The 57,671-nt window shown below is 42.4% G+C and carries 58 protein-coding genes, 4 tRNA genes and 2 riboswitches (2 of these 64 running past the window's edge); of the genes, 56 read left to right on the forward strand and 6 right to left on the reverse strand.

The window, feature by feature from the left end; all coding sequences use genetic code 11:
• The 23 genes from HGJ98_RS15855 to HGJ98_RS15965 all read left to right on the forward strand — a co-directional run.
• Window positions 1-358 carry the 3' portion of an aminopeptidase gene (locus tag HGJ98_RS15855; protein WP_291352553.1) on the forward strand. 1,022 nt of this gene lie to the left of the window's left edge, so 358 of the gene's 1,380 nt are visible here — the last part of the coding sequence; its start codon lies beyond the left edge, outside the window; it ends in the stop codon at window positions 356-358.
• Window positions 359-388: 30 nt separating this feature from the next.
• Window positions 389-1,249, forward strand: coding sequence for a mechanosensitive ion channel family protein (locus HGJ98_RS15860; protein ID WP_291352555.1), 861 nt, complete (start codon window positions 389-391; stop codon window positions 1,247-1,249).
• A gap of 124 nt (window positions 1,250-1,373) precedes the next feature.
• Window positions 1,374-1,568, forward strand: a complete 195-nt coding sequence (locus tag HGJ98_RS15865) for a DUF951 domain-containing protein (protein WP_291352557.1) — start codon at window positions 1,374-1,376, stop codon at window positions 1,566-1,568.
• An 82-nt stretch (window positions 1,569-1,650) separates the two neighbouring features.
• Window positions 1,651-2,751 (forward strand): redox-regulated ATPase YchF, encoded by a 1,101-nt coding sequence (gene ychF / locus HGJ98_RS15870; RefSeq protein ID WP_291352559.1) that lies wholly within the window; start codon window positions 1,651-1,653, stop codon window positions 2,749-2,751.
• Window positions 2,752-2,896: 145 nt separating this feature from the next.
• A complete protein-coding gene (gene rpsF / locus HGJ98_RS15875) occupies window positions 2,897-3,184 on the forward strand; it encodes a 30S ribosomal protein S6 (protein WP_291352561.1) in 288 nt (95 codons plus the stop codon).
• Between the two features lie 18 nt (window positions 3,185-3,202).
• Complete coding sequence (locus HGJ98_RS15880) at window positions 3,203-3,613, forward strand: single-stranded DNA-binding protein (RefSeq protein ID WP_291352563.1); 411 nt, start codon at window positions 3,203-3,205, stop codon at window positions 3,611-3,613.
• A 21-nt stretch (window positions 3,614-3,634) separates the two neighbouring features.
• Window positions 3,635-3,865 carry a 30S ribosomal protein S18 gene (gene rpsR, locus HGJ98_RS15885; RefSeq protein ID WP_007787675.1) on the forward strand — a complete coding sequence of 77 codons (231 nt, stop codon included), beginning with the start codon at window positions 3,635-3,637 and terminating at the stop codon, window positions 3,863-3,865.
• A gap of 262 nt (window positions 3,866-4,127) precedes the next feature.
• Entirely contained in the window at window positions 4,128-4,418 is a 291-nt protein-coding gene (locus tag HGJ98_RS15890) for a MazG-like family protein (protein WP_291352568.1), read from the forward strand.
• A 24-nt stretch (window positions 4,419-4,442) separates the two neighbouring features.
• Window positions 4,443-5,378 (forward strand): DUF2232 domain-containing protein, encoded by a 936-nt coding sequence (locus tag HGJ98_RS15895; RefSeq protein ID WP_291352570.1) that lies wholly within the window; start codon window positions 4,443-4,445, stop codon window positions 5,376-5,378.
• Between the two features lie 15 nt (window positions 5,379-5,393).
• Window positions 5,394-5,840: a 50S ribosomal protein L9 gene (gene rplI / locus HGJ98_RS15900; RefSeq protein ID WP_291352572.1), complete on the forward strand. Its 447-nt coding sequence runs from the start codon at window positions 5,394-5,396 to the stop codon at window positions 5,838-5,840.
• A gap of 65 nt (window positions 5,841-5,905) precedes the next feature.
• On the forward strand, window positions 5,906-7,804 hold the full coding sequence (gene lonC / locus HGJ98_RS15905) for a Lon family ATP-dependent protease (RefSeq protein WP_291352574.1): 1,899 nt from the start codon (window positions 5,906-5,908) through the stop codon (window positions 7,802-7,804).
• A gap of 79 nt (window positions 7,805-7,883) precedes the next feature.
• Window positions 7,884-9,218, forward strand: coding sequence for a replicative DNA helicase (dnaB, locus tag HGJ98_RS15910; protein WP_291352576.1), 1,335 nt, complete (start codon window positions 7,884-7,886; stop codon window positions 9,216-9,218).
• Between the two features lie 42 nt (window positions 9,219-9,260).
• Entirely contained in the window at window positions 9,261-9,416 is a 156-nt protein-coding gene (locus HGJ98_RS15915; protein ID WP_291352578.1) for a hypothetical protein, read from the forward strand.
• Window positions 9,417-9,631: 215 nt separating this feature from the next.
• A complete protein-coding gene (locus HGJ98_RS15920; protein WP_291352579.1) occupies window positions 9,632-11,053 on the forward strand; it encodes an NAD(P)/FAD-dependent oxidoreductase in 1,422 nt (473 codons plus the stop codon).
• 92 nt (window positions 11,054-11,145) lie between these two features.
• Entirely contained in the window at window positions 11,146-12,447 is a 1,302-nt protein-coding gene (purB, locus tag HGJ98_RS15925; protein WP_291352690.1) for an adenylosuccinate lyase, read from the forward strand.
• Window positions 12,448-12,474: 27 nt separating this feature from the next.
• The gene (locus tag HGJ98_RS15930) at window positions 12,475-13,758 is read left to right on the forward strand and encodes an adenylosuccinate synthase (protein WP_291352580.1); all 1,284 of its coding nucleotides are present in this window, start codon (window positions 12,475-12,477) and stop codon (window positions 13,756-13,758) included.
• Window positions 13,759-13,880: 122 nt separating this feature from the next.
• Window positions 13,881-13,957, forward strand: a tRNA-Lys gene (locus HGJ98_RS15935).
• Window positions 13,958-14,594: 637 nt separating this feature from the next.
• Window positions 14,595-14,679: riboswitch (cyclic di-GMP riboswitch) on the forward strand.
• A gap of 125 nt (window positions 14,680-14,804) precedes the next feature.
• Entirely contained in the window at window positions 14,805-16,574 is a 1,770-nt protein-coding gene (locus HGJ98_RS15940) for a methyl-accepting chemotaxis protein (protein WP_291352581.1), read from the forward strand.
• A 257-nt stretch (window positions 16,575-16,831) separates the two neighbouring features.
• Window positions 16,832-16,907: transfer RNA gene (locus tag HGJ98_RS15945), tRNA-Glu, on the forward strand.
• Window positions 16,908-16,918: 11 nt separating this feature from the next.
• Window positions 16,919-16,994 (forward strand) — tRNA-Phe (locus tag HGJ98_RS15950).
• A gap of 269 nt (window positions 16,995-17,263) precedes the next feature.
• Window positions 17,264-17,947, forward strand: coding sequence for a PhoH family protein (locus HGJ98_RS15955; RefSeq protein WP_291352582.1), 684 nt, complete (start codon window positions 17,264-17,266; stop codon window positions 17,945-17,947).
• 158 nt (window positions 17,948-18,105) lie between these two features.
• Window positions 18,106-18,180, forward strand: a tRNA-Gly gene (locus HGJ98_RS15960).
• 176 nt (window positions 18,181-18,356) lie between these two features.
• Entirely contained in the window at window positions 18,357-19,382 is a 1,026-nt protein-coding gene (locus tag HGJ98_RS15965; RefSeq protein WP_291352583.1) for a DUF5667 domain-containing protein, read from the forward strand.
• A 56-nt stretch (window positions 19,383-19,438) separates the two neighbouring features.
• Here the strand turns inward: HGJ98_RS15965 and HGJ98_RS15970 are convergent, their stop codons facing one another.
• The 3 genes from HGJ98_RS15970 to HGJ98_RS15980 all read right to left on the reverse strand — a co-directional run bounded on the left by HGJ98_RS15970 (window position 19,439) and on the right by HGJ98_RS15980 (window position 22,917).
• Window positions 19,439-20,149: a DUF421 domain-containing protein gene (locus HGJ98_RS15970; protein ID WP_291352584.1), complete on the reverse strand. Its 711-nt coding sequence runs from the start codon at window positions 20,147-20,149 to the stop codon at window positions 19,439-19,441.
• A gap of 210 nt (window positions 20,150-20,359) precedes the next feature.
• Window positions 20,360-21,622, reverse strand: a complete 1,263-nt coding sequence (locus HGJ98_RS15975; protein ID WP_291352585.1) for an Nramp family divalent metal transporter — start codon at window positions 21,620-21,622, stop codon at window positions 20,360-20,362.
• Window positions 21,619-22,917: a CBS domain-containing protein gene (locus tag HGJ98_RS15980; RefSeq protein WP_291352586.1), complete on the reverse strand. Its 1,299-nt coding sequence runs from the start codon at window positions 22,915-22,917 to the stop codon at window positions 21,619-21,621. Before HGJ98_RS15980 ends, HGJ98_RS15975 begins: the two co-directional genes overlap by 4 nt.
• 189 nt (window positions 22,918-23,106) lie before the next feature.
• Window positions 23,107-23,272: riboswitch (M-box (ykoK) riboswitch) on the reverse strand.
• A 211-nt stretch (window positions 23,273-23,483) separates the two neighbouring features.
• On the opposite strand from HGJ98_RS15980, the gene scfA reads away from it, so the two are divergent.
• From scfA to HGJ98_RS16010, 6 genes are all read left to right on the forward strand, one after another.
• On the forward strand, window positions 23,484-23,624 hold the full coding sequence (gene scfA, locus HGJ98_RS15985; RefSeq protein ID WP_007787631.1) for a six-cysteine ranthipeptide SCIFF: 141 nt from the start codon (window positions 23,484-23,486) through the stop codon (window positions 23,622-23,624).
• A 101-nt stretch (window positions 23,625-23,725) separates the two neighbouring features.
• Window positions 23,726-25,213: a thioether cross-link-forming SCIFF peptide maturase gene (gene scfB / locus HGJ98_RS15990; protein WP_291352590.1), complete on the forward strand. Its 1,488-nt coding sequence runs from the start codon at window positions 23,726-23,728 to the stop codon at window positions 25,211-25,213.
• Window positions 25,214-25,287: 74 nt separating this feature from the next.
• Window positions 25,288-25,953 carry a hypothetical protein gene (locus tag HGJ98_RS15995; protein WP_291352592.1) on the forward strand — a complete coding sequence of 222 codons (666 nt, stop codon included), beginning with the start codon at window positions 25,288-25,290 and terminating at the stop codon, window positions 25,951-25,953.
• A 47-nt stretch (window positions 25,954-26,000) separates the two neighbouring features.
• Entirely contained in the window at window positions 26,001-26,810 is an 810-nt protein-coding gene (locus HGJ98_RS16000) for an MBL fold metallo-hydrolase (RefSeq protein WP_291352594.1), read from the forward strand.
• 20 nt (window positions 26,811-26,830) lie between these two features.
• Window positions 26,831-27,976 carry a trypsin-like peptidase domain-containing protein gene (locus tag HGJ98_RS16005; RefSeq protein WP_291352596.1) on the forward strand — a complete coding sequence of 382 codons (1,146 nt, stop codon included), beginning with the start codon at window positions 26,831-26,833 and terminating at the stop codon, window positions 27,974-27,976.
• Between the two features lie 364 nt (window positions 27,977-28,340).
• Window positions 28,341-29,996, forward strand: a complete 1,656-nt coding sequence (locus HGJ98_RS16010; RefSeq protein ID WP_291352598.1) for a glutamine--tRNA ligase/YqeY domain fusion protein — start codon at window positions 28,341-28,343, stop codon at window positions 29,994-29,996.
• 177 nt (window positions 29,997-30,173) lie between these two features.
• On the opposite strand, the gene HGJ98_RS16015 is transcribed toward HGJ98_RS16010, so the two are convergent.
• Entirely contained in the window at window positions 30,174-31,277 is a 1,104-nt protein-coding gene (locus HGJ98_RS16015; RefSeq protein WP_291352600.1) for a hypothetical protein, read from the reverse strand.
• A 391-nt stretch (window positions 31,278-31,668) separates the two neighbouring features.
• Between HGJ98_RS16015 and HGJ98_RS16020 the strand changes: the two genes are divergently transcribed.
• Window positions 31,669-32,343 carry an NlpC/P60 family protein gene (locus tag HGJ98_RS16020; protein ID WP_291352602.1) on the forward strand — a complete coding sequence of 225 codons (675 nt, stop codon included), beginning with the start codon at window positions 31,669-31,671 and terminating at the stop codon, window positions 32,341-32,343.
• 87 nt (window positions 32,344-32,430) lie between these two features.
• Here HGJ98_RS16020 and ybaK read toward each other — a convergent pair whose 3' ends face one another.
• Window positions 32,431-32,916, reverse strand: coding sequence for a Cys-tRNA(Pro) deacylase (gene ybaK / locus HGJ98_RS16025; RefSeq protein ID WP_291352604.1), 486 nt, complete (start codon window positions 32,914-32,916; stop codon window positions 32,431-32,433).
• A 228-nt stretch (window positions 32,917-33,144) separates the two neighbouring features.
• Between ybaK and HGJ98_RS16030 the strand changes: the two genes are divergently transcribed.
• Window positions 33,145-34,284 carry a glycosyltransferase gene (locus HGJ98_RS16030; RefSeq protein ID WP_291352606.1) on the forward strand — a complete coding sequence of 380 codons (1,140 nt, stop codon included), beginning with the start codon at window positions 33,145-33,147 and terminating at the stop codon, window positions 34,282-34,284.
• Window positions 34,285-34,328: 44 nt separating this feature from the next.
• On the opposite strand, the gene HGJ98_RS16035 is transcribed toward HGJ98_RS16030, so the two are convergent.
• Window positions 34,329-35,204 carry a radical SAM protein gene (locus HGJ98_RS16035; protein WP_291352692.1) on the reverse strand — a complete coding sequence of 292 codons (876 nt, stop codon included), beginning with the start codon at window positions 35,202-35,204 and terminating at the stop codon, window positions 34,329-34,331.
• A gap of 327 nt (window positions 35,205-35,531) precedes the next feature.
• On the opposite strand from HGJ98_RS16035, the gene HGJ98_RS16040 reads away from it, so the two are divergent.
• The 25 genes from HGJ98_RS16040 to HGJ98_RS16160 form a co-directional block, all read left to right on the forward strand.
• The gene (locus tag HGJ98_RS16040) at window positions 35,532-36,101 is read left to right on the forward strand and encodes a DUF1836 domain-containing protein (RefSeq protein WP_291352608.1); all 570 of its coding nucleotides are present in this window, start codon (window positions 35,532-35,534) and stop codon (window positions 36,099-36,101) included.
• A gap of 50 nt (window positions 36,102-36,151) precedes the next feature.
• The gene (locus HGJ98_RS16045; RefSeq protein WP_291352610.1) at window positions 36,152-36,640 is read left to right on the forward strand and encodes an NfeD family protein; all 489 of its coding nucleotides are present in this window, start codon (window positions 36,152-36,154) and stop codon (window positions 36,638-36,640) included.
• A 174-nt stretch (window positions 36,641-36,814) separates the two neighbouring features.
• Window positions 36,815-37,813, forward strand: a complete 999-nt coding sequence (gene floA, locus HGJ98_RS16050; protein WP_291352612.1) for a flotillin-like protein FloA — start codon at window positions 36,815-36,817, stop codon at window positions 37,811-37,813.
• Between the two features lie 8 nt (window positions 37,814-37,821).
• Window positions 37,822-38,340, forward strand: coding sequence for a hypothetical protein (locus HGJ98_RS16055; RefSeq protein WP_291352614.1), 519 nt, complete (start codon window positions 37,822-37,824; stop codon window positions 38,338-38,340).
• Between the two features lie 192 nt (window positions 38,341-38,532).
• Window positions 38,533-39,225 carry a spore cortex-lytic enzyme gene (gene sleB / locus HGJ98_RS16060; RefSeq protein WP_291352616.1) on the forward strand — a complete coding sequence of 231 codons (693 nt, stop codon included), beginning with the start codon at window positions 38,533-38,535 and terminating at the stop codon, window positions 39,223-39,225.
• Between the two features lie 9 nt (window positions 39,226-39,234).
• On the forward strand, window positions 39,235-40,596 hold the full coding sequence (locus HGJ98_RS16065; RefSeq protein ID WP_291352618.1) for a PepSY1/2 domain-containing protein: 1,362 nt from the start codon (window positions 39,235-39,237) through the stop codon (window positions 40,594-40,596).
• A gap of 395 nt (window positions 40,597-40,991) precedes the next feature.
• Window positions 40,992-41,429, forward strand: coding sequence for a DUF1934 domain-containing protein (locus HGJ98_RS16070; protein ID WP_291352620.1), 438 nt, complete (start codon window positions 40,992-40,994; stop codon window positions 41,427-41,429).
• Complete coding sequence (gene argS, locus HGJ98_RS16075; protein ID WP_291352622.1) at window positions 41,426-43,108, forward strand: arginine--tRNA ligase; 1,683 nt, start codon at window positions 41,426-41,428, stop codon at window positions 43,106-43,108. The genes HGJ98_RS16070 and argS overlap by 4 nt, the downstream gene beginning before the upstream one ends.
• Before the next feature lie 92 nt (window positions 43,109-43,200).
• Window positions 43,201-43,608 (forward strand): DNA-directed RNA polymerase subunit delta, encoded by a 408-nt coding sequence (gene rpoE / locus HGJ98_RS16080; RefSeq protein WP_291352623.1) that lies wholly within the window; start codon window positions 43,201-43,203, stop codon window positions 43,606-43,608.
• 520 nt (window positions 43,609-44,128) lie between these two features.
• The gene (locus HGJ98_RS16085; protein ID WP_291352625.1) at window positions 44,129-45,718 is read left to right on the forward strand and encodes a CTP synthase; all 1,590 of its coding nucleotides are present in this window, start codon (window positions 44,129-44,131) and stop codon (window positions 45,716-45,718) included.
• A gap of 284 nt (window positions 45,719-46,002) precedes the next feature.
• Window positions 46,003-47,085 (forward strand): peptidoglycan bridge formation glycyltransferase FemA/FemB family protein, encoded by a 1,083-nt coding sequence (locus HGJ98_RS16090; protein ID WP_291352627.1) that lies wholly within the window; start codon window positions 46,003-46,005, stop codon window positions 47,083-47,085.
• A 4-nt stretch (window positions 47,086-47,089) separates the two neighbouring features.
• Window positions 47,090-48,283, forward strand: coding sequence for an alanine racemase (alr, locus tag HGJ98_RS16095; RefSeq protein ID WP_291352629.1), 1,194 nt, complete (start codon window positions 47,090-47,092; stop codon window positions 48,281-48,283).
• A gap of 12 nt (window positions 48,284-48,295) precedes the next feature.
• Window positions 48,296-48,664 carry a response regulator gene (locus HGJ98_RS16100; protein WP_291352631.1) on the forward strand — a complete coding sequence of 123 codons (369 nt, stop codon included), beginning with the start codon at window positions 48,296-48,298 and terminating at the stop codon, window positions 48,662-48,664.
• 219 nt (window positions 48,665-48,883) lie between these two features.
• Window positions 48,884-49,570, forward strand: a complete 687-nt coding sequence (locus HGJ98_RS16105; protein ID WP_291352633.1) for a hypothetical protein — start codon at window positions 48,884-48,886, stop codon at window positions 49,568-49,570.
• The gene (locus tag HGJ98_RS16110) at window positions 49,561-50,415 is read left to right on the forward strand and encodes a class II fructose-1,6-bisphosphate aldolase (protein WP_291352635.1); all 855 of its coding nucleotides are present in this window, start codon (window positions 49,561-49,563) and stop codon (window positions 50,413-50,415) included. Before HGJ98_RS16105 ends, HGJ98_RS16110 begins: the two co-directional genes overlap by 10 nt.
• Window positions 50,416-50,437: 22 nt before the next feature.
• Window positions 50,438-51,076, forward strand: coding sequence for a fructose-6-phosphate aldolase (fsa, locus tag HGJ98_RS16115; RefSeq protein ID WP_291352637.1), 639 nt, complete (start codon window positions 50,438-50,440; stop codon window positions 51,074-51,076).
• 232 nt (window positions 51,077-51,308) lie between these two features.
• Window positions 51,309-52,280, forward strand: a complete 972-nt coding sequence (glpX, locus tag HGJ98_RS16120) for a class II fructose-bisphosphatase (protein ID WP_291352639.1) — start codon at window positions 51,309-51,311, stop codon at window positions 52,278-52,280.
• A 113-nt stretch (window positions 52,281-52,393) separates the two neighbouring features.
• The gene (gene rpmE / locus HGJ98_RS16125; protein WP_073027488.1) at window positions 52,394-52,591 is read left to right on the forward strand and encodes a 50S ribosomal protein L31; all 198 of its coding nucleotides are present in this window, start codon (window positions 52,394-52,396) and stop codon (window positions 52,589-52,591) included.
• 197 nt (window positions 52,592-52,788) lie between these two features.
• Window positions 52,789-53,859 carry a peptide chain release factor 1 gene (gene prfA, locus HGJ98_RS16130; protein ID WP_291352641.1) on the forward strand — a complete coding sequence of 357 codons (1,071 nt, stop codon included), beginning with the start codon at window positions 52,789-52,791 and terminating at the stop codon, window positions 53,857-53,859.
• A gap of 57 nt (window positions 53,860-53,916) precedes the next feature.
• Window positions 53,917-54,762: a peptide chain release factor N(5)-glutamine methyltransferase gene (prmC, locus tag HGJ98_RS16135; RefSeq protein ID WP_291352643.1), complete on the forward strand. Its 846-nt coding sequence runs from the start codon at window positions 53,917-53,919 to the stop codon at window positions 54,760-54,762.
• 5 nt (window positions 54,763-54,767) lie between these two features.
• The gene (locus HGJ98_RS16140; protein WP_291352645.1) at window positions 54,768-55,814 is read left to right on the forward strand and encodes an L-threonylcarbamoyladenylate synthase; all 1,047 of its coding nucleotides are present in this window, start codon (window positions 54,768-54,770) and stop codon (window positions 55,812-55,814) included.
• A 61-nt stretch (window positions 55,815-55,875) separates the two neighbouring features.
• Complete coding sequence (locus HGJ98_RS16145; RefSeq protein WP_291352647.1) at window positions 55,876-56,460, forward strand: manganese efflux pump MntP family protein; 585 nt, start codon at window positions 55,876-55,878, stop codon at window positions 56,458-56,460.
• A gap of 57 nt (window positions 56,461-56,517) precedes the next feature.
• Window positions 56,518-56,967 (forward strand): low molecular weight protein arginine phosphatase, encoded by a 450-nt coding sequence (locus HGJ98_RS16150; protein ID WP_291352649.1) that lies wholly within the window; start codon window positions 56,518-56,520, stop codon window positions 56,965-56,967.
• A gap of 132 nt (window positions 56,968-57,099) precedes the next feature.
• Entirely contained in the window at window positions 57,100-57,549 is a 450-nt protein-coding gene (gene rpiB / locus HGJ98_RS16155) for a ribose 5-phosphate isomerase B (RefSeq protein WP_291352651.1), read from the forward strand.
• Window positions 57,550-57,595: 46 nt separating this feature from the next.
• Window positions 57,596-57,671: the start of a TIGR01440 family protein gene (locus HGJ98_RS16160; protein ID WP_291352653.1), read on the forward strand. 488 nt of this gene lie beyond the right edge of the window; 76 of the gene's 564 nt are visible here — the first part of the coding sequence; the start codon lies at window positions 57,596-57,598; its stop codon lies beyond the right edge, outside the window.

A 57,671-nucleotide genomic window follows, 5' to 3' on the forward strand; every position in this document is an offset into this window, starting at 1 on the left:
CAATTATGCGGAGGTTATGGATAAACTTAACTCAGCCTACCTCGGAAGGGGGCTCGTAATAAGCAAATATACCGGTTCTGGAGGGAAGTACGAAACCAGTGATGCAAACCCGGAATTTGTAGCGGAGGTTCGTCGAATTCTTGATGATGCTAAAATCACCTGGCAAACTGCTGAATTAGGAAAAGTTGATCAAGGCGGCGGTGGAACAATTGCCCAATATATGGCTGTTTACGGCATGGAGGTTTTGGATTGTGGTGTAGGGATCCTAAGCATGCACTCTCCTTGGGAAATCTCTTCTGTTGCGGATTTAGTCATGATGATGCGTGGCTATCATGCATTTTTGGGATATCGGGGATAGCCTATTATAATTGAAGAGGAAGACTATCATATGAATAGCACTTGGATTGAGAATCGTTGGAACGGTTTTGATTGGACCCAAATAGGTACGGTAGTATTGAACTCGTTACTTTATATTGTGACTATACTCGTTATTTCACGGGTTGCTTACGGATTGATTATTTACATACTTCGTCGGATGTTGCTTGATCATAGAGGAAAACGATTTTTGAATGAACGGAAATCTAATACGTTATTCTCTCTTCTTCGTAGTATGTTGTTTTATTTGATTACCTTTACCGTAATTTTACATACTCTAAAACATCTTTTTAAGTTTGATACGAGTACTCTTTTAGCTTCAGCCAGTGTACTCGGCGTAGCCTTAGGTTTTGGTTCCCAAAGCTTGGTTAAGGACATCATTGGAGGTTTTTTCATCCTTTTTGAAGATCAGTTTTCAGTTGGAGACTATGTACAGACTGGACAGTTCGCAGGTGTTGTTGAAGAAACTGGGATTCGTGCTACACATCTAAGGGACTGGGGAGGGGAACTACATATCATTCCCAATGGCAGTATTACTGCTGTTACCAACTTCAGCCGGGGCAAAATGAGGGCTTTAGTTGACATTCAGGTTCCCTATGATGAAGATTTGGATCGAGCGATGAAGGTAATGCATTCAGTCTGTGAGATCGTTGGTAAGGAGTTTAGTGATAAAATTATTGATCCTCCCACAGTACAGGGCGTGATCCAATTCGGAGAACGGAATGCTGTTTTGCGAGTCATTGCATTTACCCAACCTAATGAACAGTGGAGTCTGGAGAGGGAACTGCGGCGTCAAATTCATAGTGCTTTTTTGAGAGAAGGGATTCGAACTCCACAACAAACAGTTTTACTAACTGATCCCATGAAACGTTAATTAATGAGTTAATTGAATTTATCAAAAGAGAAGTAAGAGATGGGAAGTTATGAAGGTGTGCGAACTCTATTAGTCGAACCTCGAACTTCGAACCTCGTACCTCGATATAGGGGGGAGCCGATCGGTGATTCCATTAAATGTAGGGGATATTGTTCGTCTTCGAAAACCACACCCGTGTGGTAGTTTTGATTGGAAAGTTATGCGAACGGGGATGGACTTTCGGATACAATGTTTAGGTTGTCAGCATCAGGCCTGGATACCAAGGGTAAAGTTAGAACGCAATTTGAAGGAGATCCTTCAGCATGCCGATGAAAAGTGAGAAGAGCGGTTGCACTGCAGGGAAACATCACATATAATCTGTAAGGATAGCTCGTCTGCGTATTAGGAGGAGGGAAAACAGCTTGACATTACATGCAGGAATTGTAGGCTTGCCGAATGTTGGTAAGTCGACGTTGTTTAATGCCATCACCCAAGCGGGTGCTGAAGCGGCTAATTACCCATTTTGCACGATTGATCCGAATGTTGGAATGGTAGAAGTACCAGATTCCCGGCTGCAAAAACTGGCGGATATGGTTCATCCTAAAAAAATTGTTCCAGCAACAGTCGAGTTTGTAGATATAGCTGGACTCGTTAAGGGAGCGAGTAAAGGAGAAGGATTAGGAAACAAGTTCTTGTCACATATTCGCGAGGTCGATGCTATAGTGCATGTCGTTCGATGTTTTGAAGATGAAAACGTTGTTCATGTTGAAGGAAATGTCAACCCTAAGCGGGATATCGAAACAATTGATCTTGAATTAGTTTTAGCGGATATGGAGAGTGTAGAAAAGCGTTTTGAGCGCACATCCAAACTCTTAAAGACAGGGGACAAAAAGGCTCAGGGAGAAGTTGCACTTCTTGAACGCTTGAAAGAAGTTTTTAATCAGGGTAAAGGAGCTCGTTCCTTGACCTTTACGGATGAAGAACGAGATATCCTCAAGGGATTTCCGCTCTTGACCCTTAAACCAGTGCTTTATGTCGCGAATGTCAGCGAAGGCGGGCTTGCTTCTGCAGCTGATAATCCCTATGTTCAACAAGTAATGGGGATTGCCGCCGAAGAAGGTGCCGAAGTTGTTGTAGTATGTGCTCAGATCGAAGCGGAAATCGCTGAACTTGAGGCAGACGAAAAAGACGCTTTTCTTGAAGACTTAGGGCTTGAAGAATCAGGACTTGACCGTTTAATTCGGGTTGCTTTTCATTTACTGGGCCTAATGACATTCTTCACTGCAGGACCTATTGAAGTAAAGGCATGGACGATTTATCAGGGGACAAAGGCCCCTAAGGCAGCTGGGGTAATTCATACGGATTTTGAACATGGATTTATTCGAGCAGAGGTAGTTGCTTACAAGGATTTTGTGGAGCACAATGGACTAAACGGTGCAAGAGATAAAGGGTTAGTGCGTTTGGAAGGAAAAGAGTACGTCATGAATGATGGAGATATTGTTCATTTCCGCTTTAATGTATAAAACCAGAAAACCAGAATGTCAACAACAGGAACCCTTTTTATATTTGCTTTTTGGGTGACCTAATGGTATAATTCTTGCTTGGTAGTACAAATATATCCCTGCTCCGAAAAAATCGGGGCCGCTTAGTCCGAGGGGAGGTGCAAATATGAAAGCGTATGAAATACTTTATATCATCCGTCCAGATCTGGATGAGGAGGCAACCACAGCACTCGTTGAACGTCTAGGTGGGCTTGTAGCCGCGAATGGCGGTGCTAACCTAACGGTTGAAAAGTGGGGAAAACGTCGGTTAGCTTACGAAATCGAAGATTATAAAGAAGGCCAATATATCCTGATGAACTTTGATGGCGAAGGTCGTACTTCTCAGGAAATTGAGCGGGTTATGAAAATCTCCGACGATGTAATCCGTTTCTTAACAGTTAGAAAAGATGACTAAAAGGACGGTGGGGCATATATGTTGAATCGTGTCGTTTTGATTGGCCGTTTAACTAGAGACCCCGAGTTACGTTATTCGCCGAGTGGTGTAGCCGTAACAAACTTCACACTAGCGATTGATCGTAAATTCAAAAACGCTCAGGGTGAGAAAGAAACAGATTTTGTTCCATGTGTCGCATTCAGGCAATCAGCGGAACTTTGTGCAAACTATCTTGCCAAAGGAAAGCTTGCCGCAGTCGATGGACGTATCCAAGTTAGATCTTATAATGATAAAGACGGTCAAAAACGCTGGGTTACAGAGATTGTTGCCGACGATGTCCGCTTCTTAAGTCCAAAAGACGGTGGTGGCGGGAGCACTGAGTCAAGATCTCTAGGCGGAAATAGCTCGTTTGGACATGAAGTTAATTTGGATGATGACATCCCATTCTAGTAGGGGAAGGGGAGAATTAGTATGAAACGTGAACGCGGACGTCGCCCACGTAAAAGGGTATGCAGCTTTTGTGTAGACAAAGTTGAGTCAATGGACTACAAAGAGACACATAAAGTACGTAAGTATGTTACCGATCGCGGCAAAATTTTGCCACGTCGTATTTCTGGAAACTGTGCTATGCATCAGCGTCAAGTAACCTTGGCGATCAAACGGGCTCGTAGTATTGCCTTATTGCCATATAGTGTAGAGTAGAATAAAAGGGAGCGAGAGCTCCCCTTTTCTATTTTACGGCCGCTAAGACCATTTCATCTCTGGTTAAATTTTCATTGGACAAAGGTGCAGGAGATTTGCAGGGTTATCACGAACTGTAGTTTGATAGGTCTAGTTTGTCTCTTAAAGAGTTTTCAAAAAGTCAATTCGCTATGTAAATCTGACTGAGTAAAAACTCCTGCTTAGTGGGATCTTAGAAGTGGATGGAGATTAGGAGGGGGCAGCCCTGGATATTGAAGTAGATGTGGTTAAAGGGCTAAAAGCCATTGATGAGCTAAAGGTGAACCTAATTCAGGCGCAGTGGCTTGTTCAACATGGAACCCTAAGTGGTTCAGAAGATGAAATGATTCAAGGTTTGGCAGACCTAGTAGGAATGAGTTATTTGCTAGCTAGAAGGTTGGGTTTTGATTTTTCTCGGCTTGACCGTATGCTGTTACAACGGCTTGAAGGTTTAAAGAACACGGATGAGATGAATCTCGAAAAGCACTGGGGAGATTTAAGCTTATTACTAAGCTATCTTGCCCCAGAAGACTAACTTCATGGGAGAAAGTTGGAAACGATGTTTATAAGTGATGAATTAGCACAAGATTACTTATCTAGAGGGATTCTATTGACTTTTCCTGGAGTGGGTATTGCCATGGGGACCTGGGGATTTTTTTGGGAAGTAATTTTGTTGTTTGCTGTGTTTGTGTTAGGACGCTGTCAAGGCGCTTTGAAGGCCTCTCTTTTCCTGGTCATTGGCTATATTGTCTCCTTGCTTATTTTTGGGGTAACGTCTCTGAATGATCTTAGTTTTGTACCCCTAGCAGGAATTCTGGGTATTATTGGTTGGCAAAAGGGTTGGCCGGCTCGTGTGACTTTTTTTTGGAGTGCTGTTTTGGCAGGGGTTTTGGGAGCTTTACCAACCCTTGCGTTTGTTGCACAAGGATTTGATGCCGATACCTCCAAAGTCATGATCGATGCGACTATTCAGCAATATCAAGCGTCGGGGTTGCTGGAAGTAATGCAACAACAAGGAATAAATGAGCCGCAGATCCGAGACTTGTTACAACAAGGGATCGAAATCTATTCTTTAGTGATACCCAGTATTTTCGGGATTATCGCTATAATTGAGTTTGGGTTTGTGTTCTATATTATGAGGCGTTGGTATAAAGGGGAAGTCGAATGGGTTCCCTTCACTCATTGGAGGCTGCCTTGGTATGCAGTTTGGGGTGCAGTCTTAGGGATTGCCAGCTATCTCTTAGGGGATCAATTTTCTTGGCCAGTTCTACGTGGTCTAGGTATTAATCTTATGGTCGTTTACGGGGCATTGACCCTTGTGTTGGGTCTTTCCGCGTATATTTTTCTGTTACAATCTCCGAGAATCCCTCGATTTCTTAAATGGGCATTAATTCTTATCAATTTTATATACTTAATGTTTAGTTTTGTTAGTATTATTATGTTTGGATTATTCGATTTAGTTTTCAATTTCAGACGTCTACCGGAGGAATCTTAAAGGAGGAATTAATTTATGAAAGTTATTCTTCAAGCGGATGTAAAAGGAACTGGTAAAAAAGGACAAATTTTAGAGGTTGCAGATGGATTTGCTAGAAATTTTCTTTTCCCGAAGAAGCTTGCTATTGAGGCCACAACGGGCAATATTCAGGATATTTCCCATAAGAAAGCTGTGGAAGATCGCCGAAAAGCAAAAGAGAAAGAAGAGGCTGTTCAATTAGGCAATAAACTGAGTGCGTTACAGATTGAAGTTAAGACAAAGACAGGTGAGGGCGGTCGATTATTTGGGTCTGTGACAAGTAAAGAAATCGTTGATGCTTTGAAAAAGCAGCATAACGTTGTCGTCGATAAACGAAAGTTAGATTTAAAAGAGCCGATTAAGGCCCTGGGTAGTTATGAGGTTCAAGTAAAAATCCATTCTGATGTGACTGCAAAGCTTCAGGTAAATGTAAATGCTCTATAGAAATAAATAGTTATAGATTATTTACACATAGATATGTAATCTGTTCTCGCGAAAGGGGTTCCCTGATGAAAGGGATTTTGACAAAATGGTTAAATCAAACAAATCTTAGTGATCGTTTGCAAGATGAGGATGAGTGGAGCCGGGAAGTGGAAGCACTTTATGTTTTACTCTCTAATTATTATGGAACAGACAAGCTAGTGCTAAAGGCCAGTCGCTTGGAAGCCCTTAAGCTTATGCGTTCAGATAAACTCCCCGAACGAGTCGCTGGATTACGCAAAATAGTTTCTGATGATCCTACTGACCAAAGGATACCGAAGATGCAGGAAATCCCTCAGATATTAGAGGAAATTGAGGAACAAATTGCAGACCTCATAGCGCGGCGTGCCGTCGAAGAGCGGCTGGAACGTGTGGTTTCTGAGAAAATGCAGGAACGTCATGAAGATTATGTCAAAGAAATTAAGATGAACGTACTTAAGGAAACTGCTGGACCAGAAAATGCCCAAACACTTAAGAAATTAGCCATTCTCGAAAAGATGAATACTATTTCTCTTAAACGTTCTGCCTTTGATGTCTTGCGTCCTCAGACTGTAGAAGAAATTGTTGGGCAAGAAAGCGCTGTGCAAGCGCTTTTAGCAAAACTGGCAACCCCTTATCCTCAGCACATGTTAATTTATGGCCCACCGGGAGTTGGTAAGACTTCAGCAGCCAGAGTTGCCTTAGAAATGGTTAAGAACCGCCCTCATTCTCCCTTTAATAAGAACGCACCCTTTATTGAGGTGGATGGTACGACCTTGAGATGGGATCCAAGGGATGTGACTAACCCTCTTTTAGGTTCCGTCCATGATCCAATCTATCAGGGAGCAAAGCATGATTTGGCAGATACTGGCATACCGGAACCAAAAATGGGACTGGTAAGTGATGCTCATGGGGGAATCCTCTTCATCGATGAAATAGGGGAAATGGACCCTTTGCTTTTAAATAAACTACTTAAAGTACTCGAAGATAAGCGTGCATTCTTCGATTCTTCATATTATGACCCAGGCAATGTACAGGTCCCGTTATGGATTAAGAAACTCTTTGATGAAGGGGCTCCAGCAGATTTTGTCCTAATTGGGGCTACTACCAGGGATCCCGCTGAGTTAAATCCTGCTCTGCGTTCCCGATGTTCTGAAGTGTTTTTTGTACCGCTAGAACCGAAGGATGTTCAACATATTATTCGTCAAGCTGGTCAAAAGCTGGGAGTAACCTTAGAAGAAAACGTTCCTGAGATTATTAGTGAATATGTTATAGAAGGACGAAAGGCGAATAGCATTTTGACGGATGCTTACGGTTTGGCAAGGTATCGTAACCCTGATCAAGAGGAAGTTCGAGTGACAAGTGCAGATGTTTATGAAGTCCTGCGCTCCGCCCGTCTTACCCCTTTTATTTTTCGCAAAGTCCAGAGTAATGAGGAAATCGGCAGAGTTTTAGGACTGGGAGTATCTGGGTTTTTAGGTTCGGTTCTAGAGATTGAGGCGATTACCTTTCCAGGGCAGAAGGGAAAGGGAACTATCCGCTTCAATGAAACTGCAGGAAGTATGGCTAGAGACGCCGTGTTTAATGCCGCAGCAGTTATACGTGATCTAACAGGAGAGGATTTACGTAATTACGATGTGCATGTCAATGTCATTGGCGGAGCGAAAATTGATGGTCCTTCGGCAGGTCTGGCAACTACTTTGGCCATCTACAGTGCGATTAAAAGACAACCACTTCGGCAAGATGTAGCTGTTACTGGAGAGATTTCTATTCAAGGTAAGGTTAAACCAGTTGGGGGCATTTACGAAAAGATTTTTGGTGCAAAGCAGGTAGAAGTTCGTAAAGTTCTAATTCCACTTGAAAATAAAGCAGATGTACCTCAAAGCTTACAGGGCATTGAAATAGTTGCTGTCAGTACCATTGAAGAGGCTTTGAAGCATGTTTTTTAATAAGGGTAGGGGCAATTCATGAATTGCCCCTACTACAGATAATTCCATTGAAATTGAGTATGGTCGGAGGAGAGAAGATATGGAACTCATAAAAGTTCCACCACAGAATTTAGAGGCCGAACAGGCGGTCTTGGGTGCGATGATGCTCGAACCGGAGGCCGGAAGTTCTGTCTTTGAAATGCTTCAACCGGATGACTTTTATAGAGATAATCATCGATTGATCTTTTCGGCAATTCATGATCTCTTCGAGAAAGGAGATCCGGTCGACTTAGTTAGCGTTGCTGAAGCTTTACGTCAACAGGGGCGTCTGGAACAGGTGGGAGGTATAGCGACAATCTCTGAGATTGCCCGCTCCGTCCCCTCCGCAGCAAATATTGAATACTACGCTAGGCTGGTGTCAGAAAAGGCCCTCTTGCGTCAGCTCATCCGGGCAACGGGCAGTATCTTAGAACGGGGATATGAGCCTGGGGAAGAAGCGCGAGTGCTTTTAGAGGAAGCCGAAAAACTTATCCTAGACCTTTCTCGACAACGTGTTAAAGACGGATTCAGCATTATTCGTGATGTGCTACTTGAAACTTTTGAAAAGATAGAGTATCTCTATGCTCATAAAGGAAATCTAACAGGTATCCCTACCTTTTTTACAGAATTGGATCGTATGACATCCGGTTGGCAGCCTTCTGATTTAGTCATTATTGCTGCGCGCCCTTCCATGGGAAAAACTGCACTTGTTTTAAATATGGCTCAGAATGCAGCGGTTCGTGCTAAGGTCCCAGTTGCGATTTTCAGTTTGGAGATGTCCAAAGAACAGTTGGTGCAACGTATGCTTTGTGGAGAAGCGTTGGTTGATCAACAACGTGTAAGGACCGGAGATTTATTGGATGCTGATTGGCCAAAGCTGACGCGAGCAGTGGGGCCTCTATCGGATGCCCCAATCTTTATAGATGATACGGTTGGAATCACTTTGGCAGAGCTTCGTTCTAAAGCACGTCGACTAAAGTCAGAACACAATTTAGGGATGATTATTATTGACTATCTTCAGCTTTTGTCAGTTGGGAAAAAATCCGAAAGTCGACAGCAAGAAGTTGCTCAAATCTCCAGAACCCTCAAAGGAATCGCCCGTGAACTTAAAGTTCCGGTGATTGCCTTATCACAGCTTAATCGGGGAGTTGAACAACGTCAAGATAAACGACCGATTATGTCGGATTTATTAGAGTCAGGCGCGATTGAAGCAGATGCAGATGTGATTTCATTTATTTACCGGGACGAGTATTACCATCAGGAGTCAGAGAAAAAAGGAATAGCGGAGTTGATTATTGCCAAACACCGCAACGGTCCAGTAGGAACCGTTGAATTAGGCTTTCTTAAGGAGTTTACAAAGTTTGTAAACCTTGATCGTCAACATCAGACAGCTTAACGGATCCCTCTTGCCAACCCATTTGTTGGCAGGGGGATTTTTGTGCTACTATTCAGAAGGCCTAAACTTAAGATTCGGTCTTACTTGATACTAAGTACTTTTCTAATTGCTATGAAAGAAACTCAAGAACTGTGTCATCCTGAAGAAGGCACGACTGAAGGAGCTAGATCCTCCGCTAACACTCGGTGGACAGAATAGGCTTTCGTTTATCGTGACACGAATATCGAATGGCGATTCTGGCACAGCGAAGAATTGACAAGACCCTTCTGTAGTGTCGAATGTTTTTTGTATTTTTATAATTAATGTTCGGTTATTGGATTGACAAGGAGGAGCAGGATTGTTAAGATGAAATTGTTTGTGATTGAGGTTCGTTACCATTTGAAAAAATGAAACGGCTCTAGGAGGAGAAACAATTGAAACACAATGTCGATGTCTTGATTATTGGAGCCGGTCCGGCCGGAATTTTTACGGCTTTAGAGTTATCAAAACACAATAAAGATCTACAGATTCTCATTGTGGATAGTGGTCGAAGCATAGAAAAGAGAAAGTGCCCCGCCCGTACGACCGGAGTTTGCTCGGGATGTAATCCCTGTGCTATTACAAGGGGATGGTCAGGGGCAGGAGCGTTTAGTGACGGAAAACTGTCTTTAAGTCCTGCAGTTGGCGGTCGTTTAGTTGAATATATGAGAGAAGAACAAGCCCAAGAGTTAATCGATTATGCTGATTCAATTTACCGGCAGTTCGGAGCTCAGGAAACTGTGTACGGTCTAGATAACCGTCGCGTGGAAGAATTTGAATATGAGGCCTCTCGCCATAACATCGCCCTAATCCATTGCCCTGTACGACATCTAGGTACAGAGCTTGCTTATGATGTGCTAAAGGGCATGTATGAATATCTTATGCAAAACACAAATACAACCTTCTGGGAACTTGCCGAAGTTAAGGAAATCTTAGCGGATTCTAATGGAGCTATTGGAGCTACCATTCAACGTAGGAATGAACAAGGACTGGATGAAGTATTTGCACGATATGTAGTTGCTGCCCCCGGCCGAGGAGGGGCCAATTGGCTTGCTGATCAAACGGTTCGCTTAGGTGTTGTTACAGAAAATAACGAAATTGATATTGGAGTACGTGTCGAGGTTCCGAACTCTATTTTGGATCATTTAACTAGAGAGCTTTACGAACCAAAATTGGTCTATTATTCGGATACCTATGATTTGAAAACACGGAGCTTCTGCGTCAATCCCGGCGGCGTTGTCTCGGAAGAACACTACGATGGTGGCATTGCTGTAGTTAATGGGCATAGTTATGCGGATACTGCAAAGAAAACTAAGAACACAAATTTTGCCTTATTGGTTTCGACTCGTTTCACAGAACCCTTTAACCAACCGATTGAGTACGGACGATATATTGCCCGGCTTGCAAATATGTTAACCGGTGGCGGGGTAATGGTTCAGCGTCTCGGAGATCTATTACAGGGAAGGCGGACGACTGAAAGCCGACTGCGTCAATCCACGACGATTCCTACACTGCTCTCGGCGGTTCCGGGAGACCTCAGCTATGTACTGCCGGAGCGATACTTGACCTCCCTTATCGAGACCCTTAAAGCCTTTGATAAAATCGCGCCCGGGATGTATTCCAAAAATACCTTATTATATGGTGTTGAGGTTAAATTTTACTCCTCAAAAGTAAAAGTTAAAACGAACTTTGAAACTGAGATACCTAGGTTATATACCATAGGAGATGGAGCAGGAATTACTCGGGGACTGATGCAAGCTTCGGCAACGGGTATTGTAGTTGCTCGAGATATAGTGACTAAAGCAGTTGAAAAATAGTGGGTAATTAGTCACTAGGATAACTTTGCACTAAATTGTGGAAACTACTAAGAACTTTAGTTAAAACCTATAGATTTGATTGGGGGCGAAGGCTGTTGCTCGATCGATATACTCATGAGGAAATGGGAAAGTTATGGCAGGATGGCTATGAATATGAACGTTGGTTAGAAGTTGAATTAGCGGTTGCTGAGGTTATGGCCAAGCAAGGGGAAATTCCTCAGGAAGCTATGGCTGAAATTCGGGCTAAGGCAAAGGTTAACCCTAAACGAATTCTAGAAATTGAGGCTGTGGTGCGTCACGATTTAATTGCTTTTCTGCAAGCAGTTGTTGAGGAAATCGGAGAAGCTGGAAAATACCTTCATCTTGGTTTGACCTCTTCAGATGTTAAAGATACGGCTTTAAGCCTTGTATTAAGAGATTCAGGACGGTTGCTGAAAAAAGACTTAAAAGAGCTTCGAGATGCATTAGTTAAGCGAGCCTTAGAGAGCAAATACGCCGTGATGGTCGGTCGGACTCATGGTATTCATGCTGAGCCGTTGACTTTCGGTTTAAAGTTGGCCCTATGGATTGCAGAGATTGATCGTCAAAGTGAACGTCTTGGTCAAGCCATTACCTCTGTTAGTGCTGGTAAGATCTCAGGAGCGGTCGGAACCTATGCTAATGTTGCACCCGGGGTAGAAGAGGCAGTGTGTCAACATCTCGGCTTAGAGACTGCTCTAATAAGTAACCAGATCTTACAAAGGGATAGGCATGCTCATTTCGTGACGACTCTGGCTTTAATTGGAGGGACCATTGAAAAAATTTCGACGGAGATTCGTAATTTACAACGCACGGATATTCTCGAAGTAGAGGAACCCTTTGCAGAAGGACAAAAGGGTTCCTCTGCCATGCCTCATAAACGTAATCCAATTATTTGCGAGCAAGTCTCAGGAATGTCGAGGATTTTAAGGGGTAACGCATTGGCGGCCATGGAGAATATTGCTCTCTGGCATGAAAGGGATATGACTCATTCTTCAGTAGAACGGATTATTCTTCCAGATAGCTGTATTCTTTTAGATCACATGCTTCGCCAAATGACTAAGGTTATTGCGGGCCTTAGGATTCGTGAGGACCAGATGAAACGGAATCTGCAAAAAACCTTTGGCCTGACGTCTTCCCAGCGAGTTCTCCTGGCTTTAGTTGAACATGGGTGTATGAGAGAAGAAGCCTATGCTTGGGTTCAACAGAATGCCTTTCAGGCTTGGGAGCAAGGGCTGGACTTTATAGACGTTGTTTCGGAGGATAATCGTGTTTTAAACTATTTAACCAAAGAAGAAATACAGGGTTTATTTGATTTAAAATATCACCTGCATCATGTGGATGATATTTTTAGACGACTGGAATTAGAGAAATAGAGCTTGTAAGATGGGAGGAATATCTATATGGCCGCTGTTGTGTTAATAGGTTCTCAGTGGGGAGACGAGGGAAAGGGTAAGATAACAGATTTTCTAGCCGAAAAAGCGAACGTTGTTGTTAGGTACCAAGGAGGTAATAATGCAGGTCACACGGTTGTGGCGAATGGGGAAGAGTTCAAACTTCATCTTATCCCTTCGGGAATCCTCTATGAAGACAAGACTTGCGTAATAGGGAACGGTGTAGTAATTGATCCACAGGTCTTATTAGATGAATTAGATTACCTTGACAAGCGGGGGATTAAGACGGGCAAACTAGTCATCAGCAGTAACGCCCATGTGATTATGCCCTATCATAGGTTACTCGACGGCTTAGAAGAAGAGGCACGCGGGGATCATAAAATTGGAACCACGAAACGTGGAATCGGCCCTGCCTACATGGATAAGGCTTCACGGATTGGAATACGAATTATTGATCTTTTAGATAAAGATGAGTTCGCAGATAAGCTGCGCCGTAATTTAGTAGAAAAGAATAACTTATTCGTTAAAGTCTATGGCAAGGAAGCCCTTGAGTTTGATGGTATCTATGAAACCTATCTAGGGTATGCAGAAAAAATTCGTTCAATGGTGACGGATAGTTCCCTCACAATCGATGTGAGTATTCAAGCAGGAGAGAAAGTTTTGTTTGAAGGAGCTCAAGGGACCTTGCTTGATATAGATCATGGTACCTATCCCTTTGTGACATCCTCTCATCCGATTGCTGGTGGTGCTTGTATAGGAGCTGGTGTCGGTCCCACCCGGATTAATCGTGTCATCGGGGTTATAAAAGCCTATACTACGCGTGTAGGAGAAGGCCCCTTCCCTACAGAGCTATTAGATGAGACCGGTGCTGAAATGCAGAAGAACGGCCACGAGTTTGGAACTACGACTGGCCGTGCGCGTCGTTGCGGTTGGTTCGATGCAGTAATTGCTCGTTATGCCGTCCGTGTCAGCGGTATATCTGATTTTGCGGTTACAAAACTCGATGTTCTTACAGGATTTGAGAAACTTAAGATTTGTGTTGGTTATCAGGTTGGGGACGAGATCCTCCGTGAATTTCCACAAAGTCAGAAGATTTTCAAACAATGTCAACCGGTTTATGAAGAAATGCCTGGTTGGCAAGAAGATATTACAATGGTTCGACGCTTCGAGGACCTACCACAGGCAGCTCAAAATTATATCCGTCGAATTGAGGAGCTGTCAGGTGTTCCGGCTACGCTGGTTGCAATCGGCCCTGGACGGGAACAAACGATTGTACGAGGGGAAATTTTTTAGGGTTTGATGTTCTATAATTGCTAGCTTCTCAAAAGGGCTACGGGGATATGATATATGTTAACGAAAAGCCTTGACAGAGTGAATACTTTCGTGTAAAATCCAAACCTGTGGTACAAAATATTGGGCCATTAGCTCAGTCGGCTAGAGCACCTGACTTTTAATCAGGGTGTCCCGCGTTCGAGTCGCGGATGGCCCACCAATAAGCAGATAAGGGCATTTTTGCCCACAGTTAGCCATGTTTTCATAGCAGATGATTTACAGAGTGTGAACAGGTAATCACATTCTATAATCGGAAGGTTGTGTTAACATGGCTAAATTTTGTTTGTTACCAAAATACATATTATATTTAAAAACCTTCGTCGGGATTATCATGGAGAAGCTAGATCTATTTCATTACTACGGTTTGCAAAACTATATCGCCCCTATTGTATTTTTAGGATGGTATTCAGTATCGGCATATGTGTTTAGAAAATATGAACATAGTCTAATCAGCTAGATTCTTATATGTATTTTTATAAAACATATACACCAGTATAATTATACTATTTTAAATGGTAGGATAATTACGACCCTTACTGTAATGATAAAAGACAGAAAATAAATTAATTTATTTTCTGTCTTATTTTGTTATTAGAGCTTCTTAACCCGCCTAGAATTGGGAGTACGAATTAAATGCTAATTAAAGAGTAGGAGTTAATAGATGAATCCTATAGTAGAGAGAATATATATAATTTAGTCGAATATCATCAAATATATATATAATTTTTGTTTTCCTTGTGTTATAGTTCAGTAAAGGACTAGGAACATTGAAGTATTCATTAAAATATTACATAAGGTACTGACAAAGGCAAACTTGGTTAAAGCTGAGGACGCAAAGCTACGGGTCTTCCACGTTAGGGTGATGATGGCCGAGCTGCCAATTGAGGACTATGTCGCGCCTTATTTGAGGGGGCGATTTTGTTTATTTAACACCCAAAACAACTCGAAAGGATGTATTCCTTCATTTCGCGGTTTTTAAAGTAGTTAGAAAAGGGGACATGGAAAAAATGACAAAAATAAAGTACCGCATTATACTTTTGTTAGTGGCCACGGCACTTATTATGGGTTCTATTCTCGGAGGCTATAATATTTATAATGTAAGGGTAACGGAGCAAACCAACGTTGAACAATATAGAGAAACTTTATATGAACAATTTGATCGGACTATTAAACTCCAGGTTCAGACTGCCCATAGTTTAGTTAAGGATATCTATGAAAGTCAGCAAAGAGGAGAAATAACTCCCGATGAAGCTAAAAAGAAAGCCGCTGATTTAGTGAGAAATTTGCGCTTTGACAACGGGAACTACTTTTGGATTGATACCACAGAGGGGATGAATGTTGTTCTTCTTGGGAGAGAAGCTTCAGAGGGTAAGTCTCGCTATAATGCTGTGGACAGCGAAGGTATATTATTTGTCCAGGAGTTCATTGCTAATGGAACTAAAGTAGATGGCGGCTATACAGATTATTCATTTGCTAAACCAAACGAGACAGAACCGTTACCTAAGAGGAGTTATACGTTATTATTCCAACCTTATAATTGGGTGATTGGGACGGGAAACTGGGTCGATGACATCGATAAACTAGTATCAGAGAAGCAACATGAATATCACGAAAAGGGTATACGCAGTATTTTCTATACTTTGGTATCTATCTTAGGGGCCTTGGGAATAGCTTTGGTATTAGGAACTATTTTAAGTAAAAGGATTTCCGATCAGATTGTTGCATTAGCGAGGAATGCAGAGGAAATAGCAAAAGGCAATTTAAAAGTAGGAAGCCTTAATAACAAATCGAAGGATGAATTAGGTCAACTTAGCAGGGCGTTTGAAACAATGACGAGAAATCTAATTCAACTTGTTGAACATGTGTCATCTTCTTCAAAGCAAGTTGCTGCCTCATCACAACAATTAAGTGCTGGGGCAGAACAATCAGCCCAAGCTTCTTATCAAGTAGCAGCAGCTATATCCGAAGTCTCCCTGGGTGCAGAAAAACAATTAAGTGCAGTTAATGAAACATCTGCCAGTGTCGAGCAGATGTCGGCAGGAATACAACATATGATGGAAAATGCTAAAGTAGTTGTTAAATCCTCGGAGAAAACCGCCTTTTCTGCATCAGAGGGAAGCCAGGCGATTGAGAAAACAATTCAACAAATGATTAATATTGAAAAAACGGTCATAGGATCCGCAGATGTGGTTATGAACTTGGGAGAACGTTCTAAAGAAATTGGGCAAATTGTAGATACCATTTCAGGTATAGCGGCTCAGACGAACCTACTTGCCTTGAATGCTGCGATTGAGGCTGCACGAGCAGGTGAGCAAGGCAGAGGTTTCGCCGTTGTAGCAGATGAGGTTCGTAAATTGGCTGAACAATCTCAGGAAGCTTCAAAGCAAATAGCCTCATTGATTAGTGGTATTCAACAAGACACACAAAAGGCTGTCTTATCAATAAATGAGGGGACACACCAAGTTAAACTCGGGACAGCAGTAGCTGAGACCGCCGGCCTAGCTTTTGGTGAAATAACGACCTTAGTTAAGCAGGTTTCCTCTCAGATTGAAGAAATCTCGGAGGAGATTCAACAAATGGCAGTGGGCAGCGAAAGAATAGTCTCATCAGTTACGAATATCTATGAGACGAGTCGAGAAATCACTGGCCAGACCCAAACCGTGTCTGCTGCGACGGAGGAACAGTCTGCATCAGTCGAGGAAATTTCTTCTTCAAGTCAGGTTTTGGCTAAGATGGCGGAGGAATTGGAAGAAACCTTAAAGAAATTTAATATTTAAAAATACTGTAGTAAATGGGATAGGAGTTAACCAGCTTTCTATCCCATTTAGGTACTAATTCTAGTAAGATTTAGCACGTAAATAGTTATTCTAAACTACAAATGCACAACAAATCAATAGTCGAATTAACAAGAAAATATTATTTTAATGACATTTAAGTATTGACATAGATAGAAACATAGTGTAAAATTCATATTTGTGAGTGTCTTTTAAATATATACGTTAATTAAGTTGATTTTTAAGCAGCCTACTCACATGGCCCGTTGGTCAAGCGGTCTAAGACACCGCCCTTTCACGGCGGTTACACGGGTTCGAATCCCGTACGGGTCACCATTATTGTTTTTGCCTCGGTAGCTCAGTCGGTAGAGCAGAGGACTGAAAATCCTCGTGTCGGCGGTTCGATTCCGTCCTGAGGCACCATTTAACTATTAGCCAATATAAACAATTACGAATATCTATAAATTAGGTCTAAAGGTTCTGTGTATTTCCTCTGAAGGAAAATCAGAACTTTTTTTGTCGTAGCAATTAAAACCGTGCAGCTTTAAAGGACCATAATAGACAAGAATGCTAATTTAAAATTTTGAGATACTAAAAGCATTAAATTTCTATTCAATTAAAATAAGGTATGGGTAATATATTAATTATGTTTTAGTGGTAAACAAATAATTGTAAACAAGGTTGGTGATACTATGCCATTACCTGAGAATAACTTATTATTTGGATTTGCACCAAGACTTACGCCAGAACAACGTGAATATGTTGATGCGATCTTTGATTATCAATTAGTCATGGTCAATGCCAAAGCTGGGACTGGAAAGACTACCCTTGCGGTTGCTTGTGCTAAGCTATTTAAGCAACCTTTAACCTATATTTTTAATCCCGTTCAAGAATCAGCTATGGGGTTCAGACCTGGCACTCAATCCGAGAAGGAAAGCATTTATCATCAGCCTTTGATAGATGCTCTCTTAGAGATTAATGAGAACCCGGCCCAATGTGTATACAATGAAGAAGCACTGGTCAATGAGGCTATTCGTAGGAAGGTAAGCATGAAACGGGTGATGGACAGCATTTGGTGTTACCCCAAAACCCCCTTATTTCTTCGAGGAACTAATCTTAAGGATATGACAATTATTATTGATGAGTGTCAAAACTTTTCTGTCCAAGAACTTAGAAAAATCTTCACGCGTGTACACGATTCCTGTAAAGTGATCTGCATTGGGCATTCAGGACAGATTGACATCCCTGTTGCAAAAAGTGGTTTTGTACCGTATATGGAACACTTTAAGAGTCAACCCTATTGCAAAATCCTAACACTTACAAAGAACTTCCGTGGAGAACTTGCGAACTGGGCAGACTCCTTTCAGAGCATCTAAACTAGTGCACACTTCAACTAGCGTTGAACGTCGGTATAAAAGACTGGAATTATACAGTATGAGTTGACATATTTAAGTGTAGAGCTTATAATTTTCTTTGTTGGGAAAAGAGCTTGATGGTATTAAAAGCTTTAAATAACCACCAAGCCATAAAATAAGCGGACGTGGCTCAGCGGTAGAGCATTGGCTTCCCAAGCCGAGGATCGCGAGTTCGAATCTCGTCGTCCGCTCCATACAGTAATAGCAACGGGTTCAGAGTTTCCTATAGAGGAATTCTGAACCCGTTTTTTGCGTAGGCCGAGGAAGGATGATTTAAACTAGAAATATATGCTTTCTTGCTTATTGCACCCTCCTAAACATAATAATCCAATCGAATGAATTAGTAGAACATTTTAAGGAGGACTATTTAATGAGAAAAAAGATTGCGACAATGACATTAGCTATTTTTTTAACCGGAGTTACTGGTAATGTGTATGCAAACAGTGATGTTACTACAAGTTCTAATTCCGTAACAAGTAATGATGGAGTACTAACAACGGTCGTAAGTTTGAAAGAAATTGAAGACTCAGCCGGTGTACTACCAGATTCCAATTTTTATAGCTTAGAACGCAAAATTGAAGAGCTTCAGATTGCAATTACACAAAGTGAGGAAAAACTAGCAAAACTTATGTCACAATTTGCAACTGAAAGAGCTGCTGAGGCAGTTATTATGGCTAACGAAGGTGAAGTCGAGCTTGTTAGTATAGCAACAGATGAATATGTTAAAATGCTAGCCTCTGCAACCGCACATATAAACAACGCAATTAAAGCGAAGGATGAAGCCGTACAGACTGTTGAGAATCTGAATGAATCGTTCAAAAGAAGTGAAGAAATCTTACAGACGATTCTTGATAAGGTTCCAGAAGAGGCTAAGGATGCAATTGAAAATGCCTTAAATAACCAAGATAAAGAGATTGCGGCAGTTAATGGTTTCTATGCGGCTAAAGATGCTTTTTTTGCAGTCAAAAAGGAGTTTGAGAAGGCTAAACAAGAGCTTGAAGTTGCTAAAAAAACAGGGGATGCAGAAGCAATTAAAAACGCTGAACAAAAAGTAGAAGAAGCAGAAGCTTTAAAAAATGAACTTGAGGAACTAAAGGACGCTGCAGATTCCTCAAAAGAAGAAGTAAAGAATCTTGTTGAGCAAGCCGAAAAACGAATTGAATCCGGTTTTAAACAGGTTGAAAAGTCAAACGAGACGATAGAAAAAGTAGAAGAAAAAGCTTCGGAAGAGTTAAAACGGCAAGAAGAAAAGTCTACAGAAGCATTGAAGAAGGCTGAAGAGAAAGCCAGAGAAGAAGCTAAAAAGGCTGAAGAAAAAATTCAAGAAGAAGCTAAAAAGGCTGAAGAAAAAGCCAGAGAAGAACTAAAAAAGGCCGAGGAAAAAAATCGGGAATAAGCATAAAATTCTTAAACAGAAGCGGGTCTGTAGATTAAATAGCTACTGGCCCGTTTTTAGCCTCTATTGACGTCAAATGAAGAATCAAATTGATCGTGACCTATAACATGTAAACCGTCCTCCTCCCTCCATTCAGCAAAGAAGATGTTCTCTAGATTATCATAGCCTTGTTGTTTAAGTTTGGTCATAAGCCAAGACTCATTTTTGCCAATGCTTTGCAATACAGGATTTAGTATTTTACCATCACTCACAAGAAGCTTTGGTAGGGATTTGCTATTTAAGGGAATATTTAAATCTTTAACTGTTGGTGTATCAAATTCTGGTTTTCGTAAGATACTTAAGGAGCCGTTGGGTTCGAGTACAGCATATTCGACTTCTCGAACTGAAAAAACATTCTTATCTCTTAATAATGTCAGAAGCTCATTAATGTTTGTCCGATTTTTTTTAAGGGCTTGCGGATCAATGATCCCTTTTTGAATAACTAAGGAGGGTTTACCTTCGAAAAGGTTTCTAAGTGAAATGGACTTTTGCCCTATAATTTGTACAGTAAAGATTAGGAGACCCCAAAGGGCAATAGCATAAATAAGTTTTACAATCCCAGTATCGTCATCATAAATGGCGTTTCCTAGAAGCTCACCCATAATTAATGCCGAGATAAAATCAAAAGCAGTAAGTTGTGTGATTTGGGTTTTGCCTAAAAACCTTGTAACAAGTAATAGACTAAAAAACCCTACAATTAGTTCGATCGATAACTGTCCGAACCCCATAAAGACCCCTCCTTTGTATACTCCTATAGGTAGATTAAACGATCTAGTGAGGAATATACATGTGAATCAACAAAGCCAATATGGAATCTGAAGTTTCTCCTTCATTGATAAGCAGAAATGCCCTGCAAGGCTGCAGGGCATTTCTTGAACCATTATTTTAACATATACTTATTGCATCTAATTTCCCTAGAAACCAAAATCCCAAAAACTTTAAAAGCCTAAAGCCCCAAAAACACTAGTGATAAACTCAGGAAATAGTGTTGATAGAAGTAAGAGCAGGGAAAGTAACACTAGGATACAAGTAAACGTCCAGGATATAACATTGAAAAACTTCGAATTAACATACTCCCCCATGATACTTTTCTTACTGGCGATTAGTACCATAAAGATGAGAATTGGGGGCAAAAGGATTCCATTCACGACTTGAGTTGTCAACATGACGTGGTATAAGGATAATCCGGGCCATAAAACGATTGCTGCTCCTAGGACGATAAGAACCGTATATAAACTGAAGAACACAGGGGCCTCTTTATGAGATTTGCTAATTCCATGTTCAAAGCCGAAGGCTTCACAAACGGCATAGGCGGTACTTAGTGGAAGTACAAAAGCCGCTAACATAGATGCACCAAGTAATCCAAAACCAAAAAGTAAACTAGCATATTCACCAGCCAAGGGTTTTAAGGCAAGAGCCACATCCTTAGCTGTTTCAATGGGAATATTATTCGCGAAAAGCGTAGCTGCAGTGGATACGATAATGAAGAAAGCAATGAATCCGGTAAAAAAAGTCCCGATCAAAACGTCCCAACGTGTGTAGCGATAATCTTGGGCTGTGATTCCCTTATCGACGACGGAAGATTGAACATAGAACTGTCCCCAGGGAGTAATGGTAGTTCCGATGACACCAACCACCATTAAGAGAAAGGCTGGGGTGCCCAAAATAGTGGGCGTAATGGATTCGACAAACACTTGAGGCCAGGGTGGCTTGACCATAATGCCGGAGATGACATAACTAAAAAAGGTCAAGCAGAGAAACAGCAGGATTTTTTCCATTTTGGCATAGTCAGTTTTGATAACAAGCCACCAGATGATAAAAGCCATAATCGGTACTGATATATATTTACTTACACCAAAAATCTCAAAACTCGTTGCAATTCCCGAAAACTCTGAAGCTGTCGTTCCTAGATTGGCAATCATAAGGACACTCATAGCGAAGAAAGCCCATTTTACTCCGTAATTTTCTCGAATCAAGTCAGATAGCCCCCGGCCAGTTACTGCACCAGTACGAGCAGAGATTTCTTGGGCGATGGCCAGAAGCACAGTGCTAATGAGCATAGTGAAGATAAGCGAATAACCATATTTAGCTCCTGCCGCAGCGTAAGTAGCAATTCCTCCAGCATCATTATCCGCAAAGGCAGTGACCATTCCCGGTCCCATAATGGCAAAGAACAGGGTAAAACGTGCTTTTAGGTTCATTCATTATGCCCTCCTTTTGCTTTGCGTCGGTGAGCAATTAAGGTGGAATAAATTTCCACGCGAGGGCGATCCGGCATCAATAATTCTAATACATCATCAACTGTGATAATTCCTAAAATTTGATCTTGAGGATTCACGACGGGAACTGCAAGTAAACCATATTTATGAATGAGATCGGCGACCTTTTCGTGATCGTCATAAGGAGAGATCTTCACAATTTTTTTGTGCATTAAATCTTTTAGGGTAGTATCAGGAGAAGCAATAATTAGTTCTCGTAGAGAAAGAACCCCTTCTAGTGTTTCTTGTTCATCGACTACATAAAGATAATAAATTGTTTCTGCTTCGGGAGCCAGCCGCCTTAATTCATTAATAGCTTGTTCAGCCGTCATCCAAATTGGCAAGCCGATATATTCCGTTGTCATAAGTGAACCGGCGGTATTTTCCTCATATTGCATTAATTCACGAACATCTTCGGCGTCATCAGACTCCATTAAACTGAGGAGTTCTTCTGACTTTTGCGAGGACAATTCACTGAGAATATCTGCCGCTTCATCTGGGGGCATCTCCTCTAAGATATCTGAAGCTCGTTCCTCGTCCATTTGAGTGATCACTTCAACTTGCGTATCCAATTCCATCTCAGCCAAAGCATCAATCGCTTGTTGAGAATCAAGGGCGTTGAGGAAGTTCGCACGCTGTTTGTAATCCATGTCTTCAATAAGATCAGCAATATCTGCAGGATGAAGCTGACGAAGCTGTTCTTTTTCTCGAGTAAGCTGGAGAGCGGAGGTTCGATTTTCTAAAGGTTTAATATATTGACAACCCACAAACTTATTCTCAATCCGAGTTAATAAAAACTCAACCCCTAAGCGGCGGAATAAACCCCGGACACCGATATCCACAGCCACTAGAACGATATATCGTTGATCTTCATGGGATACCCAAGACAAAGAGATATCGTTCACACGTACTAATCTTGAGCCTTCTAAGTCAATTATTTGTTTATCTAACAGCCATTTGCCAATAAATGTTTCATCCTCATGGAGAGGGCAGATATCTTGAGGATCAAACCCGGTGTTTAGGCGCATCCCGCCATAATCCCAAGAGGCGACTAGTTTGATGGGAATTAAGTCATGAACCCCTTTAGAATATCGAATCCCTGTAACATGAGGAGAGACACTGTCCCAACGGATGGCCATGTCTAGTATTCGTCCAATCCGACGTCCGTTAGCATCTCTGATAGGCTTATTTAGCAATTGGCTGAAATAAAATTCTCCTAGAACTTTTAAGTCATTCATCTAATTCCCTCCTTTTAAGAACGGAGTCTGGCGCCTATTGTTAATTGGCTCAGTCCTGAGTTGATATCTATAATATTTCCCGAATGATAAGGGCCAGAATCCATAAACCCACCTCCTTACTGTTTAAAACTATTGGGAAAAAAATAAAAAGACCTCTATAGCAAAATAGAAGGTCTACAAACGAATGTTTGACCTCCCTACTCGTTGAGCTTTAGCACTGCATGGCGTAGAGTATTCTCAGCCACCTTAAGTAAGACCTTATGTCGGCAATACCTGTTCTACCCAATTGGCGTCTCTCGACATTTCTGGGCAGTGGCCTATGTCTATGCAGGAGCCTCACCTAACAGAGATTAGTTTTCTTTAGACACTTTATTATATGTATAATCTAGCAAATTCGTCAACATTTTATGCAAATAATTGATACTCTGGATTTACAGATTATTTTAGGATATGATACCCTAAGAAAAGGCTATTTGCTGAAGGTTGGGCTTTGCCTTTCCTCTTGCCTATATGATATAATCGATGAGTAAATTAGATACGGATAGTTTCGAGAGGAGGGTGTTTGGATGGCAAAACACATTCAGACAATTGTGAAAGCAAATTTAAGTGCTACTGTGAAAACTGGTGGGTGTGGCAAGTGCCAGACCTCTTGTCAATCTGCTTGTAAGACGTCTTGCACGGTTGGAAATCAAGTGTGTGTTAAATAAGGCCGCTGGCTTAATTCAACATAGGATCTCAGAACCCACCCCTCATAGCGGGGCGGGTTCTGTTTCTGTTTACTTAGAAAAAGAGAGGATCTGGATTGTGAATGTTAGATTTATTGTATTTTGAGAAATATCCCTTAAAGAAAAATGTCCATAGTTATCGTCAAGGGGATCTATCGATTGCCCATGATGTTAACTCCGGATCCTTACATGTCCTCGATGAGGGGACCTATAATGTCCTTAAGGCAATTGAAGAATTGCAAGAGTTGTCAGGGAGTATTAGCATAGCCGGAATTACCCAGGTTCTCAGGCAAACAGGCAAAACAGAACTGGGAGAAGAACTCACTGAAATTCTAGAAGAGCTGGAGGAACTCCGTAAAGAAGGAACACTTTTTACGGCGGAGACGGAAGGTATTCAGCCGACTTATCCAGCAAAGCCTATTGTTAAGGCGATATGCCTTCATGTTGCTCACGACTGCAATCTGCGCTGCGAGTATTGCTTTGCAGGAACAGGTGCTTTTGGGGGAAGTAGAACAATGATGGATTTAGAGACAGGTAAAAAGGGGATCGACTTTGTTTTAGAATCATCTGGACATAGAAATCATTGTGAAGTCGATTTCTTTGGAGGAGAACCCCTGCTTAATTTTAGATTGGTTAAGGATTTGGTTGAATACGGTAGGAAGGCCGGGGCAGAGCGAGGTAAAACCATCAAATTCACACTGACCACCAATGGGGTATTACTGAATGATAAAATCCAAGAATTTCTTGAACAAGAAGATATAAGCGTGGTTTTGAGCTTGGATGGCCGCCCGGAAGTACATGATCGAATGAGACCTTATGCAGATGGTCGAGGAAGTTATGCCAAAGTTACTCCGTTGATTAAACAGTTTGCTACCCAACGACCGGAAAGCTCGCCTTATGCTCTAGGAACCTATTACTATGTGCGGGGGACCTATACACATTTTAATTTGGATTTTGACCAGGATGTTTTGCACATGGCGGATTTAGGAATCAAACAAATATCCGTGGAACCTGTTGTAGCGGGACCTAAGGATGCTTATGCCTTTCAAGAGGGAGATCTCGATAAAATACGCGAAGCCTATGATCGCCTCGGCGAGGAGTTGATATTACGCCGTGGGCAAGGACGAGATTTTAATTTCTTCCATTTCAATGTTGCTTTAGATCAAGGCCCCTGCATGGTGAAACGACTTTCAGGATGTGGGGCTGGTCACGAGTATGTGGCAATTTCACCCGAGGGAGATCTATATCCCTGTCACCAGTTTGTTGGTCAGGAGACCTATAAGCTTGGGTCACTCTACGATGAAACCCCACTTCAATTAAAGGAAGAACTAGTAAAGGACTTTCGTTCCGCCCATGTCTACGCGAAGCCGTCATGCCGAGAGTGTTGGGCACGCTTTGCCTGTAGTGGAGGATGTCATGCTGCCAACGTTTCCTTTACCCAGAACCTGACAGAGGTTTACACATTAGGATGTGAGCTTCAAAAAAAGCGTTTGGAAGTAGCACTTTACGTAAAAATCAAAGAACTTATGTCCTGGGCGTGTCAGGGGGACGGTCCTTTTGACACACTTTAAGATTTTAGGTTTGACGGGTAGAAAAGACATGGTACAATGTTATTTGGGATTAAATGGTCAAGGGGGAGAACTGTTTGAATAAAAAATCGCAACGTATTTTTGCGGGTGTACTTGCTGTTTTTGTTAGTGTTGCTATGGTTGGTTCGGCATTTATCGGTTACTTTATGGGGGGGGATACACCTTCGGCTAACCCGGGAGCTTATAATACGGCCAACGCTGAAGCAGAATACCAAGACCAAAAGGCGCGAATAGACGCCATGGTTCAGCAAGCTAAAGCAGACCCTGATAATGTTCAATTACAAACGGCGCTCGGAAATGAATACTATGATGCTGCAATAAATGCTCAAGTAGTAGCGCCTAACGAGATGCAAGAAAACTTTAAAAAAGCTGTTGAGGTATACCAACAGGTTTTGAAAACAAATAACGATCCAAATATTATGGTGGATATGGCGACATCTGCTTTTTATAGTGGAGACTACGATTTAGCAGAAAAGAGCTATAATGAGGCCATAGTCCTTAAGCCTGATTTCATAAATGCCCTGTTCAACTACGGTATTTTCCTTTCTCAAGCAAAGCAAGATTGGGCTGGAGCTCTTAATCAGTGGCAGAAGGCTCTGCCTCTGGCACGGAATGATCAAGAAAAAGAGGAAATCCAAGCGATGATTAATATGGCTCAAAGCCAACTCCAAGCTAAAACGACAGATGGTGTGTCAAACCCTAATTTGAAAAATGGCGAGTAACGTTAGGTGTTTTGAGTTCATTGCTGTTTAGAAGGGAGGGAAAATAATTGCATTTTACAACCTTGGCGAGTGGAAGTTCCGGCAACGCAATTCTTGTTGGGGAAGATAACCGACACTTACTTGTAGATTGTGGAATTAGTGGTAAGAGTCTATTGCATAACCTTTCCCAGGTCAACCTGTTGGACTCGGAAATTGAAGGGATTGTAGTTACCCATGAACATGTAGATCACATTCGTGGAGTGGGAATACTAGCCAGGAAGTTAAAAATACCAATTTACGCTACGGCGGGGCTCTGGAAGGCAATGGGTCCTTCCCTGGGAAAGCTTGCAGAAAATCAGCGCATAGAAGTTCAAGAGTCTTTTTCTTGTGCAGGCCTTAATGTTTTGCTCTATCCTACATCTCATGATAGTCGAGAAAGCTACGGACTAAAGGTTTCACGTCCCAGGCAAAAGGATAGAAGAGACTTAGCAATCGGGATTGCCACTGACAGTGGCATGATAACTGAAGAAATGCACCGACATCTGCAGGGGTGCGATGCCCTTGTCGTAGAGGCCAATTATGATAAAGACCGATTACAGAATGGGCCTTATCCCGCCTATCTAAAACGGCGAATCAGCGGGAAATATGGTCATTTAGAAAATAAGCAGTTGGCAGAAGGGCTTATCGAATGGATTAAAGAAAATACGCAACGTGTCATATTAGCCCATCTAAGTAAAGAAAATAATACTCCGGAAATCGCTTTGTCTACGGTTCTTGGTATTCTTAGAAACTCAAAGAGGGCTAAAGAGTACGCTGATGTTCATGTTGCTGTCGCTCCGCGTCATTCCCCGCATGAATTGATGATGTTAATGGAATAATAGGCTGAGGAGGTTTAGTTATGGACTACTATAAGGATCATAATTATTCTAGCAGAGGGCGTGGCTTTTTTTCTACCCTTGTAATTGCTTTAATCAGTGCAGTTCTAGGTGGAATTATTGCCGTGGCATTGGTTCCATCGGTGTACGGGAATAAGCAGGTGACACCCACCAACCAAGTCATTTTAAATGAAGGACCAACCACCCCATCGATTCAAACAGACGGAGCTAATTTCCCAGTCCCTCAGATTGCAAAAACTACTGGGCCAGCCGTTGTCGGGATTGCTAATTTTCAATCACGAGGGGCCTTTTTCGGAGGAAGTAGTTTTACTGAAGTAGGTAGCGGCTCGGGTTTTATCATTGATGCTAAAAATGGCTACATTGTCACCAATAATCATGTGATTGCTGGTGCAGAAAAACTCATTGTAAGTCTGGCCGATGGCCGTAATCTTGATGCAAGACTTGTCGGCGGAGATGAACGTACGGACTTAGCAGTGGTTCGAATTACAGATACAAAGGACCTAGTAGCTACACAGCTGGGGGATTCTTCAAAAATACAAGTCGGTGAACCGGTGGTAGCCATTGGGAACCCTGGAGGACAAGAATTTGCTCGCTCTGTGACTACGGGTGTTGTTTCTGCAACCAATCGTATTTTGAATATTCCCGGCGAAGCAAGTTTTAACCTCATTCAAACTGATGCTGCTATCAATCCTGGAAACAGCGGGGGGCCACTTGTAAATTACCAAGGGCAAGTGATCGGGATAAATTCCGCAAAAAATCAAGAACCAGGATTTGAAGGTATGGGTTTTGCTATTCCTATTACGGATGCCTTACCCACCATTAAACAGTTAATAGAAAAAGGGTATGCCAGTCATCCTGGGCTTAATGTCCAAATTGATCCTAGATATACAGCTGAATATGCTAGTCAACGAGGATGGCCGGAAGGAGCTTATGTTTCCAAAGTCACTCCCGGCGGGCCGGCTGAAAAGGCGGGAATCCGGGCCGGGGATGTTTTGACAAAGATTAATGGCATAGCAATCAAGAGTTCTTTGGAATTAACCCATCAGTTATTGAAACATAAGCCGGGAGATACGGTTACTGTAACATATTACCGTGATAACAAAACCACGGATGTTTCATTAGTGCTTACGGAAATCAAGTCTCAATAAAAGACATCAGTTAAGGATATATAAGATCAAGCCTGTAACTTAGTTTAATTTTATCAGACTAAAGTTACAGGCTTTATAAGTATTTAAGTTGCTATTATTAGGAAACTAATTATTTTTATGCCTGAAAGCAGCGTATCGAAGTGTAGCTGCCTTTGAACCCTTTACAGGCCCGATTGAAGTAAGCCATCTATCCTTTCGTTATAAAAGAAGAGGGTCCTATGGTTTTTAAGATAATAGGAAGATTAATCATATTTCTTAAAAGTTTAGAAGGTAAAGTTGAACTCTCGCCATGAATGCAGTATTATTGAGGGTAGGGGTAAAAATGGCAAAATCAGGATTATCTAGTGAGAAAGGTTGATAACGGATGGAAAACAAATCCTCCTCGAATTTTCTTAAGAATATTGTTAACGAGGATTTAAAATTAGGTAAGGTGGATCATATTATCACACGTTTCCCACCGGAACCTAACGGCTATTTACATATTGGGCATGCAAAGTCCATCATTTTGAATTTTGAATTAGCGGATGAATTTAAGGGTAAGACCCATCTGCGCTTTGATGATACCAATCCAGTGAAAGAGGATACGGAATATGTAGAATCAATTAAGGAAGATGTATCTTGGCTTGGATATGAATGGGATAATTTGTTTTTTGCCTCGGATTATTTTGAGGAAATGTACGAACGGGCAGTTTTGCTGATTAAAAAGGGCAAGGCCTACGTTTGTGATTCTACAGCCGAGGAAATTCGTCGGATGCGTGGATCACTCACAGAGGTAGGACAAAAAAGCCCTTACCGGGATCGGTCTGTTGAAGAAAACTTAGCGTTATTTGAACGTATGCGTCAAGGGGAATTCAAAGATGGGCAAAAGGTCTTACGTGCCAAGATAGACATGGCTTCACCAAACATTAATATGAGGGACCCTGTTCTTTACAGGATTGCACATGCCACCCATCATAATACAGGAGACAAATGGTGTATCTACCCCATGTATGATTTTGCTCATCCGTTAGAAGATGCTATTGAAGGTGTTACGCATTCCATTTGTACGTTGGAATTTGAAGATCATCGTCCCTTGTATGATTGGGTCATTCGAGAGTGTGAAATGGAGAATGTACCCCATCAATATGAATTTGCCCGTTTAAATATTACAAATATGGTTATGAGTAAGCGCAAGCTAAAGCAACTGGTCGACGAGAAAGTCGTGGATGGTTGGGATGATCCTCGAATGCCTACCATTTCGGGACTTCGACGCAGAGGTTATACTGCAGAGGCGATTCGTAATTTCGCTCGTGAAATCGGGGTGGCTAAAGCGGATAGTGTTGTCGACAGCAAGATGCTGGAGCATTTTATTAGAGAAGACTTAAAGCTTAAGGCACCAAGGACTATGGCCGTTCTTGATCCGCTTAAGGTCCTTATTACTAATTACCCAGAAGATCAAGTAGAGATGTTAGAGGCTGAAAATAACCCGGAGAATCCGGAAATGGGGAATCGGCAAATTCCCTTTTCGCGCGAGATTTATATTGAGCAAGACGATTTTATGGAGAATCCACCTCCTAAGTATCATAGGCTTTTCCCAGGGAATGAAGTTCGTTTAAAAAACGCGTATTTTATTAAATGCAATAGTATCGTCAAGGATGAGAGCGGCAAGGTCATCGAGTTGCACTGTACCTATGACCCAGAGACCAAGAGTGGATCAGGTTTTACGGGAAGAAAGGTCAAAGGGACAATTCACTGGGTAGATGCATCGCAAGCTGTACCTGCGGAATTTAGATTATACGAACCTTTGATTTTAGATCAAGATGAAGAGGATGAGACCTCATTTTTAGACCACATTAATCCTAAGTCCTTTGAGATCGTTCAAGGTTTTGTGGAACCAAATATTGAAAGTTCAAAGCCTCAGGACAAATTCCAATTCTTTAGACATGGCTACTTTAATGTAGATCCCTTAAGCACCAAACAGAAAAAACTCATTTTTAACAGAATTGTATCTTTGAAAAGTTCCTTTCAATTACCAAAATGAGTTGGTCCAATAAAAGGGAAGAATTAACTCATTAATTAGATTGTTGGATCAAACTATTATCAATACTCTTTTAAATACTAAATCAGAGTAGAGGCCGGGGCTATTCCCGTCTTCTACTCTGATTGTCGTTTCTAATGTATAAAGGTCGACATTCTTAACGTAACTCAATATTAAATCTCAAGAATCCTGCATGGTTTGCACTAAATTATTTCTTAAGTGAACGACAAAATCTTGAACATTTGTTACCAAAGTGGTTACCTCTAAGGAGCCTCTGTCTCTAAGTTTATTAACAGCAAATTCGGCTATGTCGACACAGTAAATATAAACGGGGCGAATCTCACCGTTTTTTTGAGTGTAAGCTGGCGTCATATTTCCTGAGGCAATGGTATGTAGCTGGGTAGCAAGACATATGAGGGTAGTGGCTTGACGAGTGTGCTTGCGCATTTCATCTTGGGCATGATAGACATCAGCAATAACAGGTGGCAATGGTCCATCGTCACGAATCGAGCCAGCAAGCACCAAAGGCACATTATTTGTAATGGCAGAATACACAACACCTTCGTCAATAGCTTCCTTCTCGATAAGTCCCTTTAGGGAACCCGCTTCCCTGGCTTTATTTATTAAGTCTAGATGGTGATAGTGAGCATTTGGTGGAGATTGCTGATTATAAGTATTTTGGCCCAGAGCGGTTCCAAACAGAGCAGCTTCTAGGTCATGGGTTGCCATGGCATTTCCTGCAAGGATTGCGTGAGCATAACCCTTCGAGATTAAAGTGGAGAGGGCTTGCCTAGAATCATAATCAAAGACAACCGCTGGACCCAAGACCCAGACGATATAGCCATGATCCTTTTCATACTTTAGGAGTTCATAGAGGTCATTATAGTCCATAGAATAGGCTGTTTCCCTGGAACGGCCGGAGCGAAAAGCAAATAAATCCTTATTTGTGTCATTTGATCGAAAGCCATCAGCATATACATAGATCCCCTCATGACCGTCTTCCCTTCGACCGACTATTACTTTATCTCCAACGTTCAGATTTCTAAATTCAACAACATGGACGGACCCGTCTGTTCTTAGTACGGGTACACCATCCATCCGGCTTTCAGTGGCTAGAATCCAATCTCCATTGATTTTGAAGTACTCTGGATAGATGGAGAGGGCATGATAATGCTCTGGTGCGACTCCTGGTTTTTTAACGACAATAACCTGAGCATCTGGTGAAGATAGAAAAGGTTCTTGGTCAAAGTTAGGTTGCTTATAGTCTGGAAACTGAAATGTCAAATCCGTCGTCCTCCTTATAAAGTTTCGCTTATTTTGCCCAAATAAGCGCTTAACTTACGTAGGGGCTAAAAAGAGTTGACTATTTATAATTGTTATGGTGCAAAGGGAATATCTATTGAGCCAAGCCAATTATGGAGATATCTATAGTTGGGAAAAGCATGCTAAAGTATGGTTAATTTGAATAGAAAATAGCCGGTTTCAATGTAATTTCCCCATTTCACTTATTTAAAGAGATAAAATTACCTATAACCATTAGTGGAAAAAAATAGCTTAGTTGTTACATTTTTAGAATAGACGCCTGTCCCATGCTTATTGATAATAGAGGTAGTTGATTTCTACTAAGAAAGATCTAATTGAGACGGGTTAAATTTCATTTTGGAGGAGGAAAAGAATGAAAAACAAATTGTTCCTTGTACTTTTTTTAATTTGCCTCATGCTTTCGTTGCCTACTACTGCCCAGGCATCCCTGGGTGATGTTCTACTCAAGGTAGGATCTAGAGGAGCAGATGTTGTAGAGTTACAGACAAAGCTTAATACTTTAGGCTATAGCGTTGGAAAAGCTGATGGGATTTTTGGCAATATGACTAAACAGGGAGTAATGAATTATCAAAAAGCCTATGGTCTGGCTGTGGATGGTCTTGTTGGTCCTATGACAGTTAAGTCCCTCAATGCAGTTTACTTACAAAATCAGTCCCAGAAGAGGATTTCAGACATTTTGAACACTGCAAAACAATATCTGGGTGTTAGATATCAATGGGGAGGATCTACACCACAAACAGGTTTTGATTGCTCAGGATTTGTTGCTTATGTATTTCAGCAGAATGGAATCACCTTGCCAAGGATCTCACGTGATCAATATACTGTAGGAACCCCAGTTTCCTTTGAAAATCTACAACCAGGAGATTTAGTATTTTTCTCGTTTAATGGAAATGGGGTAGTAGATCATGATGGTATCTATCTCGGCGGGGGACAATTTATTAATGCGTCGTCCTCTAAAGGAGTTACCATTTATTCCATCGGACCTTACTGGAAATCTGTTTATGTTGGAGCTCGTAGAGTAATATAAAGATTATTTTGGGGTGCCTGAAGGCGCCCCTTTTTTGTACTAAAGGCTTGGCGCCACCCCGAAGAGTTTGTGCTTGCCCCTGCGCTGTCAACCCTCTGAGCTTGTAGAAATGTTGCCTAGCTGTGCCCTGGTTACCGAAATTAAATCCTTGGGGCTTAAGAAGAGCTGAAGCCCTCGTAAACCAGCGCTTACAGCGACCTTTTCTTGATTCATTATGGCTTGGTCGAAGAAGACTGGATAACTTTTCTTCATGCCAATGGGGGAAACACCACCCCGAATATAACCTGTTAGGGGTTGAACTTCCTTAAGGGAGACAATCTCTACTTTTTTATTTCCACTAAGTGAAGCCAATCCTTTAAGATGAAGTTCATGGTCTCCTTGGATACAAGCGACAATTACCCCTGTTTTGTCGCCACGGGCAACTAATGTTTTATACACTTGTTCAATGGCTAAGCCAAATTTTTGAGCAACGGTTACAGCAGACAAATCTGATTCATCAACAGGGTAATTCTTTAATTCATAGGGTATTCTAGCCTTATCTAGAATACGCGCTGCGTTTGTTTTTTGAGACATTTTTCTGCTCCTCCGAACGTGATAGATAGTATCAATGTTGGGCTCTTCATCGAAGATCTAGGTTCAACGGATCTAAATAGTTAATTTATGGGAGTTATATGTTGTATGTAGTTATTATCTTCTTTTCTTTTAAGAAAGATATCCCTATAATAGAAGTTATAACCTTGAAAGCTTGTCTATTGTCCGGCAAAGTTTTGAGGTTGTTTTGAGAGGGAGGTAAAAACAGCTTTGAAACATTTAAAGGTTCTGGTATTCTCCGCATCGTTTGGAAACGGACATTTGCGGGCGGCAGAAGCTGTTATAGAAGAGATACGTATTCAGGAACCATCTGCAGAAATTATCCACCTTGATTTTGGAGATTTCTTAAATAAACCGATTAACTCCATAATTAGAAATGTTTATGGAGAAATTATAAATCATATCCCAAAACTCTGGGGGAGATTTTATTATAAAACATCCATGGTTCAGCCTCAATCCATCAGTCAACGTTTTTTAAATAAATTAGGAAGCACTAAATTTCTTAGTTATATTCAAGACCTTAAGCCTGATTTTATCGTCTGTACATATCCCACGGTTTCTTCAGTGTTAGCTCAATTAAGACAGGAAAAGGTTCTGCAGGTTCCTGTGATTACGATAATCACGGATTATACGGTCCATAGTCATTGGGTTCATCCGAATGTTGATCGTTATATTGTAGCTTGTACAGAGGTTAAGAATAGCTTATTGGCTTGGGGAATCGAGAGGACCCGTATTGATGTGACAGGGATACCGGTGAGCTTGAAATTTGAAAAAGTCCTAAATCGTGATTATATTCTTTCTAAACTTGGCCTGAAGGCTGATTTACCTACCTATTTAGTAATGGGGGGATCATACGGAGTTTTAAAAAGCGCAAATAGAATCTGCAAGAAACTTGCAGATTCTACAGTGCCAGTCCAGTCAATTATCGTGTGTGGAAAAAATCAAAAATTATATCATTCCTTAAAAGCTGTAATTACTCAGGCTCGTAACCCAATGATTAGGTTAAAGTATGTTCATAATGTTGAGGAATTGATGACGGTTTCCGATTTAATAATCACGAAAGCAGGAGGCTTAACAGTCTCTGAGGCCCTTACAAAGAACTTGCCTCTACTTATCTACAAGCCGATACCCGGTCAAGAAGAGGAGAATGCGCATTTTGTGCATAATTTAGGTGCCGGAATTGTCGCTCACACTGAAGCGGAATTAAGTCAGCTTATTAACCACTTTTTAAGAAATCCTGAGGAGATTGAGACAATGCGAAGTAAAGCAGCTGGTGCCTTACCCGGCCGTTCTACTGAACGTGCAGTGGCGGGTATGCTTCAATTAGTTCGTGCAAGAAGGCTTGGTTAGCATAGCCTTTAACCGCTTACCCCTGGTTTTGTTTTAAAGTGTTGCTAGAGTCCTCTCCAATAATCTGGGCGAAGCCGCTCCAGGGTTTGATTATCTATCACGCTATCTAGAGTCTGCAAAAGTGCATTTCGATCTTGAGGAAGAGTGGCCCTTAAGGGTAAGTAATTAGAGGCATGGTTGCTCCGAAAAACACAGTTTGATACCTTAAGTTCGCTGAGAAGAGTTCGAAGTTCACTTAAGGATTCGAAAGGGGTAAGAATCTGAAACGACCCATTTTTAATAGCCTTAGTCAAAGGAGCTTCAGGTTCTAACATTAAGGTTAGAGCCCCTAAGTATTCGGGGTCTATCTTACTGATAACTTGGGCAGTATCAGTAGCATGCTCGTGTGAATGGGCTTTTCCTCCGAGGCCGATAATAACAGTGCAAGATAGAGTCAAGCCGCTGGACTTGACCTTTTGTCCAGCTTCTATCATTTCCAGGGCACTGACGCCTTTACAAACGGAGCTTAAAATTCCTTCATTGCCACTTTCAACTCCCAGATAAACAATTGTCAGCCCATGGGTCTTTAGCTCAGCTAACTCTTCTGGGCTCTTGGCAAGAATATCTTTGGGTCCTCCATAAATTCCTACGCGTTTAAGACGGGGAAACTTTTTATAAAGTTGATCAAGAATCTCAATTAACAAAGAGTTATCAACTGCGATGGCATCTCCATCTGCTAAAAAGATTCGTTCAGCATCCGAGTCCTGAGCTTGTGCTATAGCAATTATTTCATGAATTTCAGTGCGGGATTTAATCCGAAAGGATTTATCTTTATACATGGTGCAGAAAGTACAAGCGTTGTGCCGGCATCCTACAGTGATTTGTAAGATAATGCTTTTAGCCTCACTCGGGGGGCGAAAAATTTTCCCTTCATAAAACACTTTACCAACTCCCAACTGTTTAGGTTCATTCAATCTTTGTTCTACAAGAAAGAAGTAAGTACCTGCCTGAAATTCTAAAAGTTTAATTATTAAATAGGGTGATAGGGGAAGGGTTTTTGACAGGAGATCCTAGACCCTGCCACCCTCTTAGTTTTTATTGGTGTGATAACTGTAAAAGTTTCGAACAAGATCTTGACAAGTGATCATAATGATCATATAATATGATTATAAATATTACATACATGGTTATATGCCTTAGAGTAAACAATAGAAACAATAAAATAACTATCCAAAAATATATTCACATTAACTTAAGCAGGTGTAATTATGAGTTTGAAGCATTTACAAATGATTCGCAATGTAATAAACGAATTTGAACCTAAGCAAAAAGTGCTTCCTTATTTAGAGTTAGATTCTATGATGCTCGCCCAGGTAATTGAAGTGGCAAAACAGGTTAGTCAGAACGATATCAATCCCACCCACGTACAGAATTGGGTTCGACGTAAGTATTTGCCTCATCCCCAGAAAAAAAAATATAGCCATGAACAAGTAGCCAATATCCTTCTCATTAATGATTTGCGCGATATCCTATCTCTAGAAGAGGTTTCGCATTTGTTAGGGTATGTCAACGAAAGTTTTTTGGACACATCAGATGACCGAATTGATCCTGCTAAGCTTTATCGTTATTATAGTCAAATCTTCGATGAGTCTCAGATGAATTGGGAGAAATCCCTTCAAGAGCTTGAAAAGGAAATTGAAGAAACGCTTATTGACGATGAGATGGTCGAAGAGGATCGGGAAAAGGTTGCCAGTACCCTCGTTATTCTTAATTTATTGGCAAAAGCCAATTTATATAAACAGGTTGCTAAGCGGTTTCTAAACCGTCTAGAGACTTAGAAGTAAACTATAAAAGTAAGTCATACAGCTTAAGGAAGGAGGAGAGGGTAGTGTCGCAGGGTATTATCATCATGTTAATTCTGACAGGAATTGCTCTGTTGGCCATTGAAGTGTTCGTCATCCCCGGCTTTGGAGTGAGTGGAATTCTAGGGATGGCTTCCTTAGTGACCGGAATCTTTTTAGTAACAGATTCATTGTTAGAGGGGCTGATTTACACTGCCGGGTCGCTTATTGTTTTGAGTATTATCATTTATTTGAGTTTTCGTTTGCCCAGGACCCGAAGGCTATGGAAGAAGTTCTCTCTAAGCACTCGGCAAACCTCTAAGGAAGGATATGTAGCACCTAAACCTCAATATGAGAAATATTTGGGGCAGGTAGGAATTTCTCTTACTCAATTACGCCCAGCCGGAACAGGTAATTTCGATGGCGTACATTTAGATGTGGTTACGGAAGGAGGGTTTATTGGAATCGGGACCCCAATCAAAATTATTGGGGTTGAGGGAACCCGGATTATCGTTAGGGAATCAAGTGATTCTTAGCTTCAGATGGAATTTGCCTAAGAGGAATTCTTACTCCAACTGAAGCTTAGAAGAACTTATCCAGGGACGTAGCAGCCGTTATCACCCACTTATAGAAGATGGGAGTCTTACGGCTGGTAGTCATCGGAGAAAAAAATATTAGGAGGTGAAGCTCGGTCTTAACCGAGTAGTTCAATGAATCCATTATTTGTAACGCTTGCTCTATTTTTCTTTGGTTTTGTATTCTTAAGTGTGCTTCTTACCTTTATTCCTGTAGGTCTATGGATATCAGCCTTGGCAGCAGGGGTTAATGTTGGGATCTTTACGTTAGTTGGTATGAGATTACGTCGAGTGGTTCCATCGAAAATTGTAAATCCGCTGATTAAAGCGCATAAAGCTGGTTTGTCAATTACAACAAATCAACTTGAAGCCCACTATTTAGCGGGGGGAAATGTTGATAGAGTTGTCAATGCCTTAATTGCTGCGGAACGTGCGGCAATTCCGCTTCAGTTTGAACGCGCTGCGGCTATCGATCTAGCAGGTCGAGATGTCCTTGAAGCAGTTCAAATGTCGGTTAATCCAAAGGTTATTGAAACCCCCACGGTTTCTGCTGTGGCACAAAACGGAATTGAGCTAAAAGTAAGCGCTAAGGTAACAGTTCGGGCTAATATCGATCGACTTGTCGGTGGTGCTGGAGAAGAAACAATTATTGCCCGGGTTGGAGAAGGAATTGTAACTAGTATCGGTTCTTCTACATCACATAAAGACGTGTTAGAGAAACCAGATTCCATTTCTCGTACAGTGTTAGACAAAGGATTAGATGCGGGGACTGCCTTTGAAATTTTATCCATCGACATAGCCGACGTAGAAGTTGGGAAAAACATCGGGGCAGAGCTACAGATGGACCAAGCTGAAGCAGATAAGCGCATTGCTCAAGCTAAGGCAGAAGAGCGACGAGCCATGGCCGTTGCTAAAGAGCAGGAAATGAGAGCCTCGGTTGAACAGATGCGGGCAAAGGTTGTTGAAGCGGAAGCAGAAGTTCCAAGAGCTATGGCTGAAGCCTTACGTGAGGGTAAACTGGGTGTTATGGATTATTACAATATGCAAAATATTATCTCGGACACCCAAATGAGGGAAAACATTGCCCAGACGGGTAAAAAAGAATCAGGCAGTGATGGCCAAACGAAGAAGTAGGTGAGATCATGTCTGTCTTCACAGTTGTAATTATCATTTGGGTTATTTACCAGTTGGGGATATCCCTTATTAAGAAGGGTAAGCAACAAGCACCGAGAAGATTCTCTGACCCACTTAATTTACCGGATCTCCGATCAATCAGAGAGACTTTGCAGGAAACTCCCCAAGGCTCATGGCGTGAACAAATTCAACAGGCATTGAATAGTTCGAGACAGGCAGAAGAGGCGGAACCCTTAAAGTCAATTCCTCAGAGGGGTTTTACGGAAGATTACCTGCAGAAGGAAGGGGCTCAAGGGACGGAAGTAAATCTAGGGGTTAACGAAGTTAATACCTACCGCAAAATGGATGAGGTAGAAGAATATCGTGACTCCGAAGGAGATTTCAGTCAGAGGATTGCTGGAGCAGCGCAAGAAGATAACAAGTTCAAATTGGCTATGACAGAAAAAGAACTTGTTCGAGGAGTTGTTTGGGCAGAGATTCTAGGAAAACCAAGAGCCATGAGTCCTTTCAGAGGTCCACGCCACTAAAGGATAGTTTTGCGGATAAGCATATTTGTTAAATATGCTTATCCGTTTTTGTCTGGGGTGACTAAGTAATCGCCATGGGGTTTGTAGAACTCTGTGGCCTTTTTATTTTTTTCTGGACTTATTAGGGAATGTTGGATAATTTCTTAAAACTTTTGCCACACTAAAGACGATTAAACAAAGTGAGGTGAGGGTATGAAAGTACACGCTAGACCTTGGGCGACTGTTATCGCCATCGGATTATTACTCAGCATAGCTCTGTCTGGATTTGCTTATGCAGCATTAGGAGACCGTTTGCTAGGCAGAGGGAGTAAGGGGCCTGAAGTAACTGAGTTACAGAAAAGACTGGTCCAGTTGGGTTATGTCTTAGGCCCTGTCGATGGAAAGTTCGGATCAAAAACTGAGGCGGCGATTCGACGCTTTCAAAAGGAACACGGGCTTAGAGTAGATGGGTTGGCCGGAACACAAACCATCAAAGAGCTAAAACGTCTTACAGGGCAGAGTACAAATGCTTCAGGAAAGGCTGTTGGTTATAAAAATATCGACAAAAACCTACTAGCTCGCGCTGTGAATGCAGAGGCAAGGGGAGAACCCTACATTGGGCAAGTTGCTGTAGCTGCAGTTATCCTAAACCGGATTGCTGATCCGGCATTCCCCAAAACTGTTGCAGATATTGTCTATCAACCGAGAGCCTTTTCAAGTGTTGATGATGGGCAAATTAATCTACCTCCTTCAGCGTCCTCAATTCGTGCTGCCCAAGAAGCAATAAATGGTTCAGACCCCTCTGGTGGAGCAGTCTTCTTTTTTAATCCCGCGAAGACATCAAACAAATATATTTGGTCACGCCCACAGATTAAGCAAATCGGAAATCATATGTTTACGAAGTAGGGGGTAAGTATGCACAGAAAATTTTGGATTGGCGCTTTGGCATTAGCCTTTTTAATCGCTCTGGGCTGGGGATGGAACGAATACCGTGTTGCAGGGGAATATCGTCTGTTAGCAGAAAACAATAATCGTAGGGCAATCAATGATTTTGCTAGCCATCTCGATCAATTGGAGACAGACATGGCCAAAGGGAATGTGGCTAATAACCCCGCCCAAAAAATTCTCTACTTAAGCCAAGTCTCAAGTAATAGCGATGCGGCTCTTAAGGATTTTGCACAAATCCCGGCACAACAAACAGGACTTAGTTATGTCGGCCAATTTTTAACACAGTCTGGTGATTTTGCACGGACTTTAGCCCAGCGAATTGCTGGCGGAGGAACGATTTCTGCGGAAGAGGAAAAGACTCTTAGAGATATGCATGAACGTCTTATGCCGGTTAACCAGAAGGTTCAGGAATTAATAGTTAGAATGGATACCGAGCAGTTAGTTTGGACAGACCCTGACCCAACCATTAGGGAACGGCTAGGCTTAGGAACCCAGGTTGCTGAAGCAGCAGCAGATGGGTCAGAAGCCCCTTCGAAATCGGTTCGTTCTGGACTAGACCAGTTGGATGCCAGTTTGCAAAAGCTTCCGCCATTTTCCTACTCTGGAGAGTACGCTACACGTGTTGTTGCAAAGCCCTTAGGTCTTCCCAAAGGGAATGTAACACGAGACCAGTCCTTAGAAAGGGCTCGAAACTTCTTAAATAAAGTGGGCTACTCTAATGCAAATCCAGAATTTGGAGGGGAGTCTCAAGGTGAACTTGGTGGCTATATATGGAAGTTCAAAGAAGCTTATTTGGAAGTGAGCCGTCAAGGCGGTGTTATCACTCTTTACCGTGATCAACGGGGAATGGAACCTAAGACACTGAGTATAGAAGAAGCCTCAGTAAAAGCTAAAGGGGTCTTAAAATCCTTAGGTTGGCAGTTGGTGATAACCTCAAGTGAAGAGTTCGGCTCATATGTTCAGTTTGATGCAGTTGTAGAAAAAGATGGGGTAAGGATTTACCCAGACAAAGTACGATTGATGATCGCTTTAGACAACGGTCAGCTGATCGGATTAGATTCAGTACCATATTACGCGTTTCATCACTCACGGACCTTCCCGGCAAAAATATCAATGGATCAAGCTGTACGCAAGCTGCGCTCAGGTTTTCAAGTTCTAGAAAGTCGATTAGCAGTCATTGTTAAGGCCGGAAATCGAGAGGTTTATTGTTATGAATTCCGTGGTCGATATCAGGGGGAAGAATATCTGGTATACTTAAATGCGGCAACAGGTGCTGAAGAAAAGATCCAACGAATTATTAAAACCCCACAGGGAGAGTACCTTAAGTAATTCAGTGGTTTAAAAGATAAGCGAGAGGGGAATTTTCCCTCTCGCTCTTGAATATGGTCTGAATTTATTCATTTAAAAAGGATTTTACTAAATTAACTAGAATAGGCACATATGCACTTATAAGTTCATTTATTATATTCATTTATAAAAGCTAGAGGAAGTTTCTTAGCTGAGAGAGCATGTGAGAGGAATCGCGTCAAGCGAATAGCGATGGATCACGATAGTCTCCGGTACGATAGTCTCCGGTGGAGAGTATCGCCGAAGCCGCGATACCCAGAGAAATACCCTACGGCGGAGGATAGAGTATCGCCGAAGCCGCGATCCCAAAAGGACACTTACCGGCGGAGGATGTGCGAACGGGCTAAGAAACTGACTCCGCAGAAAGGAGCAGTCAATTGAAGAAAAATGTGACCATTCAAATAATCGGCAAACAGAAGTATCCTGAAGGGCATGAGGATAAGCAGGAAGTACTTACTGTGGGAAAGATTTATGAACGAAACGAGGTATTTTACGTATTTTATAAAGAAAATGGACGTGAAGCTACAGACCTTGGAGAAGTGACGACGCTTCTGACGATGAAAGAAGATACAGTTGCCTTGAATCGCAAAGGCGCTGTAGAACTAGCACAGGAGTTTAAAATGGGCGTTCTTAACCGCAGTATTTACTCCACCTGCTACGGTAACATTTGGATAAGCGTTATGCCTCACCGAGTAGAGTATGACTTGACAGTCCATGGGGGACGTATTAGTCTAGAATATGACCTTTTTGTCGATGATAAATTAGTGAGTAATAATGTTTTGCTGCTAAACGTAAAGGAGGATATCCCCCAATGAGTCTCTACGAGAATATAAAGACAAAGATAACAAACCAGTTGATCGAAGCTGCGAATAAGGCAAAAGCGGTAGGGGAATTAAGCTTTGAGGAATTGCCGAGTTTTGTTTTGGAAGAACCAAGAGAAAGGCAACGTGGAGATTTGGCAACCAATCTGGCTATGGTGTTGACTAAACAAGCAAAGCGACCTCCCCGGGAGATAGCCACTGCGCTCATCAAACATATGGAAACAGATGGGACATGGATCGAATCCTCTGAGATTGCTGGAGCTGGTTTTATTAACTTTCGTCTAAATCCCCTATGGCTTACAGGGGTTATTGACGAAGTATTGAAAGCCGGTGAACGTTACGGGCATGTGGATATCGGAAAAGGCCAAAAGATTCAAGTCGAGTTCGTAAGTGCTAACCCTACGGGACTGCTGCATATGGGTAATGCCCGGGGTGCCGCATTGGGCGACAGTTTGGCTTCCTTATTATCGACGGCGGGCTATGAAGTTACCCGAGAATTTTATATTAATGATGCAGGGAACCAGATACATAATTTTGGCTTGTCCCTAGAAGCAAGGTATTTGCAACAACTAGGCCAAGATGTCCCCTTCCCGGAAGGAGGATATCATGGTGAGGACTTGATTGATACAGTAAAAGGTCTTATTACTAAAGTAGGGGACAAGTACCTTTCGGTCGAACCAGGGTTAAGAAGAGAATTTCTGGTCAGATACGCGTTGGATGAAAAGATGCGAAATATCCGAGAAACACTTCAGGATTTTGGAGTGGAATACGATGTGTGGTTTAACGAACAATCCCTACATGATTCGGGGGCCGTTCGCTCAACAATGGAGGACCTTGAGAAAAAAGGATACATTTATGAAAAGGAAGGCGCTCACTGGCTTAAGTCGACTCAATTTGGAGATGAAAAAGATGAAGTGGTAATTAGGAGCAATGGATCTCCGACTTATTTTGCTGCTGATATTGCCTACCATCGCAATAAATTTGATCGGGGATTTAATCGAGTCATTAATATTTGGGGAGCAGATCATCACGGACATGTGGCTCGCATGAAAGGTGCAATGTCAGCCTTAGGGTATGACTCAGATAACCTTCAAATTATCTTAATGCAACTCGTTCGTCTTATACAAAACGGTGAAATCGTAAAAATGTCCAAACGTTCTGGTCAGTACATCACATTACGCGAATTGATGGAAGAAGTGGGCAAAGACGCGGCAAGGTTCTTTTTTAACTTGAGGGATCCAGATTCTACGGTGGAATTTGATATGGATTTAGCAAAGTCTCAGTCATCTGAAAATCCAGTTTACTATGTACAGTATGCGCATGCGCGTTTATGCAGCATTCTAAGGCAGGCTGAGGAACTTGGCGACCTTGGAACACCACCGCAAGAAAAGGACCTAATTCGCCTAGATAGTACGGAAGAGCGAGATTTGCTCAAGAAGATGGCGGATTTGCCGAGCGAGATCATTGTGGCCGCACGACTTATGGAACCTCACCGCTTAGCACGTTATGTACTTGACTTGGCGGGTCTCTTCCATACCTTCTATAATAGCCAACGGGTGCTTGTTGATGATGAGGGATTACGCAGGGCTCGTTTGAGCTTAGTGCGAGCGGTGAAACAAATTGTCGGAAACGTTTTAGGTATTTTAGGCGTATCCGCTCCTGAAAGAATGTAAAATTTACAAGTTTAAACTTGCAACAAGCAGGAAATATTTAGGGGTGGGCCGAATATAGTGATATTCAAAATGACGAAGGGCGGTGGAGTTTTTTGACCCACTCTTTAAGTAAAAAAAACAAGCCGACAGAAGCGGACATAGCCTTTGAGATTCTAAAAGCTCAAGGTAATCCAATGCATTATCAAAATTTAATTGAAGAAGTACTTCGACGTTTAGGTATTTCTCAGGAAGCCATACGGATTGCGGCGGCACTGACTCAGATTAATCTAGACACGAGGTTTACATTTCTGGGCAAGGGTGAATGGGGTCTGAAGGTTTGGGATCCTGCGAAAACTCCTCGTCGGTCCCCGGCAGTTGCCTTGATAAACAAAGAATCCCCGGATGAAGATGACAAATCAGAGCCGGAAGAACTTGAGGACGATTCTTTAGATGAAGATGTTTCAGAAACGGATGAAATATTTGACGAGGCGGATGAAGGGCGACGGGGAGAAAAGTGGTAATTATCCAATGCTTCTAAAAGCATTCCTTGTCTTGACATCCTTTAGAAGTGTAGCTAAAATAGACTAAAGTAATATATAGTCTATTTGACTGGTAAAATAAAGCTAGTGCGATCTCGGACTAGCTTTATTTATGTGTTTTGTCGCAGAAGATATCCTAAAGGATAATTGACTTCTAAATAGTAGGGAAGTGCATCTAGGTTACATTTTACTGAAAGTATAACTTTAGGGTCCTCTTTCACTTCATCCTGAGCGCAGTGAAGGATCTTAACTTGTGTGGAATAGTGCAGAAGTCAAGATTCTTCGGCTACGCCTCAGAAAGACATGTATAGTAAAAAGACGCGTAGCGTTTTTCTTATACTGTCAGAAAGTATAAATTTGTGTTATATACTTTCTAAGCATAAGTGCAACTAAGGCTGCCGCCTCGCCAGAGGCTGCAAGAAGGCTGACACGTTCGAAGACAGTGTCTTCGGGCGCCAGCCAAGTTTTCTTTAAAAGGTCTTGAAAGGAAATGGTAAAGCGCATGACAAAATTTATCTTCGTAACGGGCGGAGTGGTATCTTCCCTGGGAAAAGGAATCGCGGCTGCATCCCTAGGTTGTCTCTTAAAAAATAGGGGTTTTAAGGTGGCAATACAAAAGTTTGATCCCTATATTAATATCGACCCCGGAACAATGAGCCCGTATCAACATGGTGAAGTGTTTGTAACGGATGACGGGGCAGAGACAGATCTGGATTTAGGCCATTATGAGCGCTTTATTGACGTACCGGTTTCTAAAAATAGCAATGTTACAACTGGTAAGGTTTACTGGTCTGTCATCCGGAAGGAACGTAAAGGAGACTACCTAGGAGGGACTGTTCAAGTCATCCCTCATATTACCAATGAGATCAAAGAACGGGTATATCGCGTTGCGCGGGAAAGTCATCCGGATTTTGTGATTACCGAGATTGGAGGGACCGTTGGAGATATAGAGTCCCTACCCTTCCTCGAAGCAATTCGTCAAATGAAAAATGACATTGGACGAGAAAATGTCATTTACATTCATGTTACACTGGTTCCTTATTTGGCAATGTCCGGAGAGTTGAAAACTAAGCCAACCCAGCACTCTGTTAAAGAATTACGGGGAATCGGTATTCAGCCATCGATTATTGTTTGTCGAACGGAGAAATCCCTTTCCAAAGAAATGAAGGAAAAGCTAGCGTTGCTTTGTGACGTAGATTTAGAAGCAGTTGTTGAGTGCATAGATGCCTCGACGATCTATGAAGTTCCTTTAACTCTCCAAGCAGAAGGGTTTGACGATATTGTTCTGCGTTGCGCAGGACTGGAAGCTCCTCCGGCTGATATGACAGAGTGGAAAACTATGGTTGAAAGAATCAAATCCCCGACCCGGGAGATTGAGATCGCAATTGTAGGAAAATACGTAGAACTCCCTGATGCATACCTTAGTGTAGCAGAAGCTTTAAGGTCAGCGGGTACGGAACACGGGGCCAAAATAAAAATTCGTTGGATTGATTCCGAAAACATCGAGAATGAATCTGTCGAAAAGTATCTAGAAGGTGTTGATGGGATCCTAGTTCCGGGTGGATTTGGTAACCGGGGCATTGAGGGTAAAATCGATGCGATCCGTTATGCTAGAGAACAGAAAATTCCTTTCTTAGGTATTTGTCTGGGAATGCAAACAGCCATTATAGAAATCGCCCGCAATCTCTGTGGTATGGAACGGGCTAATAGCACAGAATTTGATGCGGATACACCCTATCCTGTTATCGATATTCTCCCAGAGCAAAAAGACATTGAGGATAAGGGCGGTACCATGCGCTTAGGTATTTCTCCTGCGAAGTTGGTAGAAGGCAGTAAAGCTTATCAAGCTTATCAGGATCAAGTTGTTTACGAACGCCATCGTCATCGATATGAGGTTAATAACCAGTTCCGTGAAGAGTTAGAGAAGGTAGGATTAAGGTTCTCTGGAACATCACTGGATGGACGGTTAGTAGAAATCTCTGAATACTTGGATCATCCATGGTTTGTGGCCTCCCAGTTCCATCCGGAATTCAAGTCCCGCCCGAATCGGGCTCATCCATTGTTTAGAGAGTTTATACGAGCGACGCTATAGCAAGGCGAAGGCGCGATGATGCTTAAAGTTTAAATTAATGTGTGATAGAGTTAAGATTAGGGGTTACGAAGCGCGAGGTTGAGATTCGAACCTCGCGCTTTATGCTTCGAATCCCAAATGAAGAGTTCTGCTGAACCTTGGATTAAGGTCTGGCACGAACTCTTCCTGTGTACTAAGGCAATGAGTAGAGGCAATTCATGGATCGCTCTTACGGGTATAATACCGGGTTGCTGATTAGAGCTGCAGAACCGTGGTAAGAATGTTGAGAGGAAGGGGACTGAACGATGGCTTATATCGCAAGGTGGATTGATAAAAGTGAACATAGACGCTTTAACGATTTTTTGGCTAGACATTTAAAGGGGCATGTACTCCAGTCTTGGGAGTGGGGAGATATCAAAAGCCGGACCGGATGGATCCCCTGGCGGTTGGTTGTTGAAGAAAATAATGAAATTGTGGCTGCTGTCTCTATTCTTGAGCGGAAGATCCCAGTTGTGGGAATCCCCATCTTTTATGCTTCTCGTGGTCCGGTAGTTGATTGGGAAAATTTTGAGTTATTTGATTTGATCCTTGCCGAGATTCGAACCTTAGCAAAAGCACGAGGAGCAATTTTTCTGAAGGTCGACCCTGATTTGCCATCTTCAGAAAAAGAACTAGAGCAGTATTTGCTCTCTAGAGGATTTAGGTCGGCGGAAAGTGGCAAGGGTTTCGAAGGGGTTCAACCTAAGTATGTATTTCGACTTGATATTTCGCCGTCTGAAGAGATTCTCCTAAGTAATATGCAACAAAAAACTCGGTATAATATTCGTCTTGCCCAAAAGAAAGGGGTACATATACGTAAAGGGACTCGAGAAGATTTACCGGAATTCTATCGAGTCCTTAAGGAAACAACAGAACGGGACCGTTTCTTAGTGCGAGCCTATTCCTATTTTGAAGACCTGTATGACTCCTTAGTTCCCGTTGGTTTGGGAGAATTATTTATCGCCGAATATGAGGGGAATATCATATCTGGTACGTTGGCTTTTGTTATTGGAAATAAGGCTTGGTACATATATGGAGCTTCGTCTAACGCTCATCGAAATGTTATGCCCAACTACTTAATTCAATGGGAAATGATTCGTTGGGCCAAGTCACTAGGGTGCACGCTCTATGATTTTAGAGGAGTCCCGGGACACTTAAGCGAAGATAATCCGCTATATGGGCTTTATCGCTTTAAGAAGGGATTCAACGGAGATTATGTAGAATTTATTGGAGAGTGGGACCTGGTGTATCGTCCGGTAACCTATTTTCTTTGGAACAATTTAGAACCCCTTTATTCGAATGTTATTAAGGGATTAATCACAAAGCTACGGCGAGTGCGGAGGGGATAACTCCATGGCTGGAACCTGGATAGAAATAAACCTAGACTCCCTTATAAGTAATTATCATGAAGTTGTTAAGCATCTCCATCCTGAATCAAGGTGTATGGCTGTTGTCAAAGCGGATGCCTATGGCTTAGGTGCTGTTCAAGTTGCCCTTGCCTTAGAGCGAGTTGGATGTGAAGCCTTCGCGGTTACTAAGGTCGAAGAAGGGTTAGTCCTGCGAAAACACGGGATTAGAGGGTTAATTTTAGTGTTGGGGCCCTCCACAGAGGAAGAATGGCCGAAAGCCATCGAGGCTCAATTACAATTGACGATCTCTGAATTATCCTTCATTGCCAAGTTAAATGATGTTTGTTCAGATTTGCATAAAGAAGTTTCAGTACATCTTAAGCTTGAGACAGGCATGGGGAGAACTGGGTTTAGATTGTCTGAGTTAGAAGATCTCTCGAAAAGTTTAAATAGCGCCCCCCAGCTTAAAATTATGGGGGTGTATACCCATTTTGCGCGAGCAGCCCAAAGGGACAAGCAATATTCGATAGAGCAATATAAGCAATTTCGATCACTCACTGTTCGTCTTGAAGAACTAGGGATCCGGCCAGCGTGGAAACATGTGTGTAATAGCGCGGCTTTTTTGGATTATCCTGAGTGGCATCTTGATTTCGTTCGCATCGGCACATTATTAATTGGGCATTATCCGGGGCCTGGTTTCACCGGAAAATTGGCATTAAGTGATCCCTGGATTGCTAAGAGTAAGATTGTTCATTTGCGCAAAGTAGCCAAAGGTACGAAGGTAGGGTATCAAAGCATTTACCGCACGAAATCAGTTACTCAGCTAGCCGTAATTCCTGTGGGGTATGCTGATGGATTAGGCATAGCCCCACATTTTGTTCCCCAAGGGTGGTTTGACTTTCTGAAAATCATAATTAAAAATTTCTTAGCTTTATTTGGTGTTTTTCTGAGCCAAGAGCGAGTAGAATTAAAGGGGCGGACTGTTCGAGTGGCTGGTAAGATTGGTATGCAGCTTACAGTACTTGACGTGGGAATGCAGGACTGCGCTTTAGGGGATGAAGTGAGAATTCCTTTACGTAGGACAGTGGCAAATCCCCGAATACATAGGAAATATAAACAAGATGGGGGAATTTTAGCAGAACGAATTCTTGAAGAAGGAGTTTCGCCGGTTTGTAAAGAATATTCACAATTAGATTAGATAAGGAAAGGGATGTGGGGAGTGGCTAAAATACTTGTAGTAGATGACCAACTTGGTGTGCGTCGCCTACTCTTTGAAACCTTCCGGGAGGACCAATATGAGGTTGAAATGGCAGCGAACGGTGAGGAGGCCGTCGTATTACTTGAATCCTTTAAGCCTGATCTTATAATGATGGATATGAAAATGCCGGGCATGAACGGCATTGAAACCCTAAGGCAAATTCGTGCTTTAGACAGTCAAGTTGGAGTAATTATGATGACTGCCTATGGTGATGCTCAAAATATGGAACAAGCCAAGGAACTTGGTATTCTCCATTACATGGGTAAGCCCTTTGATTTATTTGAGTTAAGAGAACGAGTCAGAAAACTATTACAAGCATAGTCTTAAGAATGGTTCTCGCCGTCCTGCAAGAATGCTAATTCGTGCGAAGACAGTGTCTTCAAGAAGAGTAATCCGTGCGAAAACAGTGTTTTCGCGTGGGCTCCGGTGATACTCGGCCATCCATGCCATCTGATGGCCTGACAGGCCGAGTTTTCTTTAGTGAAAGGCAGGAAAATCTTCTTGCATGACGAAGTATAGCTGTAGGAAGAGGTGGGAATTATGATTCTAACGACAAATACGACTATTGCCATACAGTGTTCCCAGTGTGGGGAGCTAGAATTTCATGCCCTCTCTCTCTTTGCATTTTCTCGACAAGGACGCAAAAATCTGCATTGTGGTTGTGGCCGTCAACTTCTATCGGTCACAAGCAGGAACCGTCGGCAGTTTAACATCACATACGATTGTGCTTACTGTGGGGAAACCCATTATTTAAGATTAAACCACCATGCAATTTGGGGAAAAGAAGCGTTACCCCTTGCTTGCCCTGATGTGGGAGCTTCGGTTGGATATATTGGACCAAAGCAAAAAGTTACCCAGGCCTGTCGTAATCGTGAAAAATCCATAGGAGAATTAGCTGTAGAGTTGGGATATGAGGAAGAGTTCGAAAATCCTGAAGTAATGCTCTGGGTTTTAGATCATCTGCACCGTCTAGCTAGGCAAGGGGATTTAGGTTGTGCTTGTGGGAATCACGAGTTGACCTTTGAGTTATTACCGGATCGCATCGAGCTTTATTGTGAATGCTGTGAAGCAGTGGGGGTTATATACGCAGATAGTTCAGATAATGTTCGTCAAATTGAAGGAATAAGTTCTATTTATTTGGAAGAGAATAAGACTTGGCTTATCAATAATCCGTTGCGGGGTCAACATATCTCAAGAACAATTGAGGAGGAGAAAAAATGGCGTTAGTATCGATGATCGAGTTACTAGATAACGCACAAAAAGGACACTATGCTGTTGGTGCCTTTAACTGCAATAATATGGAAATTGTTCAGGCAATCGTCGCTGCAGCAGAAGCTGAAAATGCGCCAGTGATCATTCAGGCCAGCCAAGGTGCCATAAAATATGCAGGAATTGAGTACATCACCACTTTGACAAAGTTAGCTGCTGAAAAGGCAAGTGTACCCATCGCCCTGCATCTGGATCATGGAACAAGTTTTGCACAGGTCATGCAGTGTGCACGCCACGGCTTTTCGTCTGTGATGATCGATGGATCCAAACACTCTCTTGAAGATAATATTGCGTTGACCAACAAAGTCATCGAAGCTGTACGCCCTTTAGGAATTTCTGTAGAGGCTGAACTGGGTAAAATCGGTGGGACAGAAGATGACATAACCGTCAGCGAGCAGGAAGCCCTGTTTACTGATCCTGAAGAAGCAGAGCGCTTTATTCAAGCAACCCAAGTCGACGCTTTAGCGATTGCTATAGGAACTGCTCATGGCCAATACAAAGGGATTCCTAAACTTGACTTTGAACGACTAACTCAAATTCGAGAACGAGTTTCAACTCCCCTTGTGTTGCACGGTTCTTCAGGCGTGCCGGATGAAGCGCTTCGCGAAGCAATTTCACGGGGTATCTGTAAAATCAATATTGATACCAATATCCGTGAAGCATTTACTCTAGCTGCTCGTCTTGTGCTTGAAGGGAACTCTAAAGAAATTGACCCTCGCAAAATGTTGGGCCCTGCTCGTGAAGCCACTACGAAAATTATCCGAGAGAAAATTCGAATTTTTGGAAGCAATGGGAAGGCGTAAACTTTTGGAAGAAGGTGGATAAATGCAGTTTTTCTTAGACTCTGCAAATATCGAAGAAATCAGGCAGGCCTGGGATATGGGAGTCATTGGAGGTCTGACAACAAACCCTAGTTTGGTCGCTAAAGAAGGAAAGGACTTTCATGAACTTCTTAAAGTGGTGAGTGGGATCGTTGATGGACCTATCAGTGCAGAAGTGATAGCGCTGGATCATACAGGAATGTTGCAGGAAGCCCGTATCCTAGCAGCAATTCATCCAAACATTGTAATTAAACTTCCGATGACTGAAGATGGCCTCAAAACCGCAAAAGTGTTAAGCGGTGAAGGAATTAAAACAAATGTTACCCTCGTGTTTACCGCTAACCAAGCTTTACTTGCAGCACGGGCTGGTGCTACTTATGTTAGCCCTTTTCTTGGTCGATTAGATGACATCAGCGAAAATGGACTAAATCTATTGGCTGATATTTGCGAGATTTTTCAAGTACATGACATTTCAACCATGACGATTGCGGCTAGTATTCGAAATCCAGTTCATGTTACAGAATCAGCAAAGATTGGAGCGGATTTCGCGACAGTTCCCTTTGGAGTCTTAAGGCAACTTTTTCGCCACCCCCTGACAGATGCTGGGATCGAAAAGTTTTTAGCTGATTGGGAAAAGCGTTAATCAAGTGATTCAAAATAATTGGCATTAACCTATCCGAATAGGATAAGTTAATGTCAATTTTAATGCTTAATAAAGTTCAGATTAATTGTGGTTGAAAAACCTACAAAAGCATGTCACAATAAGGTGATAGGTGTTTAATGTGCTATATGATTTGAAGTGCCGCGTTCAACGTTAGCGGGACGATCAATAATAAGCTTGATGGATTGGTTAACAATTTAAGGAGGAATAGAAATTGGAGAGAGAGCTTACAATGGAATTCGCTAGAGTGACAGAGGCGGCGGCCTTAGCTTCGGCACGTTGGGTAGGTATGGGAAATAAAGAAGCAGCAGATAACGCGGCAGTTGAAGCGATGCGTGCCGTTTTTGATACCATTCATATGGATGGGACAGTGGTCATTGGGGAAGGGGAAATGGATGAAGCTCCGATGCTTTACATTGGAGAACGAGTTGGTAACGGAGAAAGTCCTCAATTGGACGTTGCAGTAGATCCTCTCGAAGGAACAAACATTGTTGCCAAAGGAATGGCAGGGGCCATAGCAGTTGTAGCAATTGCCAAGAAGGGATGCTTGCTTCACGCTCCAGATATGTATATGGATAAGATTGCCGTAGGTCCGGCGGCTGTCGGGCAAATTAATCTAGATGCGACCGTATTCGAGAATGTTTCAAATGTGGCAAAAGCGTTAGGAAAAAGCATGGAGGATATAACAGTTGTGATTATGGATCGTCCACGCCATCAAAAGCTGATCCAAGATGTGCGCGCTTGTGGAGCGAAGATTCGTCTCATTACTGACGGAGATGTTTCTCCGGCTGTGGCTTGCGCTTTTGAAGATTCAGGTGTAGATATGATGATGGGAATTGGTGGAGCACCTGAAGGGGTTCTTGCTGCAGCAGCACTGCGATGTATGGGCGGCGAAATGCAAGGGCGTCTTTGGCCAGAAAACGAGCAGGATATAGCTCGAGCAAAGGCCTTAGGAATTGATGATGTTCATAAACTGTTAACGATGGACGACTTAGTAAGCGGGGATGATGTCTTTTTTGCCGCCACAGGGATTACCGAAGGTCCCTTGGTACGAGGGGTTACTTTCACAGCCAAAGGGGCCTTGACACATACTGTGGTGGCTCGGGGGAAGACAGGGACCGTTCGGTTTATTGAAGCACGCCACTGTTTTGATAAAAAACCCAGGTATGCCATGAAAGGTTGTTAGCAATCCTTGACCGTTTAATGGTCTTTATGCTAGAATAGTAAGAGTTGACTGGAATTGTATTTCAAGGTGCGACAAATGAGCGCCTCGATTCAAATGGGAAAGAAGGTGAAGACATGAAAGAAAAAATTCACCCAAAATATGAACAAACCACTGTGACATGTGCTTGCGGAGAAGTTATCCCGACAGGAAGCACTAGAATGAACATCAAAGTGGAAATTTGTTCAAAATGCCATCCCTTCTATACCGGGGTACAGCGGTTTGTCGATGCTGGCGGACGGGTTGATCGGTTCAAAAAGAAATATGGGATGTAAACAACGGCCTGCGGTCGTTGCTGGTGGAAAAGCAGAGCGCAAGCTCTGCTTTTTGCGTAAATGCTTAAGCGAAGCTCGAGGCTCGATGTACGATGCGCGAAGTTTGTGTATAATTTTTTTCGAACCTCGAACCTCGCGCCTCGTGCCTCGATATAATGGATTCAGGTCAAACTTACGTAATTTTGAGGTGTGAAAAAATGTTAGAGAAACTTTATGAGATAGAACGAAAATATGATGAATTAACAGAACTCCTCAGTGATCCTGAAATCCTTGCCAATCAGAGTGAATGGCAAAAGTACGCCAAAGCTCAGGCGGGCATGACGAATCTGGTCACAACGTTTAGAGAATATCAGGAAGTTATTCGTGAATTAGAGGAGACAGAGACTCTTCTCAAGGAAAAACTAGACTCTGATATGCAGGAGATGGCTGAGCAGGAACGTGAGAAATTAGTGAAACAATCTGAGGAATTAGAAGAACAAATTCGCATTCTTCTCTTGCCCAAAGATCCTTTGGATGAGAAGAACGTCATCATGGAAATTCGGGCCGGAGCTGGCGGGGATGAAGCTGCTTTATTTGCAGGAGATCTTTATAAGATGTACACCCGTTATGCTGAAGGCCAGGGTTGGAAAGTCGAGCTTCTAAGTGCCAGTTACTCTGATATGGGGGGGTACAAGGAAATAATTTTCCTTTTGGAAGGGCATGGAGCCTATAGCAAATTGAAATTTGAAAGTGGTGTTCATCGCGTTCAGCGGATCCCAGCCACAGAGTCTGGAGGCAGAATTCATACTTCAACTGCTACGGTTGCCGTTCTTCCTGAAGCAGAAGAAGTAGAAGTAACGATCAATCCAAATGATCTGCGCATCGATATCTACTGTTCCAGCGGACCGGGTGGACAGTGTGTGAATACCACCCAATCGGCAGTACGTATTACTCATCTGCCTACTGGGATTATTGCATCTTGCCAGGATGAAAAGTCTCAGCTCAAGAATAAAGAGAAGGCTCTGCGCGTCTTGCGTGCTCGTATTTTGGAGAAAGCTCAAGAGGAAGCGAGCGGTGAACAAGCCTCTGAACGCCGAAGCCAGGTTGGAACAGGGGACCGGAGTGAGCGGATCCGAACCTTCAACTTTCCTCAAGGCAGAGTGACAGATCATCGTATCAACTTGACGCTGCATCGCTTAGAGACAATTTTGACGGGAGACTTAGAGGAGATCATCCAAGCCTTAAATGCCTCTGACCAAGCGGAACGACTAAAAGCAGAGATTCAGTAAAATGAGATTCGAACCACGAACCACGAATTTCGAACATCGAGTAAGGGGTTTTGTAGGTTGAAGATACTTGATGGAATGCGTTGGGGCGAGACTGAACTTTTGAAAAAAGGGATTGAAAATCCTCGCTTTGACGCAGACTTGTTATTAGCAGAGACGCTTAAGATGGCGAGAGACCGCCTCTATATTGACTGGGATCGTGATTTATCTGAGCAAGAAGAAGCCGATTTTCGAAAAGCGATTCTTCGTCGTTCGATGAACGAGCCGCTTCAGTATATCTTAAAGCGGCAGGAATTCATGGGGCTTTCATTCTATGTAGATGAGAGGGTTCTTATCCCCCGGGCAGATAGCGAAATTTTAGTCGAGAAATGTCTAGAACTTATAAAGCGGGAAAATAGACAAGGACAGGGTCGATTAGTCAAGATTGCAGATTTATGTACTGGGAGCGGAGCTCTTGCAATTTCTATCGCGCATTATTATCCTGCTTCCGAGGTAGTTGGCACTGACCTTTCCTCAGGTGCTTTAGAAGTAGCCCATCAAAATGCCGAAGGATTAGGAGTCAAAGTAGAGTGGCGTAAAGGGGATTTTGTAGATTCTATTCGAGGAGAACATTGGGACTTGATTGTTTCGAATCCTCCCTATGTCTCTATAGAAGACTATAGTCAGTGTGCCCCTGAGATTTTCCATGAGCCATCTATGGCTTTTATAGGAGGATCGGACGGCTTGGATTTTTATCGCCGTTTAGCGGAAGAAGCACGATCGCTATTAAACCCGCAAGGAAAACTATTAATGGAGATTGGCTGGGATCAAGGTAAAGACGTTAGTAATATTTTTCAATTGAAGGGTTTTGAAACACACGTTTACCCGGACTTAGCGGGTCGGGATCGGGTGATTTTAGCGAGGTGAGCATGATGCTGACAAAACGAAGTTCTATTGACAGAGTCCGACCGGAAGCTGAAATCTTAAAAGAGGGTGCTGAGTGGCTGAAAGCGGGGGAACTGGTAGCCTTTCCAACGGAAACCGTCTATGGGTTAGGAGCAAATGCTCTAGATGCTTTCGCATGTGCCAAGATTTTTGAAGCAAAGGGAAGGCCTCAAGATAACCCTCTAATTGTCCATGTTTGTAACCGCTCTATGGCAAATCGTTTGGTTAAAGATTGGACATCGGCAGCGGATCTTTGTGTTCAACATTTTTGGCCAGGTCCATTAACCTTAATCCTGCCCAAAACAGCCCTGGTTCCGGATATTGTCACCGCTGGACTGGAAAACGTAGCAATACGCATGCCTAGTCACCCAGTGGCCCTTGGTTTGATCAAAGAAACCGGATTTCCAATTGCCGCACCAAGCGCTAACCTTTCAGGGAAACCAAGTCCAACAAGAGGCAGTCATGTCTGGAGGGATATGAAAGGTAAGATCCCCCTGATTCTTGATGCAGGAGCCTGTGAAGTTGGCGTAGAATCGACTGTGCTGGATGTGAGCGGAGGAGTTCCCACCATCCTTCGTCCGGGAGGAATTACAAAGGAACAGCTAGAGGAAGTCTTGGGTGAAGTTCGTGTGGACGCTCCCTCGGAAAACCAGATACCCAGAGCACCCGGAATGAAATACAGGCACTATGCTCCCCAAGGAGAATTAATTCTGGTGAGCGGCCTTCGAGAAAGAGTCGTACAGCGCATGGGCCAAGAAATTCAGAAAGGACATGCTCGGCTTAAACGAGTCGGTGTTCTTTGTACCTTTGAGAGCGCATCGTTTTTACACAACTGGACTCCCGATCTCTTGTTTGTTCTGGGTTCAAAAGATCGACCACAAGAGGTGGCAAGTAACTTATTTGAAGGGTTACGCCTGTGTGATGATAGGAGAATGGATTTGATCTTGGTTGAAGGAATCGAAGAAGGGGGCTTGGGAAGCGCTGTTATGAACCGCTTAGAGAAGGCAGCTGGCAAGCGAAGTCAACACATCTAACACTAATTCGTCTAATCGACCGTTTCCTGTGCATATAATAGGGGGAACGGAGGGAAAGGTTATGAATTTAGCATGGGTTGTGGTTGTGGCAATTGCTTTGGGTGCAGATGCATTCTCCTTGGCTTTAGCAATTGGTTTAGCAGGAATCAAGAAAAGTATGATGGTGCGTTTGTCTTTGGTGGTGGCTGTTTTCCATGTGTTTATGCCCCTTGGTGGGATGTTACTGGGTCAGGCCTTCGGAACGATTCTGGGTCAATTTGCAAGTCTCATAGGAGCCTTTATTCTTATTGGTCTAGGTGGTCGAATGCTCTATAAGGCCTTGCGACCCACTGCTGAAATTTTCCGATTCTCGGAAGCCAGGGAGGCTCTTTTTAAAAAGAAATTATCCAGTAACAGTTCGCTAAATGGTTATGGTATGTATATCTTAGCTGCTAGTGTAAGCTTAGATGCACTAAGTGTCGGGTTTTCCTTAGGAACCATCAGAGCCGACATTTTTATGACAGTAATGGTCATGGGGTTAATTGCCGGGTTAATGACAGGAATGGGCTTGATCTTAGGGCGTATAATGGGAACGCGTTTAGGTGATAAGGCTGAATTACTAGGAGGATTAGCACTGGTTCTAATTGGAATTAAGCTGCTTTTCTAATCAGATATCACCAACGTATTGCCCGTCCTAGCCTAAGTCTAAAAAGAGGTGAGTTTTTTGGGGCTGAAGCTTTTGTTTGTTTGTACAGGAAATACGTGTCGGAGCCCATTAGCCGAGGGGATGGCACGGGCAATGTTTGGAGACTTGGCTCAAGTGAGTTCTGCTGGAATAGCGGCCTGGGAGGGCGAAAATCCTAGTCCCCATGTAGTAGAGATTCTAAAAGAACAAAGAGTGGATCTTTCCTCACATCGTGCCCGGAGAATTACGGATGTGCTGCTGGCGGATGCCGATTGGATTATCCCCATGACTCAACTCCAAGAAGAAGGCCTAAAGCGTCAATTTCCTCAATATGTACATAAAATTCGATGCTTAGGAAATTGGGGAGAAGAAAAACGAGATATTATTGATCCTTACATGGGTTCCCTCGAAGTTTATCGTCATACTGCGCTGGAAATAAGGGAATTACTGAATTGCTTAAAAGAACAGCTTATTTCGAGTTGTGAATAGTCCGAGGTAAAAGCATAAGATATGCGAAAAATGTTTACACTAGCGGCGTAATATGTCGCTTTATTCTGGTTTTTGCAGGGATTTTGCAATATCTGTAGAAATAAGCAAGATGCTAAAGAGGGAGGTTAAAGATTGAAAGTTGCACTAGGAGCCGATCACGGTGGTTTTGAACTAAAAGAAACTATTCGCAGGCACTTGGAAACACAGGGGATAGAGGTTCAAGATTTCGGAACCCATTCCAGGGACTCTGTAGATTATCCAAAGTATGGGTTCGCTGTGGGAAGTGCGATCATAAAAGAAAAAGCAGACTTAGGGATTGTTGTTTGTGGAACTGGATTAGGGATTTCAATGGCCGCAAATAAAATTCCTGGAATTAGAGCTGCAGTTTGCTCGGAGACCTTTTCCGCCCGAATGGCGAGAGAACATAATAACGCTAATATCTTAGCACTGGGTGCTCGGGTAATTGGTGTAGGACTTGCTCTAGACATTGTTGATATTTTTTTAAAAACCGAATTTACAGGTGGTAGACATGCTCTTCGTATAAGTTTGATTAGTGACATTGAACGAGGCGAGGAAATTTAGCTTAAAATTGTTTAGTCATGTCAAGGAGGGGAGGAATACCTTTCACATGGACAAACATGTTGCAGACAAATTTCAAGAAATGGCTAAAGTGTGGAACGATATACTGGATGCCTTTTTTATTA

The sequence above is a fragment of the Desulfosporosinus sp. genome, assembly GCF_014237355.1.
Taxonomy (GTDB): domain Bacteria; phylum Bacillota; class Desulfitobacteriia; order Desulfitobacteriales; family Desulfitobacteriaceae; genus Desulfosporosinus.

What these genes read in the sequence shown, in the direction of transcription:
- HGJ98_RS15975 (WP_291352585.1), bottom strand. Translation starts at nt 21,622, where the DNA reads ATGAACCTAAAAGCACGTTTTACCCTGTTCTTTGCCATTATGGGACCG.
- scfB (WP_291352590.1), top strand. Translation starts at nt 23,726, where the DNA reads ATGTTAGATTTATTGTATTTTGAGAAATATCCCTTAAAGAAAAATGTC.
- HGJ98_RS16090 (WP_291352627.1), top strand. Translation starts at nt 46,003, where the DNA reads ATGGCTTATATCGCAAGGTGGATTGATAAAAGTGAACATAGACGCTTT.
- HGJ98_RS16085 (WP_291352625.1), top strand. Translation starts at nt 44,129, where the DNA reads ATGACAAAATTTATCTTCGTAACGGGCGGAGTGGTATCTTCCCTGGGA.
- HGJ98_RS15940 (WP_291352581.1), top strand. Translation starts at nt 14,805, where the DNA reads ATGACAAAAATAAAGTACCGCATTATACTTTTGTTAGTGGCCACGGCA.
- HGJ98_RS16010 (WP_291352598.1), top strand. Translation starts at nt 28,341, where the DNA reads ATGGAAAACAAATCCTCCTCGAATTTTCTTAAGAATATTGTTAACGAG.
- HGJ98_RS15930 (WP_291352580.1), top strand. Translation starts at nt 12,475, where the DNA reads ATGGCCGCTGTTGTGTTAATAGGTTCTCAGTGGGGAGACGAGGGAAAG.
- HGJ98_RS16065 (WP_291352618.1), top strand. Translation starts at nt 39,235, where the DNA reads ATGCACAGAAAATTTTGGATTGGCGCTTTGGCATTAGCCTTTTTAATC.
- HGJ98_RS15860 (WP_291352555.1), top strand. Translation starts at nt 389, where the DNA reads ATGAATAGCACTTGGATTGAGAATCGTTGGAACGGTTTTGATTGGACC.
- alr (WP_291352629.1), top strand. Translation starts at nt 47,090, where the DNA reads ATGGCTGGAACCTGGATAGAAATAAACCTAGACTCCCTTATAAGTAAT.
- HGJ98_RS16040 (WP_291352608.1), top strand. Translation starts at nt 35,532, where the DNA reads ATGAGTTTGAAGCATTTACAAATGATTCGCAATGTAATAAACGAATTT.
- rpsR (WP_007787675.1), top strand. Translation starts at nt 3,635, where the DNA reads ATGAAACGTGAACGCGGACGTCGCCCACGTAAAAGGGTATGCAGCTTT.
- HGJ98_RS16105 (WP_291352633.1), top strand. Translation starts at nt 48,884, where the DNA reads ATGATTCTAACGACAAATACGACTATTGCCATACAGTGTTCCCAGTGT.
- HGJ98_RS16020 (WP_291352602.1), top strand. Translation starts at nt 31,669, where the DNA reads ATGAAAAACAAATTGTTCCTTGTACTTTTTTTAATTTGCCTCATGCTT.
- argS (WP_291352622.1), top strand. Translation starts at nt 41,426, where the DNA reads ATGAGTCTCTACGAGAATATAAAGACAAAGATAACAAACCAGTTGATC.
- HGJ98_RS16145 (WP_291352647.1), top strand. Translation starts at nt 55,876, where the DNA reads ATGAATTTAGCATGGGTTGTGGTTGTGGCAATTGCTTTGGGTGCAGAT.
- rplI (WP_291352572.1), top strand. Translation starts at nt 5,394, where the DNA reads ATGAAAGTTATTCTTCAAGCGGATGTAAAAGGAACTGGTAAAAAAGGA.
- ybaK (WP_291352604.1), bottom strand. Translation starts at nt 32,916, where the DNA reads ATGTCTCAAAAAACAAACGCAGCGCGTATTCTAGATAAGGCTAGAATA.
- rpmE (WP_073027488.1), top strand. Translation starts at nt 52,394, where the DNA reads ATGAAAGAAAAAATTCACCCAAAATATGAACAAACCACTGTGACATGT.
- HGJ98_RS15965 (WP_291352583.1), top strand. Translation starts at nt 18,357, where the DNA reads ATGAGAAAAAAGATTGCGACAATGACATTAGCTATTTTTTTAACCGGA.
- HGJ98_RS15895 (WP_291352570.1), top strand. Translation starts at nt 4,443, where the DNA reads ATGTTTATAAGTGATGAATTAGCACAAGATTACTTATCTAGAGGGATT.
- HGJ98_RS15955 (WP_291352582.1), top strand. Translation starts at nt 17,264, where the DNA reads ATGCCATTACCTGAGAATAACTTATTATTTGGATTTGCACCAAGACTT.
- fsa (WP_291352637.1), top strand. Translation starts at nt 50,438, where the DNA reads ATGCAGTTTTTCTTAGACTCTGCAAATATCGAAGAAATCAGGCAGGCC.
- HGJ98_RS16140 (WP_291352645.1), top strand. Translation starts at nt 54,768, where the DNA reads ATGCTGACAAAACGAAGTTCTATTGACAGAGTCCGACCGGAAGCTGAA.
- lonC (WP_291352574.1), top strand. Translation starts at nt 5,906, where the DNA reads ATGAAAGGGATTTTGACAAAATGGTTAAATCAAACAAATCTTAGTGAT.
- dnaB (WP_291352576.1), top strand. Translation starts at nt 7,884, where the DNA reads ATGGAACTCATAAAAGTTCCACCACAGAATTTAGAGGCCGAACAGGCG.
- rpsF (WP_291352561.1), top strand. Translation starts at nt 2,897, where the DNA reads ATGAAAGCGTATGAAATACTTTATATCATCCGTCCAGATCTGGATGAG.
- HGJ98_RS15880 (WP_291352563.1), top strand. Translation starts at nt 3,203, where the DNA reads ATGTTGAATCGTGTCGTTTTGATTGGCCGTTTAACTAGAGACCCCGAG.
- HGJ98_RS16005 (WP_291352596.1), top strand. Translation starts at nt 26,831, where the DNA reads ATGGACTACTATAAGGATCATAATTATTCTAGCAGAGGGCGTGGCTTT.
- HGJ98_RS15980 (WP_291352586.1), bottom strand. Translation starts at nt 22,917, where the DNA reads ATGAATGACTTAAAAGTTCTAGGAGAATTTTATTTCAGCCAATTGCTA.
- floA (WP_291352612.1), top strand. Translation starts at nt 36,815, where the DNA reads ATGAATCCATTATTTGTAACGCTTGCTCTATTTTTCTTTGGTTTTGTA.
- HGJ98_RS15970 (WP_291352584.1), bottom strand. Translation starts at nt 20,149, where the DNA reads ATGGGGTTCGGACAGTTATCGATCGAACTAATTGTAGGGTTTTTTAGT.
- HGJ98_RS16055 (WP_291352614.1), top strand. Translation starts at nt 37,822, where the DNA reads ATGTCTGTCTTCACAGTTGTAATTATCATTTGGGTTATTTACCAGTTG.
- sleB (WP_291352616.1), top strand. Translation starts at nt 38,533, where the DNA reads ATGAAAGTACACGCTAGACCTTGGGCGACTGTTATCGCCATCGGATTA.
- scfA (WP_007787631.1), top strand. Translation starts at nt 23,484, where the DNA reads ATGGCAAAACACATTCAGACAATTGTGAAAGCAAATTTAAGTGCTACT.
- HGJ98_RS16110 (WP_291352635.1), top strand. Translation starts at nt 49,561, where the DNA reads ATGGCGTTAGTATCGATGATCGAGTTACTAGATAACGCACAAAAAGGA.
- HGJ98_RS16100 (WP_291352631.1), top strand. Translation starts at nt 48,296, where the DNA reads ATGTGGGGAGTGGCTAAAATACTTGTAGTAGATGACCAACTTGGTGTG.
- prfA (WP_291352641.1), top strand. Translation starts at nt 52,789, where the DNA reads ATGTTAGAGAAACTTTATGAGATAGAACGAAAATATGATGAATTAACA.